The sequence below is a fragment of the Bacillus sp. ISL-46 genome, from assembly GCF_018613205.1.
This window is the reverse complement of record NZ_JAGGQR010000047.1, coordinates 1-56,563: the sequence shown is the minus strand read 5'-3', so window position 1 is coordinate 56,563 and position 56,563 is coordinate 1. Positions and strand designations below refer to the sequence as shown.

63 protein-coding genes and 1 pseudogene are annotated in these 56,563 nt (G+C 42.3%); 54 read left to right on the top strand and 10 right to left on the bottom strand.

The features are described 5' to 3' along the window. Nucleotides 1-308: 308 nt before the first annotated feature. The 23 genes from J7E67_RS22175 to nuoN all read left to right on the top strand — a co-directional run bounded on the left by J7E67_RS22175 (nt 309) and on the right by nuoN (nt 23,304). A complete protein-coding gene (locus tag J7E67_RS22175) occupies nt 309-1,328 on the top strand; it encodes an NERD domain-containing protein (RefSeq protein WP_214712010.1) in 1,020 nt (339 codons plus the stop codon). Between the two features lie 90 nt (nt 1,329-1,418). After that, the gene (locus J7E67_RS22170; RefSeq protein ID WP_214732858.1) at nt 1,419-3,698 is read left to right on the top strand and encodes a S8 family serine peptidase; all 2,280 of its coding nucleotides are present in this window, start codon (nt 1,419-1,421) and stop codon (nt 3,696-3,698) included. Nucleotides 3,699-4,072: 374 nt separating this feature from the next. Beyond that, nucleotides 4,073-4,297 carry an AtpZ/AtpI family protein gene (locus J7E67_RS22165; protein ID WP_088090206.1) on the top strand — a complete coding sequence of 75 codons (225 nt, stop codon included), beginning with the start codon at nt 4,073-4,075 and terminating at the stop codon, nt 4,295-4,297. A 2-nt stretch (nt 4,298-4,299) separates the two neighbouring features. Beyond that, nucleotides 4,300-4,674: an ATP synthase subunit I gene (locus J7E67_RS22160; protein WP_088090205.1), complete on the top strand. Its 375-nt coding sequence runs from the start codon at nt 4,300-4,302 to the stop codon at nt 4,672-4,674. 22 nt (nt 4,675-4,696) lie between these two features. Next, a complete protein-coding gene (gene atpB / locus J7E67_RS22155; RefSeq protein WP_214712012.1) occupies nt 4,697-5,410 on the top strand; it encodes a F0F1 ATP synthase subunit A in 714 nt (237 codons plus the stop codon). Between the two features lie 86 nt (nt 5,411-5,496). Then, nucleotides 5,497-5,709 (top strand): F0F1 ATP synthase subunit C, encoded by a 213-nt coding sequence (atpE, locus tag J7E67_RS22150; protein WP_348982654.1) that lies wholly within the window; start codon nt 5,497-5,499, stop codon nt 5,707-5,709. A 99-nt stretch (nt 5,710-5,808) separates the two neighbouring features. Then, nucleotides 5,809-6,339 (top strand): F0F1 ATP synthase subunit B, encoded by a 531-nt coding sequence (atpF, locus tag J7E67_RS22145; protein WP_098932386.1) that lies wholly within the window; start codon nt 5,809-5,811, stop codon nt 6,337-6,339. After that, nucleotides 6,336-6,872, top strand: a complete 537-nt coding sequence (locus J7E67_RS22140; protein ID WP_214712013.1) for a F0F1 ATP synthase subunit delta — start codon at nt 6,336-6,338, stop codon at nt 6,870-6,872. The genes atpF and J7E67_RS22140 overlap by 4 nt, the downstream gene beginning before the upstream one ends. A 25-nt stretch (nt 6,873-6,897) precedes the next feature. Further along, the gene (atpA, locus tag J7E67_RS22135; RefSeq protein WP_214712015.1) at nt 6,898-8,406 is read left to right on the top strand and encodes a F0F1 ATP synthase subunit alpha; all 1,509 of its coding nucleotides are present in this window, start codon (nt 6,898-6,900) and stop codon (nt 8,404-8,406) included. A gap of 94 nt (nt 8,407-8,500) precedes the next feature. Continuing rightward, nucleotides 8,501-9,358, top strand: coding sequence for an ATP synthase F1 subunit gamma (atpG, locus tag J7E67_RS22130; RefSeq protein WP_214712017.1), 858 nt, complete (start codon nt 8,501-8,503; stop codon nt 9,356-9,358). A gap of 180 nt (nt 9,359-9,538) precedes the next feature. Then, complete coding sequence (gene atpD / locus J7E67_RS22125; protein WP_214732857.1) at nt 9,539-10,960, top strand: F0F1 ATP synthase subunit beta; 1,422 nt, start codon at nt 9,539-9,541, stop codon at nt 10,958-10,960. 21 nt (nt 10,961-10,981) lie between these two features. Continuing rightward, entirely contained in the window at nt 10,982-11,389 is a 408-nt protein-coding gene (locus tag J7E67_RS22120; RefSeq protein WP_214732856.1) for a F0F1 ATP synthase subunit epsilon, read from the top strand. Nucleotides 11,390-12,611: 1,222 nt separating this feature from the next. Next, nucleotides 12,612-12,986 (top strand): NADH-quinone oxidoreductase subunit A, encoded by a 375-nt coding sequence (locus tag J7E67_RS22115; RefSeq protein WP_168241277.1) that lies wholly within the window; start codon nt 12,612-12,614, stop codon nt 12,984-12,986. Continuing rightward, complete coding sequence (locus J7E67_RS22110) at nt 12,977-13,489, top strand: NuoB/complex I 20 kDa subunit family protein (protein ID WP_088090195.1); 513 nt, start codon at nt 12,977-12,979, stop codon at nt 13,487-13,489. The genes J7E67_RS22115 and J7E67_RS22110 overlap by 10 nt, the downstream gene beginning before the upstream one ends. A gap of 3 nt (nt 13,490-13,492) precedes the next feature. Further along, nucleotides 13,493-14,689 carry an NADH-quinone oxidoreductase subunit C gene (locus J7E67_RS22105; RefSeq protein ID WP_214732855.1) on the top strand — a complete coding sequence of 399 codons (1,197 nt, stop codon included), beginning with the start codon at nt 13,493-13,495 and terminating at the stop codon, nt 14,687-14,689. A 3-nt stretch (nt 14,690-14,692) separates the two neighbouring features. Continuing rightward, entirely contained in the window at nt 14,693-15,793 is a 1,101-nt protein-coding gene (locus J7E67_RS22100; protein ID WP_088090193.1) for an NADH-quinone oxidoreductase subunit D, read from the top strand. Then, on the top strand, nt 15,793-16,797 hold the full coding sequence (nuoH, locus tag J7E67_RS22095; protein WP_088090192.1) for an NADH-quinone oxidoreductase subunit NuoH: 1,005 nt from the start codon (nt 15,793-15,795) through the stop codon (nt 16,795-16,797). The genes J7E67_RS22100 and nuoH overlap by 1 nt, the downstream gene beginning before the upstream one ends. Nucleotides 16,798-16,954: 157 nt before the next feature. Beyond that, a complete protein-coding gene (gene nuoI, locus J7E67_RS22090; RefSeq protein WP_098932391.1) occupies nt 16,955-17,374 on the top strand; it encodes an NADH-quinone oxidoreductase subunit NuoI in 420 nt (139 codons plus the stop codon). Beyond that, on the top strand, nt 17,371-17,889 hold the full coding sequence (locus J7E67_RS22085; protein ID WP_214732854.1) for an NADH-quinone oxidoreductase subunit J: 519 nt from the start codon (nt 17,371-17,373) through the stop codon (nt 17,887-17,889). Before nuoI ends, J7E67_RS22085 begins: the two co-directional genes overlap by 4 nt. After that, nucleotides 17,886-18,200, top strand: a complete 315-nt coding sequence (nuoK, locus tag J7E67_RS22080) for an NADH-quinone oxidoreductase subunit NuoK (protein ID WP_098932392.1) — start codon at nt 17,886-17,888, stop codon at nt 18,198-18,200. Before J7E67_RS22085 ends, nuoK begins: the two co-directional genes overlap by 4 nt. A 206-nt stretch (nt 18,201-18,406) precedes the next feature. Continuing rightward, the gene (gene nuoL, locus J7E67_RS22075; RefSeq protein ID WP_214732853.1) at nt 18,407-20,278 is read left to right on the top strand and encodes an NADH-quinone oxidoreductase subunit L; all 1,872 of its coding nucleotides are present in this window, start codon (nt 18,407-18,409) and stop codon (nt 20,276-20,278) included. Beyond that, nucleotides 20,275-21,786 (top strand): NADH-quinone oxidoreductase subunit M, encoded by a 1,512-nt coding sequence (locus J7E67_RS22070; RefSeq protein WP_214712025.1) that lies wholly within the window; start codon nt 20,275-20,277, stop codon nt 21,784-21,786. Before nuoL ends, J7E67_RS22070 begins: the two co-directional genes overlap by 4 nt. Nucleotides 21,787-21,792: 6 nt before the next feature. Beyond that, nucleotides 21,793-23,304 carry an NADH-quinone oxidoreductase subunit NuoN gene (gene nuoN / locus J7E67_RS22065; RefSeq protein ID WP_214712026.1) on the top strand — a complete coding sequence of 504 codons (1,512 nt, stop codon included), beginning with the start codon at nt 21,793-21,795 and terminating at the stop codon, nt 23,302-23,304. A gap of 113 nt (nt 23,305-23,417) precedes the next feature. Here nuoN and J7E67_RS22060 read toward each other — a convergent pair whose 3' ends face one another. Beyond that, a complete protein-coding gene (locus J7E67_RS22060; protein ID WP_214732852.1) occupies nt 23,418-23,987 on the bottom strand; it encodes a general stress protein in 570 nt (189 codons plus the stop codon). Between the two features lie 88 nt (nt 23,988-24,075). Beyond that, the gene (locus tag J7E67_RS22055; protein WP_214712028.1) at nt 24,076-24,246 is read right to left on the bottom strand and encodes a CsbD family protein; all 171 of its coding nucleotides are present in this window, start codon (nt 24,244-24,246) and stop codon (nt 24,076-24,078) included. 458 nt (nt 24,247-24,704) lie between these two features. On the opposite strand from J7E67_RS22055, the gene J7E67_RS22050 reads away from it, so the two are divergent. Continuing rightward, nucleotides 24,705-26,210, top strand: a complete 1,506-nt coding sequence (locus tag J7E67_RS22050) for a mechanosensitive ion channel (RefSeq protein WP_214732851.1) — start codon at nt 24,705-24,707, stop codon at nt 26,208-26,210. A 110-nt stretch (nt 26,211-26,320) separates the two neighbouring features. Further along, nucleotides 26,321-27,616: a hemolysin family protein gene (locus J7E67_RS22045; RefSeq protein ID WP_214712030.1), complete on the top strand. Its 1,296-nt coding sequence runs from the start codon at nt 26,321-26,323 to the stop codon at nt 27,614-27,616. Nucleotides 27,617-27,678: 62 nt separating this feature from the next. Here J7E67_RS22045 and J7E67_RS22040 read toward each other — a convergent pair whose 3' ends face one another. The 3 genes from J7E67_RS22040 to J7E67_RS22030 all read right to left on the bottom strand — a co-directional run bounded on the left by J7E67_RS22040 (nt 27,679) and on the right by J7E67_RS22030 (nt 29,624). After that, complete coding sequence (locus J7E67_RS22040) at nt 27,679-28,503, bottom strand: STAS domain-containing protein (RefSeq protein ID WP_214732850.1); 825 nt, start codon at nt 28,501-28,503, stop codon at nt 27,679-27,681. Nucleotides 28,504-28,567: 64 nt separating this feature from the next. Next, the gene (locus tag J7E67_RS22035) at nt 28,568-29,302 is read right to left on the bottom strand and encodes a hypothetical protein (RefSeq protein WP_214732849.1); all 735 of its coding nucleotides are present in this window, start codon (nt 29,300-29,302) and stop codon (nt 28,568-28,570) included. Nucleotides 29,303-29,360: 58 nt separating this feature from the next. Beyond that, nucleotides 29,361-29,624, bottom strand: coding sequence for a hypothetical protein (locus J7E67_RS22030; RefSeq protein WP_214732848.1), 264 nt, complete (start codon nt 29,622-29,624; stop codon nt 29,361-29,363). A 170-nt stretch (nt 29,625-29,794) separates the two neighbouring features. On the opposite strand from J7E67_RS22030, the gene J7E67_RS22025 reads away from it, so the two are divergent. Together J7E67_RS22025 and J7E67_RS22020 are read left to right on the top strand one after the other, a co-directional pair. After that, nucleotides 29,795-30,739: a magnesium transporter CorA family protein gene (locus J7E67_RS22025; RefSeq protein WP_214732847.1), complete on the top strand. Its 945-nt coding sequence runs from the start codon at nt 29,795-29,797 to the stop codon at nt 30,737-30,739. A 357-nt stretch (nt 30,740-31,096) separates the two neighbouring features. After that, entirely contained in the window at nt 31,097-31,396 is a 300-nt protein-coding gene (locus tag J7E67_RS22020; protein ID WP_214732846.1) for a hypothetical protein, read from the top strand. A 195-nt stretch (nt 31,397-31,591) separates the two neighbouring features. Here J7E67_RS22020 and J7E67_RS22015 read toward each other — a convergent pair whose 3' ends face one another. Next, nucleotides 31,592-31,816, bottom strand: a complete 225-nt coding sequence (locus J7E67_RS22015) for a hypothetical protein (protein ID WP_214732864.1) — start codon at nt 31,814-31,816, stop codon at nt 31,592-31,594. A gap of 222 nt (nt 31,817-32,038) precedes the next feature. Between J7E67_RS22015 and J7E67_RS22010 the strand changes: the two genes are divergently transcribed. The 8 genes from J7E67_RS22010 to J7E67_RS21975 are packed head-to-tail and all read left to right on the top strand — an operon-like array spanning nt 32,039 to nt 36,872. Then, a complete protein-coding gene (locus J7E67_RS22010; protein WP_214732845.1) occupies nt 32,039-32,866 on the top strand; it encodes an STAS domain-containing protein in 828 nt (275 codons plus the stop codon). Between the two features lie 2 nt (nt 32,867-32,868). Further along, nucleotides 32,869-33,255, top strand: coding sequence for an STAS domain-containing protein (locus tag J7E67_RS22005; protein ID WP_251026923.1), 387 nt, complete (start codon nt 32,869-32,871; stop codon nt 33,253-33,255). Next, nucleotides 33,234-33,635: an anti-sigma regulatory factor gene (locus J7E67_RS22000; RefSeq protein WP_214732844.1), complete on the top strand. Its 402-nt coding sequence runs from the start codon at nt 33,234-33,236 to the stop codon at nt 33,633-33,635. The genes J7E67_RS22005 and J7E67_RS22000 overlap by 22 nt, the downstream gene beginning before the upstream one ends. A 13-nt stretch (nt 33,636-33,648) precedes the next feature. Continuing rightward, nucleotides 33,649-34,647 carry a PP2C family protein-serine/threonine phosphatase gene (locus J7E67_RS21995; protein WP_374223936.1) on the top strand — a complete coding sequence of 333 codons (999 nt, stop codon included), beginning with the start codon at nt 33,649-33,651 and terminating at the stop codon, nt 34,645-34,647. A gap of 58 nt (nt 34,648-34,705) precedes the next feature. Then, a complete protein-coding gene (locus J7E67_RS21990; protein WP_214732842.1) occupies nt 34,706-35,020 on the top strand; it encodes an anti-sigma factor antagonist in 315 nt (104 codons plus the stop codon). 14 nt (nt 35,021-35,034) lie between these two features. Beyond that, nucleotides 35,035-35,517 carry an anti-sigma B factor RsbW gene (rsbW, locus tag J7E67_RS21985; protein WP_214732841.1) on the top strand — a complete coding sequence of 161 codons (483 nt, stop codon included), beginning with the start codon at nt 35,035-35,037 and terminating at the stop codon, nt 35,515-35,517. Further along, the gene (sigB, locus tag J7E67_RS21980; RefSeq protein ID WP_214732840.1) at nt 35,483-36,280 is read left to right on the top strand and encodes an RNA polymerase sigma factor SigB; all 798 of its coding nucleotides are present in this window, start codon (nt 35,483-35,485) and stop codon (nt 36,278-36,280) included. Before rsbW ends, sigB begins: the two co-directional genes overlap by 35 nt. After that, the gene (locus tag J7E67_RS21975; RefSeq protein WP_214712046.1) at nt 36,273-36,872 is read left to right on the top strand and encodes a PP2C family serine/threonine-protein phosphatase; all 600 of its coding nucleotides are present in this window, start codon (nt 36,273-36,275) and stop codon (nt 36,870-36,872) included. Before sigB ends, J7E67_RS21975 begins: the two co-directional genes overlap by 8 nt. Nucleotides 36,873-37,055: 183 nt before the next feature. Here the strand turns inward: J7E67_RS21975 and J7E67_RS21970 are convergent, their stop codons facing one another. Next, complete coding sequence (locus J7E67_RS21970) at nt 37,056-37,514, bottom strand: Dps family protein (RefSeq protein WP_214712047.1); 459 nt, start codon at nt 37,512-37,514, stop codon at nt 37,056-37,058. Between the two features lie 230 nt (nt 37,515-37,744). Between J7E67_RS21970 and cls the strand changes: the two genes are divergently transcribed. Both cls and J7E67_RS32355 read left to right on the top strand, forming a co-directional pair. Next, nucleotides 37,745-39,244, top strand: coding sequence for a cardiolipin synthase (cls, locus tag J7E67_RS21965; protein WP_214732839.1), 1,500 nt, complete (start codon nt 37,745-37,747; stop codon nt 39,242-39,244). Nucleotides 39,245-39,281: 37 nt separating this feature from the next. Continuing rightward, nucleotides 39,282-39,461: pseudogene (locus J7E67_RS32355) on the top strand (alpha-amylase); the annotation flags it as partial. 244 nt (nt 39,462-39,705) lie between these two features. On the opposite strand, the gene J7E67_RS21955 reads toward J7E67_RS32355, so the two are convergent. Continuing rightward, nucleotides 39,706-39,960 carry a GlsB/YeaQ/YmgE family stress response membrane protein gene (locus tag J7E67_RS21955; protein ID WP_214712049.1) on the bottom strand — a complete coding sequence of 85 codons (255 nt, stop codon included), beginning with the start codon at nt 39,958-39,960 and terminating at the stop codon, nt 39,706-39,708. Nucleotides 39,961-40,120: 160 nt separating this feature from the next. Here J7E67_RS21955 and J7E67_RS21950 point away from each other — a divergent pair, with 160 nt between their 5' ends. The 9 genes from J7E67_RS21950 to J7E67_RS21910 all read left to right on the top strand — a co-directional run bounded on the left by J7E67_RS21950 (nt 40,121) and on the right by J7E67_RS21910 (nt 47,033). Further along, nucleotides 40,121-40,597: a TraR/DksA C4-type zinc finger protein gene (locus tag J7E67_RS21950; protein ID WP_214732838.1), complete on the top strand. Its 477-nt coding sequence runs from the start codon at nt 40,121-40,123 to the stop codon at nt 40,595-40,597. Between the two features lie 155 nt (nt 40,598-40,752). Further along, on the top strand, nt 40,753-41,073 hold the full coding sequence (locus J7E67_RS21945) for a YflT domain-containing protein (protein WP_214732837.1): 321 nt from the start codon (nt 40,753-40,755) through the stop codon (nt 41,071-41,073). Between the two features lie 100 nt (nt 41,074-41,173). After that, entirely contained in the window at nt 41,174-41,356 is a 183-nt protein-coding gene (locus J7E67_RS21940; protein WP_088090159.1) for a hypothetical protein, read from the top strand. Nucleotides 41,357-41,581: 225 nt separating this feature from the next. Continuing rightward, nucleotides 41,582-41,839 carry a DUF1146 family protein gene (locus J7E67_RS21935; protein ID WP_088090158.1) on the top strand — a complete coding sequence of 86 codons (258 nt, stop codon included), beginning with the start codon at nt 41,582-41,584 and terminating at the stop codon, nt 41,837-41,839. Between the two features lie 168 nt (nt 41,840-42,007). Beyond that, on the top strand, nt 42,008-42,784 hold the full coding sequence (locus J7E67_RS21930; RefSeq protein ID WP_214712055.1) for a YwmB family TATA-box binding protein: 777 nt from the start codon (nt 42,008-42,010) through the stop codon (nt 42,782-42,784). Nucleotides 42,785-42,816: 32 nt separating this feature from the next. Further along, entirely contained in the window at nt 42,817-44,127 is a 1,311-nt protein-coding gene (murA, locus tag J7E67_RS21925) for a UDP-N-acetylglucosamine 1-carboxyvinyltransferase (RefSeq protein ID WP_214732836.1), read from the top strand. A gap of 387 nt (nt 44,128-44,514) precedes the next feature. Further along, nucleotides 44,515-45,552: a stage II sporulation protein D gene (gene spoIID, locus J7E67_RS21920; protein WP_214732862.1), complete on the top strand. Its 1,038-nt coding sequence runs from the start codon at nt 44,515-44,517 to the stop codon at nt 45,550-45,552. 479 nt (nt 45,553-46,031) lie between these two features. Next, the gene (locus J7E67_RS21915) at nt 46,032-46,352 is read left to right on the top strand and encodes a nuclease-related domain-containing protein (protein WP_214732835.1); all 321 of its coding nucleotides are present in this window, start codon (nt 46,032-46,034) and stop codon (nt 46,350-46,352) included. Between the two features lie 78 nt (nt 46,353-46,430). Next, nucleotides 46,431-47,033, top strand: a complete 603-nt coding sequence (locus J7E67_RS21910; protein ID WP_214732834.1) for a hypothetical protein — start codon at nt 46,431-46,433, stop codon at nt 47,031-47,033. On the opposite strand, the gene J7E67_RS21905 is transcribed toward J7E67_RS21910, so the two are convergent. Beyond that, nucleotides 47,008-47,424 carry a VanZ family protein gene (locus tag J7E67_RS21905; protein WP_214732833.1) on the bottom strand — a complete coding sequence of 139 codons (417 nt, stop codon included), beginning with the start codon at nt 47,422-47,424 and terminating at the stop codon, nt 47,008-47,010. The genes J7E67_RS21910 and J7E67_RS21905 overlap by 26 nt on opposite strands. A gap of 159 nt (nt 47,425-47,583) precedes the next feature. On the opposite strand from J7E67_RS21905, the gene spoIIQ reads away from it, so the two are divergent. From spoIIQ to J7E67_RS21890, 3 genes are all read left to right on the top strand, one after another. After that, nucleotides 47,584-48,423 carry a stage II sporulation protein SpoIIQ gene (spoIIQ, locus tag J7E67_RS21900; RefSeq protein ID WP_214712061.1) on the top strand — a complete coding sequence of 280 codons (840 nt, stop codon included), beginning with the start codon at nt 47,584-47,586 and terminating at the stop codon, nt 48,421-48,423. Nucleotides 48,424-48,718: 295 nt separating this feature from the next. Beyond that, nucleotides 48,719-50,701 carry a penicillin-binding transpeptidase domain-containing protein gene (locus tag J7E67_RS21895; RefSeq protein ID WP_214732832.1) on the top strand — a complete coding sequence of 661 codons (1,983 nt, stop codon included), beginning with the start codon at nt 48,719-48,721 and terminating at the stop codon, nt 50,699-50,701. Between the two features lie 258 nt (nt 50,702-50,959). Continuing rightward, a complete protein-coding gene (locus J7E67_RS21890; protein ID WP_214732831.1) occupies nt 50,960-51,454 on the top strand; it encodes an Ig-like domain-containing protein in 495 nt (164 codons plus the stop codon). 60 nt (nt 51,455-51,514) lie between these two features. Here J7E67_RS21890 and J7E67_RS21885 read toward each other — a convergent pair whose 3' ends face one another. Then, nucleotides 51,515-51,835, bottom strand: coding sequence for an MGMT family protein (locus tag J7E67_RS21885; RefSeq protein ID WP_214732830.1), 321 nt, complete (start codon nt 51,833-51,835; stop codon nt 51,515-51,517). 731 nt (nt 51,836-52,566) lie between these two features. Between J7E67_RS21885 and spoIIID the strand changes: the two genes are divergently transcribed. From spoIIID to J7E67_RS21860, 5 genes are all read left to right on the top strand, one after another. Beyond that, nucleotides 52,567-52,839 (top strand): sporulation transcriptional regulator SpoIIID, encoded by a 273-nt coding sequence (spoIIID, locus tag J7E67_RS21880; protein ID WP_088090148.1) that lies wholly within the window; start codon nt 52,567-52,569, stop codon nt 52,837-52,839. Between the two features lie 195 nt (nt 52,840-53,034). Further along, a complete protein-coding gene (gene mreB, locus J7E67_RS21875; RefSeq protein WP_088090147.1) occupies nt 53,035-54,036 on the top strand; it encodes a rod shape-determining protein in 1,002 nt (333 codons plus the stop codon). Between the two features lie 460 nt (nt 54,037-54,496). Then, the gene (locus tag J7E67_RS21870) at nt 54,497-55,294 is read left to right on the top strand and encodes a DNA-directed RNA polymerase subunit beta (protein WP_214732829.1); all 798 of its coding nucleotides are present in this window, start codon (nt 54,497-54,499) and stop codon (nt 55,292-55,294) included. A 92-nt stretch (nt 55,295-55,386) separates the two neighbouring features. Then, complete coding sequence (gene fabZ, locus J7E67_RS21865) at nt 55,387-55,821, top strand: 3-hydroxyacyl-ACP dehydratase FabZ (RefSeq protein WP_168241240.1); 435 nt, start codon at nt 55,387-55,389, stop codon at nt 55,819-55,821. Nucleotides 55,822-55,932: 111 nt separating this feature from the next. Further along, nucleotides 55,933-56,370 (top strand): hypothetical protein, encoded by a 438-nt coding sequence (locus J7E67_RS21860; protein ID WP_214732828.1) that lies wholly within the window; start codon nt 55,933-55,935, stop codon nt 56,368-56,370. Nucleotides 56,371-56,563 lie beyond the last annotated feature (193 nt).

The window sequence follows — 56,563 nt, the reverse complement described above, 5'->3', positions numbered from 1 at the left end:
GTCTAATAGCACAAAACACCTTGAAAATGGCACAAAACCTCTTAGAAATGGAACAAAACTCTAGAAATCGGAACAAAACCTGCCCAAAATGGCACAAAACCACCGGGAAATGGCACAAAATTCCAACGAGAACAATTTTGAACTTGAATAAAGAACATAAAACGATAACAAGAACCGAAATAGACCTAAAAAATGAACGGCAAAAAGACTAAATTTCACTAAAATGATATAATTTGCTTAATTTTTAAGGAGGATATCTAATCTTTTAATAGAAATTACCACTGAATATATAAAAAGAGGTGATGTATATGGTCGTTTTAGAACTGAAGTTACCAATTCAAGCTTACCAATGTATGGCGGTACTCCGCAGGGTATCGAAAAATCATCCAATCAGACCGACAGTCGAACGAGATTTAAGATCGTGGCTGAAGGGATACTACGGCGAGAAGGAATGCAGCTACTATCTTTCGCTTTTGCAAGAAGATCAATATTACATTTTTCATGGCCTGCGGCTAACTGACAAGAAGGCATTCCAAATTGATTTAGTGATACTTTCACAGAGGTTTATCTTCATGGCAGAAGTCAAAAATCTATCGAAGAAATTGATTTTTAACAAGGAAACCAATCATGTAACCAAGGAATTTAATAATGAAGAAGAGGGCATTTCGAATCCAATTCTTCAGGTGAAAAGGCAAAAACTGCAATTCGTAAATTGGCTCAGAAAGATGCAAATGCAGGGTTTGCCAATTGAAAAAGTGGTAATCATCAGTAAACCGACGACTAAAGTGGAAACAACTCCTGACAATCAGCAAATTTTCAATGAGTTGATTTATGCCGAGTCACTTCTGGACAAACTGGAAGAGCTTGAAATGAAGTATCAAAAACCCGTGTTTAGCAAAAGAAAAACCAGCCAATTAGTCGACCTCCTTTTAGTCCACCATCAAATTCCTATTCCTGATATTCTCCAAACGTACAAATTATCCAAGGATGACATTATTACGGGTGTGATATGCCCTAAGTGCCAAACCGGTACGATGGCGTTTTACTCTGCTAAGTGGCACTGCCCCATATGCGGGCATTCCTCCAAAACAGCCTTTTTTCAGTCGGTCGATGATTATTTCCTCCTGCTCGGACCGACAATAACTAGAAGGCAGTTCGCTGAATTTTTGCATATTGACTCCACCTTCATTGCGGGGCATCAACTACGATCGCTCAACCTCCCGTCGTCCGGATCCAAACGAGGGACCATTTACACCCTTCCGAAAAATCAGCTCCTGTGCCCGCTTGGTGAAAAGGAAATCAACGCATACACAATTCCCACCAGGTAAATAGGAAATACCCGATGCCCGTTTCCCAAAATAGATGTGCATACTTTCCCCCCTCTAAGAAAACGATATGGAAAAAGGGGAAATCCATCGATGAAACTTCTACTCGCGTTACTGCTAGCTTTTCAACCTCCGAAAATACTCATCCATCCTTCGATCACCAAAAGCACGCAGGAGACAACTGCCATAATAATCCTGGACAAACCACACACCGACCAGGAAATCCTGCAGCTCATGAAACCCTACAAAGACGTTAAGCTTCGCCGTGTTTTCCACCATGCGCTTGATGGATTCTCGGTCGAAGGCAGCGCAGAAACACTTGCCGAAATCGGCCGCAGCCATAAACAAATCAAAAACGTCTCGCCGGTTATTACCTACCAAGCCGAAACCGAGGAAAGCGTCAAAATTATTGGTGGGGAGGAAGTCCGCAGTTTTTTTGATAAAAAAAATGAACGGCTGACGGGAAAAGGGGTAACGGTCGGGGTTATTGATACGGGCGTCGATTACACCCATCCCGACCTTAAGCGCAACTATGCCGGCGGCCGGGACCTGGTTGACAACGACCGCGATCCGATGGAAACGCTCGCCCTCGGGAAGGCGACGATCCATGGAACCCATGTGGCCGGTATTATTGCAGCCAATGGAAAAATAAAAGGCGTTGCCCCGGAGGCAAAAATTGTTGCGTACCGCGCGCTTGGGCCGGGCGGGGGCGGGACCACCGAGCAGGTGCTCGCGGCGATTGACCAGGCGATTAAGGATAAAGTGGATGTCGTCAATCTCTCGCTCGGAAATGATATAAACGGGCCCGACCTGCCAATCAGCCTCGCCCTCAACCGCGCCGTCGATCGCGGAATCGTCGCCGTGGCGGCTTCTGGTAATTCCGGGCCAAATGTTTGGAGTGTTGGCTCACCTGGAACCGCCTCCAAAGCGATATCGGTTGGTGCATCGACCCCAACTTTGGAGACACCCTATCTATTAATAGAAGGAAGTCGGGATAAATTCCAGATTGAACCGCTCGAAGGCTCAGCCAAGTGGGCGCTCGACCGCTCCGCTGACATTGTCGATGGCGGCATCGGCAGACCTGATGAATTGAAAAATATTGAAGGGAAAATTGCCCTCATCAAAAGAGGGGTCTTAACTTTTTCCAAAAAAGCGGAAAATGCGAAGCGGGCAGGGGCAAAAGCGGTGCTCATCTACAACAATATGAGCGGCGGCCGTTTCATGGGAAACCTCGATACGCAAATGTCGATCCCAGTCGGCGCCATCTCGAAGGAAGACGGGGTTATTTTACAAAAAGCCTTAAAAAGACAAACCACCTCGGCGCGGGTCACGGTCAGCGAGGATTCGGACCGGCTCGCTGACTTTAGCTCGCGGGGACCGGTGACGGGAACGTGGGAAATCAAACCAGATATTGTTGCCCCCGGAGTAGCGATTAATTCGACGATTCCGGGCGGCTATTTGTCGCTTCAAGGGACGAGTATGGCGGCGCCGCACGTCGCTGGGGCATGTGCATTAATTAAGCAGGCCCATCCGGACTGGACACCCGAACAAATCAAAGCGTCCCTGATGAACACGGCAAAACCGCTCGCAAAGTCTAATAGCGTTGACCGTACGGCGGCCATCCCGAACGCAGCCGGACGTAAGACCACTACCATCAACGGGCGAACCCTTGGTACACAGGGAGAACCCGCCTACTACCGCACCTTTGAACAGGGGGCAGGCAGAATCCAGGTTGACGAAGCGATCCAAGCCACCACACTCGTCACACCGAGCAGTATCCGGTTTGGGAAATTTACGGAACAGAGTGATGTCCATAAAGCCTATCTTCATGTCGAAAATACAAGCCAGCAAGACCAGCGTTATTCGTTTGATATCCCGCCATATATCGATGGACTGGAATGGCGGCTGCCGCTTTCATTTACGCTCGAGCCTCAGCAGACAAAGGACATAACGGTCGAGTTGACGGTCGACCCGCAGGTGTTTAAAGGGAAAATTCACGACGGATATCTCCGCTTGCAGGCGGGCGGGGCATCAGTTCGCATTCCCTATCTCTATGTTTTAGAGGAGCCGGACTATCCACGGGTCATGGGATTTGATTTTGCCGAAGGAGACAAACCAGGACAGTACCGCTATGAGGTGTATTTGCCGGGCGGGGCGGAGGAATTTGGGATTGCCCTGTTTAACCCGGAGGATTATCGTTTTGTCGGCTATTTAGATACGATTACCAATGTGAAAAAGGGACTTGTTCGCAAGGACATCCCAGACGACCAGCTTCCAGCAAACGGGACCTATTTAGTAAAGGTTTTTGCCAAAAAGGCCAGCAAAGAGGACCATATCCAACGGATGATCACGATTGAGAGGATAGAAGACTAAAAAGCAATTTTAAGAAAAGACCTTGTCCACACCAAGACATGGTCTTTTTAACAAAATCATAATAAAAGTTCATAATATTGTACCATTAGTATAATTATAATTGTTCACAAAATAGACACAAAATGAACAAAATTCCTTCACAATTTACTCTACAATAAGATTGTTGAGTAAATTCCAAATTGGAAAATACTTCAGGAAATACTTTGTGGCATAATTCACGTAATTTAATTGACATTGACAGGGTGCTATTGTATGCTAACTAAGGGTGTAAATGATAGGGTTTTCATGTAAATAAATCTATCTAAAGATAGTATTTAGGTTATGGATATTACTTTTTGCCCGATTGACATTCTCTCAGAGTGAGGATGTGTTATATGCGTAAAAACAACCGCAACCCATTACAAGCTATGGCTTTAATGTCCGCAATTGTCTCCCAATTAGTAGGTTCCATTCTAATAGGTATTTTCTCAGGCAGATGGCTGGATCAGCATTGGGGTACCGAACCAATTTTCTTAATAATCGGACTGCTTATAGGTCTTGGAGCGGGTACCTATTCCATGCTCCTTTCAATCCGCCATTTCTATTCAGGAGATAAATAACTATGCCAGATTTCAGAGTAATGTTCAACAGGCAGCGCAAATGGATTTTTTACTTGTTGTCCATTTATGTTCTAGGCTGGGGCTTCACCTCGTACCAAACCATATTTCTAGGGCTGATTCTTGGGACATGCTTTAGTTATTTGAATCTTTGGATACTAGTTAGAAAGACGGAGAGCTTTGATAAAAAGGTAACAGAGGGCAAAAAACCCAAGTCCTTAGGGTCGCTCTCGAGGATGGCTGTGGCGGGAATTGCTGCGTTAATCGCATTAAGATACCCAGAGCAATTCGATATGATTAGTTTAGTGATAGGATTAATGACATCCTATATTGTCATTATGATAGATTATTTTTACCATGCATTGCATGTACATAAATGAAGCGGAAGCGAGGTGAGTTTACATGCATCATGAGGTTCCAGAGTTTAAATTTATGGGCCTTTGGTTTAACGGCGCAAATATGCTGATGATCACAGTAGCAAGTCTAATTGTTTTCCTAATAGCCATTCTTTCTACACGAAAGCTGGCAATGAAACCTACAGGGATGCAAAACTTTTTTGAATGGGTGATGGACTTTGTTAAAGGGGTCATCAACAGCACGATGGATTGGAAAGAAGGCGGAAGGTTCCACATCCTTGGAATTACATTAATTATGTATATTTTTGTATCCAATATGTTAGGTCTTCCATTTGCGATTGTGGTTGATGAAAAGCTTTGGTGGAAATCACCAACGGCCGATCCAATCATCACTTTAACACTAGCAGTTATGGTTTTGGCACTATCCCATTATTATGGTGTCAAGCTAAAAGGTGTAAAAGGCTATGCAGAAGGTTTCTTCAGCCCAATGAAATTCTTATTCCCATTGAAGATCATTGAGGAATTTGCCAATACGCTGACTCTTGGTCTGCGTCTATATGGTAACATTTACGCTGGTGAGTTGCTTCTATCACTATTAGCAACAGGCCTGGCACATCAAGGAATTGCTGGTACGATTGCGGCTATCCCGCTAACATTGGTATGGCAAGGGTTCTCTGTATTCGTTGGTACGATTCAAGCTTATATTTTCACAATGTTAACAATGGTTTACTTGGCTCATAAAGTGAGTCACGACCATTAATAATACACCGTTCATTTTCATGAACAAAATAAAAAATTAATTGATGTTTTATACATTTAAGGAGGAAAAAAGTAATGACAGGATCAATTGGTGTTTTAGCAGCAGCAATCGCAATCGGTTTAGCAGCAGTAGGTGCAGGTATTGGTAACGGTCTTATCGTAGGTCGTACAGTAGAAGGTATCGCTCGTCAACCTGAACATCGTGGTTTGCTTCAAACAACTATGTTTATCGGGGTTGCGTTAGTAGAAGCATTACCGATTATCGGTGTAGTTATCGCGTTCATGGTATTAAACCGATAATAGTAGGAAAATTCAAGATGGCGATGATCAACAAATCCTCGCCATTCATTTATGTGTTTTTGCTATCGTTAAGCAACTCTTGAAAGGAGTGAACCGAGGGTGTTAACAAACAGTTTAGTATTAGCCACTGCTGCTGAAGGCGGCGGCCACATTAATACTGGGGATATTTTCTTCCAGCTTATCGTTTTTCTTGTATTGTTAGCCTTGCTCAAAAAGTTTGCATGGGGTCCATTAATGGGCATTATGAAGACGCGTGAAGAGCATATTGGTAGTGAAATTAGTGCGGCAGAAAACAGCCGTTTAGAAGCAGAAAAGATTTTACAAGAACAAAGAAATCTTTTAAAAGAAGCACGTAATGATGCGCAAAACTTAATCGAAAATGCCAAAAAGCAAGGTGAACTTCAACGTGAAGAAATCGTTGCGGCATCTCGTACAGAAGCTGAACGCGTCAAAGAAGCAGCAAAGCTTGAAATTGAGCAGCAAAAAGAAAAAGCTGTTGCCGCTATTCGCGAACAGGTTGCCTCACTATCTGTATTAATTGCTTCTAAAGTAATTGAAAAAGAATTAACTGCAGCAGATCAGGAGCAGCTCATTAACGAATATATTAAAGAGGCAGGAGAAGAGCGATGAGTAACTCAATGGTAGCAAAACGCTACGCGTTGGCTCTTTTCCAAATTGCGAAAGAAACTCAAGCGCTCGGAGTTATTGAAGAAGAACTTCGTGTAGTGAAGGAAGTTGTACAATACAATCCTGAATTAAAAAATATCTTAAATTCTTCTAAGCTTTCAATTGAAGAGAAAAAAGAAATCATTAAGTCATCTTTCGCAACAGTAAATGTAAATGTATTAAATACAATGTTGATCTTAATCGACCGCCACCGTGAAGACCAAATCGTTGACGTGGCAAATGAATTTTTAGAGCTGGCAAATGATGAGATGGGCATTGCCGAGGCGCAAGTTTACAGCACCCGTGAATTAACGGATGCGGAACGCGAAGCAATCTCATCTGTATTTGCAGCAAAAGTGGGCAAAAAGTCCCTAAAAATTGAAAATATCGTAGATTCCAACCTGCTTGGCGGTATCCGCCTTCGCATTGGAAATCGTATATATGACGGGTCATTAAGAGGAAAACTCGATCGTTTAGAACGTAAATTGTTAAGCTAGATTCGAAAGATTAGGGGTGAAACTCATGAGCATCAAAGCTGAAGAAATTAGTGCCCTGATAAAAAAGCAAATTGAAAACTATCAGGCGGAAATTCAAGTAACTGATGTTGGTACAGTTATCTCAATCGGTGACGGTATCGCACGTGTTCATGGCCTCGACAATGTCATGGCTGGAGAACTTGTTGAATTTTCAAACGGCGTTATGGGTATGGCACAAAACCTTGAAGCAAATAACGTTGGTATTATCATTCTCGGACCTTACACTGAAATCAAGGAAGGTGACGAGGTTCGCCGTACAGGACGCATCATGGAGGTTCCAGTTGGTGAGGAATTGATCGGACGCGTGGTAAACTCGCTTGGACAACCAGTTGATGGTATGGGGCCAATCAATACAACAAAAACACGCCCAGTTGAGGCAGTTGCTCCAGGCGTTATGGCTCGTAAATCCGTTCATGAGCCATTACAAACAGGTATTAAAGCGATTGACGCCCTTGTGCCAATCGGACGTGGTCAACGTGAGTTAGTCATCGGTGACCGTCAAACAGGTAAAACATCTGTTGCGATCGATACGATTATCAATCAAAAAGGTCAAAACATGGTTTGTATCTATGTTGCGATCGGTCAAAAGGAATCAACCGTTCGTAACGCAGTTGAAACACTACGTAAATACGGCGCGTTAGAATACTCAATCGTTGTTACTGCTTCTGCATCACAACCTGCTCCGTTGCTATATTTAGCTCCATATACTGGTGTTTCAATGGCTGAAGAGTTTATGTATGCTGGCAAACACGTATTGATCGTATATGATGATCTTTCTAAACAAGCAGCTGCCTACCGTGAGCTTTCCTTGCTGCTTCGTCGTCCTCCAGGTCGGGAAGCCTATCCAGGGGATGTTTTCTACTTGCACAGCCGCTTACTAGAGCGTGCCGCAAAAATTAACGATACACTTGGTGCTGGTTCGATCACTGCGCTTCCGTTCATTGAAACGCAAGCAGGGGACGTTTCAGCGTATATCCCAACAAACGTTATTTCAATTACTGATGGACAAATTTTCTTACAATCTGACTTATTCTTCTCCGGTGTTCGTCCGGCGATCAACGCGGGTCTTTCCGTATCACGTGTAGGTGGATCTGCACAAATCAAGGCGATGAAAAAGGTATCTGGTACCTTACGTCTTGACCTTGCATCTTACCGTGAATTAGAAGCATTTGCTCAGTTTGGATCTGACTTAGATAAAGCGACTCAAGCAAAACTTAATCGTGGTGCACGTACGGTTGAAGTTCTGAAACAAGATCTTCACAAGCCACTATCAGTTGAGAAGCAAGTTGCAATCCTTTACGCATTAACACGCGGTTTCCTTGATGATATTCCATTAGAGGATGTCCGTCGTTTTGAATCAGAATACCTTAATTGGTTAGACCACAACCGCAAAGAGTTGTTAGACCATATTACAAAAACGAAGGACCTTCCTTCTGATGACGATATGGCTTCTGCAATCAACGCCTTCAAAAAGACGTTTGCAGTTTCCGAATAATAGGGTCTGACATTTAGAACGGTGAGCGCGCGGCACCCGTAAGGCGGGCCGCACGCCCAACCAGACATTCTTTGAAAAAGGGTGGTGAGAACCTATGGCTTCATTACGTGAGATAAAAACTCGTATCAATTCAACTAAAAAGACGAGTCAAATAACAAAAGCAATGGAAATGACCTCTGCTGCAAAGTGGAATCGTGCCGTCGTCAATGCGAAAGCATTTGTACCTTATATGGAAAAAATCCAAGAAGTAACGGCATCGATTGCAATTGGCTCAGGCGGAGTAAATCATCCCATGCTGACCAGTCGACCTGTTAAGAAAACCGGTTATATTGTTATGACTTCTGACAGCGGACTTGCTGGCGGTTTTAACAGCAACGTTCTCCGTCATGTTTTTCAAACAATCCAAAGCCGTCATAAATCGAATGATGAATTCGCGATCATTGCAATCGGAAGAATGGCACGTGACTTTTTTGTCAAACGCGGCATGAATGTGGTCCTTGAATCGATTGGGATCCCAGCTCAGCCTAACTTTGCTGACATTCAAGACACTACCCGAGCAACGGTTGGAATGTTTACCGATGGAACTTTCGATGAATTATATGTCTATTACAGTCATTATGTAAGTGCCATTTCACAGGAAGTACAGGAGAAGAAGCTCCTTCCGTTATCGGACTTAGCCACTTCAAACAAACTCATTTCCTATGAATTTGAGCCGTCTGCTGAAGAAATATTAGAAGTTCTCCTGCCTCAATATGCTGAAAGTTTGATCTACGGAGCACTCTTAGACAGCAAAGCGAGTGAGCATGCTGCTCGGATGACGGCAATGAGAAATGCAACTGATAATGCTAAAGAACTAATTAATCACTATACACTAGTTTTCAACCGTGCCCGTCAAGCAGCGATCACCCAAGAAATCACGGAAATCGTTGGCGGTGCGGCAGCGCTAGAATAAAACCTTTATTTTAAAAATGAACCCGATGTAGCGGGTTTGACTAGATTTTGAGCAGGGAACGCTATGTCCGTTCCCACTCATTTTGTTCATTATAGAACAAGACGCGTGACCACAATGAGTTCATTTTCATAAAAATGCTTGTGGTGGTTTCTGCGAGAGAGTAAGTAAGGAGGGAAAACGATGAGCAAAGGACGCGTTCTTCAGATTATGGGTCCGGTAGTTGACGTTAAGTTCGAAAGCGGTCATCTGCCTGCGATTTATAATGCGTTGAAAATTTCAAGTAAAGCGAGTAATGCATCCGAAGTTGATATCAACATTACCCTTGAAGTAGCTCTTCATTTAGGTGATGATACAGTTCGTACGATCGCGATGTCTACCACAGATGGTTTAACTCGTGGAATAGAAGTTGAAGATACTGGTAAACCGATTTCTGTACCAGTTGGTGATGTAACACTTGGTCGTGTATTTAACGTATTGGGTGAAACGATTGACCTTGCGGCTGAGATTCCAGCAAGTGAGCGCCGTGATTCGATTCACCGCGAAGCACCAACATTTGAAAACCTTTCTACTGAAGTTGAAATTCTTGAAACTGGTATTAAGGTAGTAGACCTTCTTGCACCATATATTAAGGGTGGAAAAATCGGTCTTTTCGGTGGTGCGGGTGTAGGTAAAACCGTATTAATCCAGGAATTGATCAATAACATCGCTCAAGAGCACGGTGGTATTTCGGTATTCGCCGGTGTTGGTGAGCGTACTCGTGAAGGTAATGACCTTTACCACGAGATGACTGATTCAGGCGTTATCAAGAAAACTGCGATGGTATTTGGACAAATGAACGAGCCGCCTGGCGCACGTATGCGTGTTGCTTTAACAGGTTTGACAATGTCTGAGTATTTCCGTGATGAGCAAGGACAAGACGTTCTTTTCTTCATGGATAACATTTTCCGTTTCACGCAAGCAGGTTCTGAGGTTTCCGCGCTACTTGGCCGTATGCCATCAGCGGTAGGTTACCAGCCAACTCTTGCAACTGAGATGGGTAAATTACAAGAGCGTATTACGTCTACAAACCTAGGATCTGTAACATCGATCCAAGCGATTTATGTACCAGCCGATGACTATACGGATCCGGCTCCGGCTACTACTTTCGCTCACTTAGATGCAACAACAAACCTTGAGCGTAAGCTTTCTGAGATGGGTATTTACCCAGCGGTGGATCCTTTGGCTTCAACATCACGTGCATTGTCACCTGATATTGTTGGTGAGGAGCACTATAATGTAGCCCGCCAAGTACAATCAACATTACAACGTTATAAAGAGTTACAAGATATTATCGCGATCCTTGGTATGGATGAACTAAGTGATGATGATAAGTTAACGGTACAACGTGCGCGTCGTATCCAAGTGTTCTTATCTCAAAACTTCCATGTTGCTGAACAGTTTACTGGCCAGCCAGGTTCTTATGTACCTGTTAAGGAAACGGTTCGTGGTTTCAAAGAGATTCTTGAAGGTAAGTATGACCACCTTCCAGAAGATGCTTTCCGTCTCGTTGGCCGTATTGAGGATGTTATTGAGAGCGCGAAACGCATGGGTGTAGAGGTCTAAACAGAGCCTGGAGGGTAAAAAATGAAGACGATTCGAGTCAGTATTGTTACTCCCGATGGCCCGGTGTTTGATTCAGATGTGGAAATGGTAAGTACCAAGGCAACAAGTGGTGATTTGGGGATTTCCCCAGGCCACATGCCGTTGGTGGCTCCGCTCGAAATTACTTCCGTACGGCTTAAAAAAGACGGAAAAACGGAATTTATCGCGGTCAGCGGTGGAATTTTAGAGGTCCGTCCTGATCAGGTGACGATCTTAGCCCAATCAGCGGAAGTTGCGTCTGAAATTGATGTTGAACGTGCCATAAGAGCGAAGGAACGCGCGGAACAGCGTCTGAGAGACCATCAAGTCGAGCATACCGATTTCAGACGTGCTGAGCTTGCCTTGCAGCGTGCCATCAATCGCCTCGGCGTATCGGAACGAAGAATGTAGTTTTTTTGGAAAAAGTAAAACCCCTCTGGCGGCTAAATGCTGCTGGAGGGGTTTTTTGTGGTTTTTGGGTGTTTGTATTTATGGTTGTGGTGTGGAGGGAGGGGGATATTAGCATATTCATGATGGGAAGAAAGTTACCTAGCCAGTCTTGCGACTGGCTTTTTGGGTTGGTTGAGGGTGTATTGGGGGAGTGGACAGTATATGTAGGAAGGTGGACAGTAAATTAATAAAAGTCGACAGTAAATATGAGGATTTATTGAAAGTGGTATTTGGAAAGGGTTATGAGGGAGAGTTATTTCTATAATTTGAGTAAATTAGAATACCTAGCCAGTCTTGCGACTGGCTTTTTGGGTTGGTTTGAGGGCTTATTGGGGGAGTGGACAGTAAATGGTTTGAAGTGGACAGTATTTTAATAAAAGTCGACAGTAAATATGAGTATTTATTAAAAGAGGTATTTGGAAAGGCTTATGAGGGAGAGTTATTTCTAAAATTGTGGGAAATTAGTTAGGTGAGCCAGTCTTGCGACTGATTTTTAGCGGGAGTTAAGACTTGATTCGGAAAATAGCATGAAAAGTTGAAGTATGAATATGATTGTATAGGGACATGTTTAAATAATGTGAGATTGAGCTTTGTTTGGTTAGATTATTACTTTTTTAGAAAAATATAAGTTTGTTTAAAAAAAGAGATGTTCGGTGAATTTTTAATGACAAAACTCACTGACATTGTACACATTTTGTTGTTAAATAGGGGTTGTTGTCGAATTATTAGGTAGGTTATTGGGTTCTTGCGAACCCTTTATGCACGTCATCTTCCGCTAACGCTCCAGATAACGTGCACTAAAACATGTCCGTCTATATCTGGTGTGGCGGGTTCGCTCTTGCGTCATCTCTGAGGTAATTCAGGATGTGTTTCTGCGAGATCACGCAAACGCTCAGGGGAGGGGACTTCATGTCGACGACTTAGTTCAGGTGTAAATTGTAATTCTACCCGCCGGATGCTAGCGCATCCTGCGCTTCAGCTATCGCTGAAGCTTGCAAAATTCCTGATTGAAAGTCTCTTTTGAGAGCGAGCTCTCAAGAGCCTTTTAATCAGGAATTTCGCGGCGGATAGAATTCCAATTTTTATGAATTTGGTTTGTCGACATGGGTTTGTAACAGTGCTATAATGAATTCGGTTACAATATTCATTAGTATGAAAATTTACAACATTGGAGGGGATAGATATGGAACTTCTAAATGTATATCAGAATAATTATCTGATCGTCTTTGCGTTTCTATGTCTTGGGGTGCTGCTGCCTGTGGTGGCTTTATATTTAGGTAAGCTTCTGCGTCCGCATAAACCGAGCGAAGCGAAGTATACCACATATGAGAGCGGTATTGAGCCTTTTCACGATTCCCGTGTACAGTTCAATGTCCGCTATTATATTTTTGCCCTGATGTTTGTTATTTTTGATGTAGAAACCGTGTTTTTATATCCATGGGCGGTGGCCTATGATAAACTGGGGATTTTTGCACTAATCGAGATGTTGATTTTCGTTATTATGTTATTAATTGGCCTTGTGTATGCCTGGAAAAAGAAGGTGCTACGATGGAATTAAAACTAGATGGCATTTCACAACAAGAAATGGCCGAGTTACAGCGAAATGTATTTATGACTACGCTAGAGCAAATTAAAGCTTGGGCTCGAAGCAGTTCGATCTACCCGGTGACATTTGGTCTGGCTTGTTGTGCGATTGAGATGATGGGTGTAGGCGGAGCGAATTATGATTTGGATCGTTCGGGTTCCTTTTTCCGTACGTCACCACGCCAGTCGGATTGTATGATTGTGTCTGGAACGGTGACGAAGAAGATGGCACCAATTTTACGAAGATTATATGACCAAATGCCTGAACCAAAATGGGTCATTGCGATGGGTTCTTGTGCGACAGCAGGTGGGCCGTATGTAAAGTCTTATTCCGTCGTTAAGGGAGTCGATCAAATCGTTCCTGTCGATGTGTACATACCTGGATGCCCTCCAAACCCAGCCGCTTTAATTTATGGAATCAATAAATTAAAGGAAAAGATTCGCTATGAAGCGAAGACTGGGAAGAAGGTGATCTAACCGATGAGTGGGGATAAAGATCTTGATCAGTTAAAAAAGGAAGCCGTTGAAAAGGCGAAAGCGGCAGCGGCGGCGAAACGGGCGGCGAAGGCCGCAGGGGAAGCCTCACCAACTCCGAAGCAGGAGGAAAAACCGTCGGAACCAGTTAAGGCCGAAGCACCAGAGCCAGAACCAGCACCGGCAAATGACGGCGATGATCTAGCGAAGAAGAAGGCGGCGGCGGTAGCGAAAGCGAAGGCGGCAGCAGCGGCAAAGCGAAAAGCGATGGAGCTTGCTGGCACTCCAGCCCCAGCCGAGGAATCTGCGCCAGTTGAAACACCAGCACCAGTGACTGAAACTTCTGCTTCAGACGACAGTGACGATTTAGCAAAGAAAAAGGCAGCAGCGGTAGCGAAAGCGAAAGCGGCGGCCGCAGCGAAGAAAATAGCGATGGAACTAGCTGGCGGAGCAGCCCCAGCAGCTGAATCCGAGGCAGGCGATAACGCCCCAGCCGGAGACGATGCTAAGGCAAAAGCGGCAGCAGCGGCCAAGGCGAAAGCAGTGGCGGCAGGAGCAGAAGCAGGAACCGACTCAGTCGCACCAGCAGGCGGCGATGACGAAAAAGCTAAAGCGATTGCAGCAGCGAAAGCAAAGGCCAAAGCAGCGGCAGCAGCCAAGGCGAAAGCGGCAGCGGGCGGAAAAGCGGATGCTACAGCGGCTCCAGCAGCCGAAACGAAGCCATCACCAAACCAGCCATACCTCGATAAGTATGTGAAGGTGATTACCGAACATCTGGGTTCAGATGTTTTAGAAGATTCTTATATTAATAAACTATCTAAGGACGTTCCAACCCTTGTGGCGAAGCGTGATACATATTACAAAGTAGCTCAATTTTTAAAATACAACGAGCTCTTAGGGTTCGATTATTTATCAGAGCTTCATGGGACAGACTTTGAAACACATATGGAAGTTTATGTTCACTTGTACTCATACAAAAACCGTCAGTCCGTCGCCCTAAAAGTGAAGATTGACCGCAGCGAACCAACAATCGAGTCCTTGCAGCCACTTTGGGCAGGCGCAGAATGGCCTGAATGTGAAGCCTATGATTTACTAGGAATCAAGTTTCCAGGACATCCAGACTTACGGCGCATCTTGCTAGGCGAAGAATGGGTTGGCCATCCACTGCGAAAAGATTACGAGCCGTACGACGTGGAGGTGTAACCAATGATCAGAACAGAAGAAATGATATTAAACGTCGGTCCTCAGCATCCAAGTACGCACGGAGTTTTCCGGCTGGTTGTTAAAATTGATGGGGAAATCATTACCGAAGCGAAACCTGTCATCGGGTACTTACACCGCGGGACAGAAAAATTAGCAGAAGACCTGCAATATACGCAGATTATTCCTTACACCGACCGAATGGACTATTTGTCCTCGATGACCAATAACTATATCCTCTGTCATGCCGTCGAGACAATGATGGGGATTGAAATTCCTGAACGAGCTGATTTCTTACGCGTGATTGCGATGGAATTGAACCGGATTGCCAGCCACCTTGTCGCCTGGGGTACGTATATCCTTGACTTAGGTGCAACAAGTCCGTTTATCTACGCCTTCCGTGACCGCGAAATGATTATCAATATGCTCAACGAATTATCGGGGGCACGCTTGACCTTCAACTATATGCGCGTTGGCGGTGTGAAGTGGGATGCACCTGAAGGCTGGATTGAAAAAGTAGGCAGCTTTGTACCATACTTGCGCGGCCAGCTGAAAGGCTATCACGATCTTGTGTCCGGAAATGAAATCTTCCTCGACCGGGTCAAAGGCGTCGGCAAATATACAAAAGAAGAGGCACTCCAATATTCACTGAGCGGACCAAACCTGCGCAGTACAGGCGTGAAATGGGATCTTCGTAAAGATGAGCCTTACTCCGTTTACAACCGTTTTACCTTTGATGTACCAACCTCAGAGGACGGCGATTGCTTAGCTCGCTACCATTTGCGTCTTGCGGAGATTGAAGAATCCTTGAAAATCCTGGAACAAGCCGTGGAACAATTCCCTGGTGAAGGTCCCATTATGGCGAAAGTGCCGAAAATCATTAAGGCACCTAAAGGCGAAGCCTTCGTCCGCATTGAATCACCGCGCGGAGAGATTGGCTGCTATATTTACAGCGACGGCAAAAAAGAACCGTACCGCTTAAAGTTTAGAAGACCATCCTTCTATAACCTGCAAATTCTCCCGAAACTATTAAAGGGTGAAAATATTGCAAACATGATTGCTATTTTAGGGGCAGTTGATATTGTCCTTGGGGAGGTTGACGGCTAATGATAGAAGAATTGCTCCAGTCAAGTCCGGGTTGGGCTAACTTTGGAATTTTCTTTTTACTCGGCGCTGTCTTGCTTTTAATTGTATTAGGATTTGTTACCTACGGAATTTTAGCAGAGCGGAAAGTCTTAGGCTACATGCAGCTGCGCCATGGTCCAAACCAGGTCGGCGGTAAATGGGGACTATTACAAACCGTCGCAGACGTCCTCAAGCTGTTACTAAAAGAGGACATCATTCCAAAAGCAGCCGACAAGCCATTATTTATCATTGCACCAGTCATCGCCTTCGCGCCATCCTTTATGGTCCTGGCGACAATGCCGTTCACAGACGCCTTTCAATTTGCTGACATCGGTGTCGGATTACTCTATTATATTGCCGTTAGCGGATTGACCACCTTTGGTATGCTCCTTGGCGGCTGGGCATCAAATAACAAGTACGCCCTCTTAGGAGGAATGCGTGCATCAGCCCAAATGATTTCCTACGAAATCCCGTTAGTCATGTCCGTCCTAGGAGTCATCCTTTTATCAGGAAGTTTAAACCTAAATGATATCGTCGAAGCACAAAAACATGGCTGGTTTGTACTCTTACAGCCAATCGGCTTCATCGTCTTTTTCATTGCATCAATCGCCGAATTAAACCGGACACCATTCGACCTGCCGGAATCGGAAAACGAACTAGTCGCTGGATACCATGTAGAATATTCCGGATTCCGCTGGGCCTTCTTTATGCTCGCTGAATATGTGTACTTATTCGCAATGTCCGCACTCATTACCGTCGTCTTCCTTGGAGGATGGCTGGCACCAATCAGCTTCCTGGACTTCATCCCAGGCGCCGTCTGGTTCGCACTTAAATTCAGCGTCGTCGTCTTTGTCTACATCTGGCTGCGGGCAACACTACCACGTTTCCGCGCCGACAAACTCATGGAATTTGGCTGGAAAGTACTATTGCCAATCGCACTAGCAAACATATTCTTAACCGCGCTAGTTAAATCGTTATTTTTCTAAGAAAAGCGGAATCGCCCGTTTAGCATCGTAGGGAGAAGAGCGAAGTACACTAGATGCTGGGCGATGGAGCTAGACAGTTATCGAAGTTCAAAGTTACAGCCTTCACATGGTGCCTGACACCAAAAACCATCTTTAAAATGTAAAAGGGGTGAAAAACGTGCTTGGATTAGTAAAAGGCTTGAAATATACCCTAAAAAACTTGACCAAAGAAAAGGTTACGTATGATTATCCAAACAAGCCGCTTCCACTGCCAGACCGGTTCCGCGGTATTCAAAAGTTTTATCCGGAAAAGTGTATTGTTTGTAATCAGTGTATGAACATCTGTCCGACGGATTGTATTAATTTAACGGGTAAAAAGCATCCGGACCCAACGAAAAAAGGGAAAATCATTGATACCTATGATATTAACTTTGAAATTTGCATCCTTTGTGACTTATGTACGGAGGTATGCCCGACCGAAGCGATTATCATGACCAATAACTTCGAGCTCGCTGAATACAGCCGTGACATGTTATTTAAAAACCTAGAATGGTTAGATGAAAACGATGAAAACATACGGCAGGTGAATAAACCATGACCTTTTCAGGCGATTTCCTCGCTTTTATGGGGCTCGCACTTGTCGCCATTATCGGCGGTGTGCTTCTTTTAAACCTTACCAAGGTGGTTCATATGGTCGTTTCACTGATCTTCACCTTTGTCGCAATTGCTGGAATTTACGTGCTGCTGTCAGCCGAATTTGTGGCAGCTGTGCAAATCTTAATCTATTCAGGTGCGATTACCATCATCATGCTGTTTGGAATCATGTTAACAAAGCATAATGATGAACATGAACCACAAACAGGCAAATGGAGAAAAATCCTCGTCTTCTTAGGGATTCTCGGCTTTGCATTTGCTGTTTACCTTGGCATTTACAATTTCAATATCGAACAGGTTCCGACCACCTTGCATGAAAACAACACGATGCAAATCGGTAAAGCACTTTACTCAAAATACATCATTCCGTTTGAGTTAACGTCTGTATTACTACTCGTCGCCCTTGTCGGTTCGATTATCTTAGCTAAAAATGAGAAGAAGGAGGCGGACGACCAATGAGTTCTGTTCCCGCTTCAGCCTTCCTGGCACTTGCACTGATCTTGTTTTGCATCGGTTTATACGGTGCGCTTACCAAAAGGAACACCGTTATTGTCCTGATTTCGATTGAATTAATGCTGAATGCGGTCAATATTAATCTTGTAACCTTCAGCAAATATGGAATGGCGCCGTCCATTACCGGCCAAATCTTCGCCCTGTTCGCGATCAGCGTTGCAGCAGCCGAAGCGGCTGTCGGTCTAGCCATCTTAATCTCACTTTACCGCGCCAAAAAGACCGTCAACATCGACGAAATGGACACAATGAAAAACTAAAAAAAATTGGGTGTCAGGCACCACGAAAAGACACTTCGCCATTTTGTCCACCGTGGACGGACACTGCAACTTTGTGTTGAGTTGTCCACTGTACGCGGACATTTATGCGGATTTGTCCACGAAGGGTGTCAGGCACCAGATAAAAATAACTTTCGACAAAACTCGGGTGGTGACAGTCACCGCCCGTGTCTAAGGGGATAGTGATAATGATGGAGAATGCATGGCTCATACCGCTTTTCCCGCTATTATCGTTTTTGATCCTTCTTCTTTTCGGGAAGCGACTGAAAGAGGCGAGTGCGTATGTGGGGATTCTGTTCACATTGGCATCGCTTGTCTACTCGATTTTGGTATTATTCGAGCGCTTTTCTGAGCCAACCTATGTTACGAAATTTGACTGGCTCACGATAGGAGATATGCATCTAACAGCGGGCTTTGAAGTGAATCAATTAAATGCATTAATGCTGTTTATCGTATCGCTCGTAAGTTTCTTAGTACATACCTACTCCAAAGGTTATATGCAAGGGGACGAGCGGTTTCCAGTATTCTATGCCTATTTAGGACTCTTTACGTTTGCAATGCTTGGTCTGGTGATTTCACCAAACTTACTGCAAACCTATATTTTCTGGGAGCTTGTCGGTGTCGGTTCCTTCCTATTAATCGGTTTTTATTTTTACAAGGACGAAGCGAAGGCGGCCGCGAAAAAAGCGTTCATTATGACCCGGATCGGGGACGTAGGCTTATTTATCGGCATGATTCTGCTATTCTGGGAAACCAAAAGTTTTGAATATAGTGAAATTTTCGCTGCTGTTGATGCCGGTGCGGTGTCAGGCACCATGATTACCTTAACTGCCATTCTTATTTTCATCGGGGCGGTTGGTAAGTCGGGTCAGTTCCCGCTTCACACCTGGCTTCCGGATGCGATGGAAGGTCCGACGCCTGTTTCGGCCTTAATCCACGCGGCGACCATGGTTGCTGCCGGTGTTTATTTGGTAGCGGCACTATTTCCACTGTTCGCAGCGAGCAAAACAGCGCTCCTTACGATCGCCGTGATTGGCGCGTTTACCGCGATTTTTGCGGCAAGCATTGGTCTTGTGCAAACCGATATCAAACGTGTACTCGCGTATTCAACGGTCTCACAGCTTGGCTACATGATGCTTGCCTTAGGGTCTGCCGGTTATGTTGCTGGGGTATTCCACCTGATGACACACGCATTCTTCAAGGCGCTGTTATTCTTAGCAGCCGGCTCCGTCATTCATGCGGTACATACACAGAACATCGAGGAAATGGGCGGACTTTGGAAAAAGCTCAAACTAACCGGACCGCTATTCTTAATCGGAACACTCGCAATCAGCGGTGTCCCAGGGCTTTCCGGATTCTTCTCCAAAGATGAAATTTTAGTTGCGGCCTGGGAAGGCGGACATCCAATCCTCTTCTTACTCGCTCTTGCGGCCGCATTTATGACAGCTTTCTATATGTTCCGCTTGTTCTTCATGGTATTTACCGGTGAAGCACGCGGAGAACAAAAGCATGTGCACGAATCACCAGTGAACATGACTTACCCGATGATTCTCCTCGGTGTGATGGCGATTGTTGCTGGTTATGTCAATACACCTTGGTTTGGAACGTTCCTTGGCGACTGGCTTGTTGATGGCAACGAAGCGCTCGCGCACCATGGGCACGTCGAAGGTCCAAGCTGGATCATGATTGCTGCAACGGTTGTTTCCTTAGCGGGAATTTACCTTGCATACTTGATGTACAGCAAGCGGTCTGTGGCCCGCAACTGGTTAAGCGGCACAGGGGATACATTACACACGATTTTAACGAACAAATATTACGTCGACGAGTTCTATCAACTGACTGTCGTCGCGTTTACTAAAGGACTCAGCTACTTCTTACGTTTCATTGATGTCTTCCTTGTTGGCGGACTCGTCAAGGGTGTAGTTGGGATTGTCCAAGGTCTTGGGGCAGCAGGTTCGAAGCTGCAAACCGGACAGGTTCAAACTTACGGCGCGGTCGCCTTTATTGGGCTAGCGGTCCTCGTTGTCATCTTTGCATTAACTGGGGGGTACCTACGATGAATTTAACATCTGTTCTTTCAATCCTAGTATTCTCCCCTTTACTAGGTATCGTCGTTTTGGCTTTTATGCCTAAAACGGAAGAAAAAGCGATTAAAGCGGTTGGCTTTCTAGCCACACTGCCGGCCTTACTGTTGGCACTGGCTGCCTATCTTCATTATCAATTTGGCAAGGATTTGGCGGATTTTACCGTATCTGTCCCGTGGATTCAATTCCGCGGCATAGCCGGCGTCGAAGAGCCAGTTTTCTCGGTGTACTATGAACTTGCCTTGAGCGGTTTTCAACTCTTGCTGGTCGTCCTCACAGCGGTCGTAGCGACGCTGTCAGCGATTGCGGCGGCAAAGTTTGTGAAAAAGGAATGGAAAGGCTATTTCATGCTCTTCCTTCTGTTAGAAATCGGAATGCTCGGCGTGTTTACCGCTGAAAACTTAATTCTGTTCTTCATCTTCTTTGAAGTCACCTTAATCCCGACCTTCTTCTTAATCGGAAAATGGGGTTATTTTGAAAAAGAAAAGGCAGCTTACAGCTTCTTAATTTATAACGGCTTAGGGTCAGCTGTACTGCTTATCGTCATCATGATTCTGTTTGCAAAAACAGGCACGACGAATATTGATACCCTGGTCCAAATGGTGGCCGATCCAAACGCGCCGCTGTCTGGCGACTTAAAGCTTGGCTTGTTCATTGCTTTATTGATTGCGTTTGGTGTAAAATTACCGATTTTCCCATTACACAGCTGGATGCTGAAGGTACACGTTCAAGCGCCGCCATCTGTTGTTATGATCCACTCAGGGATTCTCCTGAAGATCGGTGCGTACGGATTAATTCGTTTTGGGATGGGGATTTTTCCCGAGCAGTTTCAAACACTTGCGACGCTGATTGCTGTCCTTGGAGTGATTAATCTCCTTTACGGGGCGTTTCTAGCGTTCATTCAAACAGATTTTAAAATGGTTTTGGCTTATTCATCCATTTCTCATATGGGTATTGTGTTAATCGGACTTGCGGCGATGAATGAGGCTGGGGTTCAGGGGGCGATTTTCCAAGTGATTTCGCACGGATTGATTTCCGCGCTGTTGTTCTTCTTGGTGGGCATCCTTTATGAACGCACCGATACATCGCTGATTGAGAATCTTGGCGGAATGGCGAAGGGCATGCCGATTGCTGCGGGCTTTTTGTTGGCCGCAGGGATGGCGTCGCTTGGATTGCCAGGGATGTCTGGATTTGTGAGTGAGTTTATGGCTTTCCTCGGTCTTTTCAAAGAAATGCCGTGGATTGCCGCAGTTGGTACGATCGGGATTATCATGACGGCGGCTTACTTGCTTCGCGCTGTGTTAGGAATCACGTACGGCCAGTCGCATCGTGAATTTACTGGCGTCCTTGATCTTAAAGGTGTGGAATTTGTGCCAGTGGTTATTTTGATGTTGTTAATCGTTGTAATTGGTGTTTTCCCAAGTGTCCTCAGCGCGCCATTAAAAACTACACTTGAAACAATCATGCTAGGGATAGGAGGGTGATGAAGGATGAGTCTTGAGACCTTGCAGCAATTTAATTGGAGTGCCATGACGCCAGAGTTCATCATCCTTGGTGTATCAGCACTTCTTACACTTTTAGATTTATTTATGCCGAAAAATATGGATCGAAAAATTCTCGGCTGGATCGGGATTGCGGCCATTTTTGCTGCGATCGTTTCTGTGCTTGGCATGGTCGGCGGACCAGTGACGTCCATTTTGGAGAATTCGTTCCGCTTAGATAGTTTCGCGATGGCCTTTAAATTATTGCTGCTTGCAGGTGCAGGTCTGGTCATGTTCTTGGCCGTCAGCTATGAGCCGAAAGACGGCTTGGAAGAATATCGCGGCGAGTTTTATTATTTGTTCTTATCGGCCTTGCTCGGTGCGATGATTATGACATCCAGCGGCGATCTAATTACGCTGTTTATCGGCTTGGAATTGTTAACTGTTTCTTCTTATATTTTAGCGGGGATCCGCAAGTATCATTTAGAGTCTAACGAATCAGCGATGAAGTACGTCATCAATGGCGGAATTTCGACTGCGATTACGTTGTTTGGGATGAGCTATATCTATGGCTTAACAGGCTCAACCAACTTGCTCGACATTGCCGGCCGGTTGTCCACGGTTACGGGTGGCCAGCAAGCTTACTTGTTAACCTTGGCATTTTTGATGGTTTTTGTTGGATTAGCCTTTAAACTGGGTGCGGCTCCGTTCCATATGTGGGCACCTGACGTTTACCAAGGGGCGCCAACGCCGGTTACTGCTTTTCTAAGTGTGGTTTCGAAGACAGCGGGCTTTGTGATTGTACTCCGCATTTTGTTAACGGTATTTGGTTCGGCTGCATCGGTTGGAAATCCACAAATGCCGATTTTGTTAGAGATGCAGGACTACATCGCCTTTATCGCTGGGGCGACCATGATTATTGGTAACTTTATTGCTTTGAAGCAGTCGAACATAAAACGAATGTTTGCTTACTCAAGTATCGCTCATGCCGGTTATATTTTAGTGGCGTTAACGTCGCTCAGCTCGAATATGTTTTATTCGATCTGGTTCTACTTACTCGCTTACTTGTTCATGAACCTTGGCGCGTTTGCGGTCATCCAGGTGGTTAGCGAAAAAACAGGCTCAACGGAGATTGCTGATTTTGCTGGATTGTATCGCCGCTCGCCGGTGCTTGCAGTCGTGATGGGCTTACTGCTTGTTTCGTTGGCCGGTTTCCCGGGGACAGCTGGTTTCATTGGAAAATTAAACATCTTTATCGGGGCATTTTATGGTACGCCGCATTATGTGCTTGCGTCGATTATGATTGCGACGACGGTCGTTTCGTATTTCTACTATTTCGGCGTGATGACGCAAATGTTCTTCCGTCCGGCAAGCGATGACAGCAAGTTCAATCTTCCATTCGGAATTATTGTGGTCTTGATTGTTGCTGTGGTTGGTTCAGTACTGTTTGGTGTGATGCCGAATATCGCTTTAGATTTTATGCAAAATAATCTTGATATCTTAGCAGACTTTTTCAGCTAGTTGTTAAGGGAGGGTTAGGCTGCTTGGGGGAAGGCGGCCGGTTAATTTAAAGGGGTTTTATATGAAGAAGAAGAGGTTGGGGAACCTCTTCTTTTTTTGTATCTATTATTTATTTAATATTTGTTACTCAAGGCAGGGTTTCGATTTCTAATCGATTTGAATCGGTCTTCCTCATGATCAGGTGTTGGTTCCACGTCTAAAGGAATCTCTTCTTCACTGTCGATCATATTATGGGCAGAGTCTTCTCTTTTCTTGACCAGGACTAAGATCTTACCTTCTTCAACGGACTCCCCATAATACTTGGCGTCATCGTCTGGAATACCAAGTCCGATCAGTGCTCCAGTTAAACCTCCTACACCTGCACCGGTTAAAGCACCCATTATGCTTGCAGCGATTGGACCTGCGGCGACAATCGGGCCAATACCCGGTATGGCAAGAGCGCCAAGTCCAGCTAATAATCCTGTTGCGCCACCAAGTGCTCCACCTGTAATCGCACCTGTGGCGGCGGTTTCTTCGACTGCAGTACCTGTTTCTTCGGTAACGTAATCAACGTGATTGTGATCTTTACCGATTACACTGATTTCTGACTTATCGTATCCCCATTTTACAAGATCCTCAATTGCGGCAATGGCCTCTTGTTCGGATTGATAAACACCTACAATGTTTTTTTCATGTTTGTTCATTTTTACTCCTCCTCTTATTTAAAATTTGGATGTTTTATAAAAAATGAATATAGTAATATCATTAATAGGTTGCCACTGTGAATGTTTACTATCTTGATAGTTTATCCTTCACTTCTCCAACGCCTTCTTTTACTTTGCCTTTTGCTTTATCCATTTTTCCTTCTACTACCTTTGAATCATCATCTGTTAAATGACCCCATTGTTCTTTAGCTTCTCCTTTTACTTGATCTACATTACCTGACAATTTATCCTTATTCATATTGTTTAGCCTCCTTCTAATGGAACGGTAAGTATCTTTTAGAAGTGCCAAGAGCTGCGCTATCTGCTGTTAAGCAATGAAATCTCATCCAATAAGTAAACGTGGGAGGTTAATGGTGCCAATATGGTTATTGGATTTGCTATTAAACTCATACCTTTCAGCCCCTTTCGTTTGCATATTGGTTATATTCCCACTGGATAAAATACGAAACCTCATTTTTTTTCAAAAATAAGGGGTGAATGATCCATCCAGAGTAAAAAATCGTTTTCTTTCTATTAAAGCCATTTTTTAAAAAGCCTTTGATTACCATTTAAAAAAATTTTATTTGCTGGGGATTGAACCAACTAGTAAAAAAAATAAGGTTTCATTTCTTTTATTAGGGTTATATATCCAATAGAAAACTTACTTACGTAAATAAGTTGGAAACTGAAAAAAATGGGGAAAAGGAGATCGATACTATGGATATGAATCAAATGATGACGGGTTGGTACTCTTATTTTAATCAGCTTCCGAACTTGCTGTTTGCCCTTCTTGTATTATTAGTTGGCTGGCTGATTGCTAAGAGTATCGGAAAAGGTGTGGAGGCAATTTTAAGGAAAACACGCTTTGATGATAAGCTTTTTTCAAACTTTGAAAAGAGAAAATATTCTTCTGAAGTGATTATTGGAAAAATTGTTTATTATATTTTACTAGTGTTTGTGTGGACTATCTTTTTTAATATGCTGAACTTAAGCTTGATTGCCACACCACTGGTTCAAATGTTATCAATCATTACAGCAGCGATTCCGAACGTTTTAAAAGCTGCTCTAATATTACTACTAGCTTGGGCAGTTGCCTCACTCGTTCGTATGCTCTTTAAAAAGGCCTCTGCAATGTTTCATTTTGAACGTCTTTTAGTAAAGTGGAAGATTACAAATAATCCAGCGGATGCTGTAAGTAAGGTAAACAGTATCGCTAAAGCTCTTTTCTACTTTGTTTTCTTACTATTTTTACCAGGGGTCTTGGATGCATTGCAAATGGAAGGTGTTTCTGAACCTTTCGCAAACACCCTCTCAACTTTGCTTGCCTTTATACCTAAGTTATTTGCTGCCGCACTGATTGTCTTGGTCGGCTGGCTAATTGCAAAAATTGTCCGTGATATTCTAACAAACTTTTTAAGAAGTATTGGTACGGAGAGAATGGGTCAACGGTTTGGGTTAAGCCCAACAGGAGAGGGAACCACTCTTTCAAGTATGATCGGCAATATTGCGTTTATCTTAATCTTAATTCCGACGATTATTACAGCCTTAGAAAAACTCGATCTAAAAGGAATTTCTGATCCGGCCATAACTATGCTTCATCATGTGCTCTCCCTCATTCCAAACATCGCTGTGGCGGTAATCTTAATCTTAGTGGGCTTATGGCTTGGAAAATGGGTCGAAAATATGGTTACTCAAATGCTTTGGCGCTTAAAATTTAATAATTTATTTCACCATATGGGCATTGGCTCATTAAATCCAGAGCAATCCAAGTACAATCTTTCACAAATCGTTGGTATGCTCGCAAAAATAGTGATTGTTTTATTATTTACAGTGGAAGCATTACAAATTGTCCACTTAGAGTTCTTAGTGACTCTTGCCACAGGCGTGATTGCTTATTTACCGATGTTATTCGCTGCACTAGTTATTTTAGGAGTTGGATTATATTTAGGTCATTTAGTAGAACGTATTTTACAAAACATTTTAAGGAACAGCTACTCGCGGACACTTGCAGCTGTTGGGAAATATGCAATCTTTGCAGTTACTGTCTTTATGGCATTAGACCAGCTTGGTGTTGCTCATTCCATCGTAAATGCGGCCTTTATTCTCGTATTAGGTGGAGTAGCATTAGCATTCGGCCTCGCCTTCGGTCTAGGGGGAAAGGAATTTGCCACGAAATATTTAGGCAAGCTAGATAATAAAATAGACAAGAAAATAATAGAATAAAAGATTTAAGCAAAAGGGACAGGTTGTTACCTGATCGCACAAATAACAATCCGAAACTCAGATGATTTCGGATTGTTATTTTTAATAAAAGAGAGGGAGTGAAGCTTCTCTTGATGATAATAAATTTACTTTTAATCACACTATTAATCGCACTTACTGGATTTTTTGTCGCAATCGAATTTGCCATTGTAAAAGTACGACCATCCAGGATTGATCAATTGATTGCGGAAGGAAAGAAGGGTGCTGTTGCAGCTAAAAAGGTAGTATCCCATCTCGATGAATATCTTTCAACCTGCCAACTGGGAATCACAGTAACGGCACTCGGGTTGGGGTGGTTAGGAGAACCAACGGTAGAAAAGCTGCTGCACCCATTGTTAACGGTACTCAACCTAAATGAATCTGTTACACATATTTTATCCTTTGGGCTTGCCTTTGCCTCAGTTACCTTTTTACATGTAGTAATTGGTGAATTGGCGCCTAAAACAGTAGCAATCCAAAAAGCGGAGATTGTAACGCTTTACTTCTCTCGGCCAATCATATGGTTTAACAAAATCATGTTTCCGTTTATCTGGCTATTAAATGGTTCTGCTCGTCTGTTGGCTGGTCTATTTGGCTTAAATCCAGCATCCGAACAAGAATCAGCTCACTCCGAAGAAGAGCTGCGGATCCTCTTGTTAGAAAGCTATAAGAGTGGGGAGATTAATCAGAATGAATTACGATATGTAAACAATATTTTTGAATTTGATGAGAGATTGGCAAAAGAAATCATGGTCCCTCGCACGGAAATTAGCAGCCTTACGTTGGACGACACGATTAATGAAGTTATTAAGAGGGTGAAAAGCGAAAATTATACTCGATATCCAGTAATGGACGGTGATATAGATAATATCATCGGTATCATAAACGTTAAAGCACTCTTAACAGCTAAAATAATGAATAAAGGAAATAAGGAAGAGTTGAAGGTAAAATCCTATATCAATCCTGTTATTTACGTGATCGAAACCATTCCCATTCATGACCTATTGGTGAAAATGCAAAAAGAACGTACACATATGGCCATTCTAATGGATGAATACGGTGGGACTTCTGGTTTGGTTACGGTTGAAGATATTATTGAGGAAATCGTCGGAGAAGTTAGAGATGAATTTGATGCGGATGAAGTTGCAGAGATTCAAAAGATCAAGGAAAACCATTATTTAGTAGATGCAAAACTATTAATAGAGGACGTAAATGATTTACTCGGGACAAGCTTAGCGACTGCAGGAATAATTACAATTGGCGGCTGGTTTCTATCACAAAACCTTGACTCCCAAAAAGGAAGTGAAGTTGTAACAGAAGGATATCTATTCAAAGTCCACACGATCAGTGGTTATCACATTTCGAATTTAGAAGTAAAAAAGATTTAAAACAAAAGAAGGCTTGGAATATCCAAGCTCTTCTAAATATTTCTTTCTAAATACTGTGAGTGCTAAACAACAAGATGTTCATTTAATGTTTGCTGTAACGTTGCTTTTGTCTCTGTATAACTGTGAAGATCAATTCCTAAATTAACCATTCTTCTTACAAGATCAGGGCGTAATCCAGTAATGATTGATTTAGCGCCCATTAACGTTACGCCAATCAATACTTTTTGAAAATTAGAAATCGTACCTTCGTCCATGTCCGATATTCCCGAAAGGTCAATAATCAATGTCAGTATCCTTAACCTTGATATATCCGTTAATACTTTTTCTTCAATAATATCCATTCGATAAGAATCAAGCGTACCAATCAACGGCAGTACAGCTACAGTTGTGCTAACTGGTATGATTGGAACCGAGAGATGTTCAACTAATTTCCTTTGAGAAAGAATTAATTCATCTTTATACTGTGAATAACTAATGAAAAAGGTGTTTAGAAATTCATCAATCCCATCATTAACCTTATGTTCCAATTCGAAAAAATCTTCAACATAATTACCATTCTCATTTAATCGATCATAAAGTTTTATGAAATGCCATAAGGCACGTCTTATGGCGTGTACCCATTCTAGTTTGAACGCCAGAGTTAAAGAATGTTTCGCCCAAGCTACTCCTTCTTCTTTAGCAAAAGTAATGAGTTCATCTGTTCTATTTTCTACAACGTAAAGAACTAGCTTTTGAGCATTTTTCAAAAGATCAATATTTCCAGCGGTTAAAATTTTCTCAATATTAGAGGCAACATTGACAGCCTCGGATAAAAGTTTTTTCTGAAAATCTTCATTGTTGTTGATAAGATATTCCGAAATATTTCTTGTGTCATAAAAGGTATTCAAAGTTAGTTCCTCCTTTATATAAATAAATTATATGGCAAAGCTTCATAGTTTAACTGATGAGGTGTTATCCACTGTTAAACTGCCTCGTTAACGGTGTATGATGCTGATTCTTTAAATTTTCCTCCATGATGTTAATATCATTTTTAAAATACTCGGTGATGACCTCTTTTTCTCCAAATAAAAATAGCTGATCTCCTTCATGGATTTTTTCGTTGTAGATGTTTCTTCTAATCTTCAATTCACCTCTTTTGATGAATAGGGCAACAAACTCTAACTGATCATGCTCGTTTATTATTTGATTTATCGTTTTGAAAGCGAGAGAAGAGTCTTTATAGACATGCAGATTTAGTAGATAATCTTCTTTGTCTGTTAAAAATACGTCCCGGATGGGCAAATCACCAAGCTCAATATTCTGTTTCATTTTTTTATGAAATAATTTCGATAATAATTTCTGGATGCATGCCAGCTTTAATACCCCAAAGACTAGCAGGACACCACCTGCTACAAATAAAATGTCATTCATTCTAAGATCGTCCGAAAGGAAATTGCTTATCGATGAAATAATCACTGCAAGGGAGAAGGCCCCAAACAGAATCAGGAAAGTGGCAAGTTTTCTTCGAATGGGGTGACCTAAAATAAGCTCGGATTCTCCTGTAGTAAAGCCAGTGCCTGTCATCAAAGATATGACCTGAAATCTTGAAATCTCCAATTTGAGCCCTGTTAACCGAAATAAAACCACGTAAATTTCGATAACGGCTGTAATGATGATGAAGTAGATGAGTAAAAAAAATAAATTCATTTTACCACCTCAAATGGTCAAAAAATTAGCTGGGGCAGTAACGTGCCCCAACCGCTTATCACTGCATTTTCTCATTAAAAAATTGAACCGAATACATAGCCCCTTCGCTGACCATATTATTATCTTCTAGATCATGTGGATGCGGGTGTCCTCCTTTTTCAATCGGGAGTGTTTCACTTTTATCAAAAGGAGAAGGTTTAATTTTACGTTTCCAGTCTCTAAGGACACTCTCTGCTTTTACTCTGTTCGGTTTAGAAGATAACCACATCGCTGCAGATGCCCCCATTCCAACCACAACCATTGTAGGCAAAACTCGTTTCATATCAAGACCTCCTTTAGATTTTAACAATCTCTTAAAATAGGACTTCATTTCAACTAAGTTCTATTAATCCTTTCATACCCTTTTCCCTACATTTAAAACCTATTTTTTATGTTTCATTTTTTTAAAATTAGGGGATTTAATTAGGAAAACTTTAACCAAAAGGAGATCCTATGGAGAAAATTATCGGACCGAACAAATGGAAGTGGTATCAATTTGACAAAAATGACAGTGAACGAATAGAACCTATTATTGAAAATGTTAACTGCGGGAGCACCGGATGGCTGGAACAGCTTCAGGAACATAAAACAAACTTCTTACGGATAAAAACACTAGATAATGGAAATAAGGTTGTGACTGGCTCACTTATTTATCAGCAAAATTTTGAAGAGGAACTAGATTATAAAATCTTTCATTTTTATGTAAGTACGGATCAGTTGATTACAGTTGATCTTATGCTGTCTTCCTTTAAACATATCCATACGGAGGACCTCCTCAGGCTAATTGATCGAACAGAAAACCCAGTTGATGGCTTTTTAATTTTTTTGGGAGAACTTATGAATGAAATGTTATATGAGATAGATCAATTTGAAGATGCGTTAAAAACACTAATCTGGAGTGTCCGGAAACGAAATGAAACGAGTATTCTTGAAAAAATCTATACGCAAAGGCATGAATTATTAGTCTGGAAGAATCTATTAATCCCGATAAAAGAGTTAAAAATGGGGATAGAGGAGATCAATCTAAATGAGGTAAGCACGGGGGATATTTTTAACACTACGTGTAAACGGATTGAACGGGCGGTTGAATTGCTCAATGAATATGAACATGAACTTGATTCAATCATTAATTTGGAGGAAGTCATCTCATCCCATCGTGGAAATGAAATTATGAAAACCTTAACGGTCATCACAACGATCTTTACCCCGGTCATGGCGTTTGGGTCATTATGGGGGATGAATTTCAAGCATATGCCGGAACTAGAATGGAAGTTCGGCTATATGATGTCCGTCATTCTAATTGGAGTCTCAACCATCCTACTTTATGGATTTTTGAAATATAATGGCTGGACAGGTGACCTATTAAGAGGGAAAAAGAAAGGCTCGTTTTTTAAATAATAGGCTATGTTAAAGCATATTGTTGATTTTGACACCCTGTTGATTGGAGTGGAAGGCGCGAAGACTCCTGCGGGAGGACGGGGCAGGGGAGACCCCACAGGCGCTTAGCGCCGAGGAGGCTCCCCGGACCGCCCGCGGAAAGCGAAGCGCCTGGAGCGGAAATCAACAGCCCAGTTTAACAAATTCAAATAATAGAATGAATGCCTTGATAAAAAAGGATTTCGATAGATGATAGATAGTTCAGAAGTAACAAATCTATCAAAAAAAGTTTAGATTCCAACAAAGGGTGGTACAACATAATTAAGGTTACAAGTTAACCTGAAGTAAAATTTAAAAAATTAAAAGGAGGAAAATCAAATGGCAAAGAATACTAGTGAGACAATCAGTAGGGAAGAAGCAGGCCGTAAAGATGATACTACTTTTAAGAAACCCGAACAAGATGCATATCAGGAATTTGAAAATCCGCAAAGTGACGAATCCAATTCTAGGCAGTTTAATGAAGAGATGAGGCATCCAGATAGAGAGGGCGATTCTAGGAATTTAAATCAAGAGATAAGACAGCCAGGTGACGATCTAAATTCCAAGAATTACAGGCAAGAACCTTATCAAGAGACTGAGAAAAAGGGTAAGAACGCCAATTCTAACAATCAGGAATAGAAATCAAATCTATAAGTCGGCTTAACTTGAAAGGAACTATAAAAATATAATTGAATGATACTGGATATGACGAGTGAATGATCACTCGTCATATTCACGTTTTATCTTCGACTTGTGCAGGCCTTGTTTCTTTCATGTGATTGTCCAAACAAAAGTAACGGCCTCCTGTAGAGGACCGTTACTAGGATGTTGCTGCTATTGGAGCGGATCAGGAATCAGATTTTCTTCTTCCAGCTGCTGAGTACCGGTTTTCATATTACTCATTTCCTTGCCGAGCTTTTTTACTTCGTCTAAATCCTGTGCCATAGTGCCATTATTGTTTTTTTCGACTGATTTGGTTGAGGCACCATATTTTTTTTCAACTGGCTGGGATGCGGACCCATGTTCCTTAAACTGTTGTTGCATTGTCTCTTTATCCATTGTGTTTCCTCCCTTTTGAAAAAATTAGTTTACAACGATTCCATTTCCCTGAAGATATAGTTCTACCCTGTATGTACCCCTTTTTTTTCGTTTAAAACATGGAAGATATTAGGGCAAAAAGTCTATGCCATTTTCTTCATTTTTTAGCCTGCATAAATTGGTATAATTCTAGATAACAAATAATTTCTTCGAACTTCGAAGATATATTTAGGTGGTAAATGAATGGAAAAAGCAAATCAAATAGTAGAATATGTTCAAATGAACCGGGAGCAAATTTTAAAAGAGTGGTCGGAAAAACTAATTCTTATGGATGAACAAAGAGCAGCTAATGTGATATCAGAGAAAGTTTATATCAATATTTGTAATGATTATATAAATTTACTAATTAATAGTTCTACCAATCATCAGAAAAATAGTGAAAGCAAGATCAGTGAATTTACTCAAAAAATAGTTCAACTCGGCTGGGCATTAGGTTTTATTATGGACTGTTTAAGTGAATTTGGAAAAATTGTTTTCTTTCCGATGGCAGATAAGACTTCAGAAAAGGAACAAGTTGAATTTATTTTGGATTATGACAAATGGATTAGTCCGATCAACGTTGCAGTGTTTAATCAGTATGCTGAAACTTGGCAGCGAACGGTCTCCTTACAAAAAATTGCGCTTCAAGAGCTATCTGCACCGCTTATCCCGATTTTTGATAATATTACGATCATGCCGTTAGTTGGAACCATTGACACAGAAAGAGCAAAGTCGATTATGGAAAATTTATTACAAGGGGTTGTTAAGCATCACGCACAAGTTGTCTTAATTGATATCACAGGAGTTCCTGTCGTAGACACGATGGTGGCCCACCATATTATTCAGGCATCCGAAGCCGTAAGATTAGTAGGAGCAAAATGTTTAATCGTTGGGATTCGTCCAGAGATTGCACAAACAATCGTTAATTTAGGAATTAATTTAACTCAAGTCATGACAAAAAATAGCTTACAAAAAGGAATTGAGGCTGCCTTGGAAATGACGAATCGAAAGGTCATATCAACGGAGGAATAATAATGGTCGCTAGAATACCTATACTAAAGTTATATAACTGCCTGCTTATTTCTATTCAGTGGGAACTTGATGATCAAACGGCAATACAATTTCAAGAAGATTTGCTTCATAAAATCCATGAAACAGGATCGGATGGTGTAGTCATCGATTTAACGTCTATCGATGTGATTGATTCATTTATTGCAAAAGTATTAGGCGATGTTATTAGTATGTCCAAATTGATGGGGGCAAAAGTAGTTTTAACGGGCATCCAACCAGCTGTAGCCATTACATTAGTTGAACTAGGAATCCATCTTCAAGAGGTGCTTACAGCACTAGATTTAGAAAAGGGGTTAGAAACACTACAACGGGAGTTGGGGGAGAAAGCATGGAGAACGAATCCTATGTGAAAATTTTTACCGAATGGGATATCGTTGCAGCTAGGCAACTAGGAAGAAATATTGCCAAGGAGCTTGAATTTGGTACAGTTGACCAAGCAAGAATCACGACAGCGATTTCTGAGCTTGCACGTAATATTTATTTATATGCAGGGCAAGGTGAAATACGGATTGAACGCATAAATGGACGTGATAAACGTGGTATAAAGGTGATCGCTGCTGATAATGGACCAGGAATTCAGGATATTAGAAAAGTGATGGAAGATGGATATTCTACATCAGGTGGGTTAGGAGCGGGATTACCGGGGGTTAAGCGCTTAATGGATGAATTTGATATTACCTCTTCACTAGAGGAAGGTACGATTATTAAGACGGTAAAATGGACTCGTTAGGAGGATGCTTGCTATGGAAATTTTCAAATCAAGGTATCGGCATTTGCTTCGCAGTTATCTGAAAGAATCATCCGAAAAAGCTTTGTACCAAGCACAACTATTTAGTAGAAAATCGATTTTACAGCAAATTTCTCCTGAGGAAATTGTCAGTTTACATAGTGAAGCGTTGAAAGAAATTTTTCCGGATATTCAAAAAGAGGTCTTATTGTCCTTTGATTTTCTTTTAGAGGTGATGATGGACTATGGCTTAGCCTACCAGGAACATCAAAGCATGCGGGATCAACAGCTTGAAATTAAATCCGAAATTGAAATTGCGGCAAGCATTCAAGAAAATTTACTAGAAACATCCATTCCGCAAATGGACGATTTAGATATTGGCGCGACAAGTGTTCCTGCCAAACAAATGAATGGGGATTTTTATCACTTTATTCAGGAGGGGCAGAGTATTCATATAGCCGTTGCAGATGTAATTGGTAAAGGAATACCTGCAGCCATTTGTATGTCGATGATCAAGTATGCAATCGATAGTTTACCAGAGTCTAGGAAAAGTCCTCACTTTGTTTTAGAAAGTATAAATAGAGTCGTAGAAGATAATCTGGATGAAGGTATGTTTATTACCATGTTCTATGGGATGTACGATACAGTTAATCATTCCTTTACCTATGGAGCAGCAGGGCATGAACAAGGATTCTATTATCATTCCGTTACGAATTCATTTGAGGATCTCGTGACAAAAGGTCTAGTATTAGGCGTGGACCAGAACTTTACATATGAGCAGTATCAAAAACAAGTGGAACCCGGGGATATGATTGTCTTATTATCGGATGGAGTGACGGAAGCAAGAACAGAAGATGGTTTTATCGAACGTTCGGTGATAACTGACTTAATTCAAAAATATAAGCAATTAACCGCCCAAGAAATGGTGGAACAAATTTATCGTGAGTTGGAAAAGATGCAGAACTTTGAAATGAATGATGATTTTACGCTAATTATTTTTCGAAGAAATGTTTAATCTTCCATTGGTGCGGGTAAGTACATAAAAATAGATTAAATTCCTGAGGTGATAATGAATGGATTTAAAAGTTGATAAACGCCAAAATAATAGAAAGACATTCGTTTTTGTTGCAGGAGAAATAGATGCATACACTGCACCAAAGCTACGAGAGGAATTATTACCACTCGCTGAAGAGCAAAACCAATCACTGATCGTCAGTTTAAAAGATGTGTCATATATTGATAGTACTGGGCTAGGTGTATTTATTGGTTTATTCAAACTAATAATGAAAAATGATGGTGAATTAAAGCTCGTGGACTTGTCAGATCGCTTGGAACGACTCTTTCAAATTACAGGTTTAAGCAACATCATTGATATTTCTACGAACTAGAGAGGTGGGGTACGATGAAACAATTAGTTGACTACATTGAAGTGAAAATGCCTGCTAAGCCTGAATATGTAGGGGTAATCAGATTAACGTTATCAGGAATTGCCAGCAGAATGGGATACGCATACGAGGAGATTGAAGATTTAAAGATTGCCGTCAGTGAAGCATGTACGAATGCCGTTCAACATGCTTACAAAGATAACGCCGGCGGAGAAACAATTGTTGGATTTGGAATTTATGAAAATAAACTAGAAATTATGATCGCTGATAACGGAGAGAGTTTTAATTTTGAACAGACAAGGGACAAACTAGGCCCATATTCCGCCTCAAGTGCAACCGACCAACTGGTGGAGGGAGGGTTGGGTCTATATTTGATGGAAACGCTCATGGATGAAGTCCATGTATTTGATCATTCCGGAGTCACGGTCTTCATGGTTAAGTATTTAGGTGGGGAGCGTGTAAATCATGACACAACCATTTCAAACTATGAAGAGAACTAAGGAAGAAATCAACGCCCTAATCAAGGACTTTCAGCTAAATGAGAGTAAGTCCGCTCAAGAAATATTAGTAGACCACTATACTCCGCTAGTCGGAAGCCTTGTGATGAAATATTCAAAAGGCGGCACTTTTCATGAGGATCTCATGCAAATAGGAATAGTCGGGCTATTAGGTGCGATACGAAGATATGATCCGGAACTTGGATCATCCTTTGAAACATTTTTAATACCGACCGTTATTGGAGAAATCAAACGATACTTAAGGGATAAAACATGGGGAGTCCATGTCCCGAGACGGGTAAAGGAATTATGGACGAAAATAAAGACAGTTGTCGATGAACTGACCAATCAACATCAAAGGTCACCAAAGATCCATGAAATTGCCGAGCATTTGGACGTTTCGGAAGAAGAAGTATTAGAAGCGATGGAAATGGGTAAAAGTTATCAAGCTGTATCTGTAGATCGTTCGATTGAAACGGGCTCAGATGGCAGCACGGTCACAATTCTCGACACCATCGGATCTCATGATGATGGTTTCAAAAAAGTCGACCAAAGGCTCTTGCTTGAGAGTGTTTTGCATGTTCTATCAGAACGAGAAATAGAGATTCTCCGTTATACATTTATCGCTAATAAGAGTCAGAAAGAAACAGGAGAGTCTTTGGGGATTTCTCAGATGCATGTATCTCGTCTTCAAAAAAAGGCGATTCAAAAATTACGACAGGCGCTAAACAAAGAGGATGCCAATACAGGAGTAACAAATGCTTGAACTTGAATCAAATCAATATATTCAAACCTTAGTGTATCAGATTCAAAAGGAAGGTAATGTATGTAACGGTGATAGTTTTTTTATTAAGACAACGGATGATTACTTCATTTGTGCCGTTGCGGACGGTTTGGGAAGCGGGATATACGCACATGCCTCGTCTAACGCGATTCGGGAAGTGGTAGAACAATACCATTATGAAAAGGTCGATGTATTAATCGATTATTGTAATAAAGTCCTTAAGGATAAAAGAGGTGCAACCGTATCTCTTTTTAAGGTAGACTTTTTACGTAAAAAAATTACTTATAGCTCCGTAGGAAACATTCGCTTTGTTCTTTATTCGCCCTCAGGTCAATTTTTCAACCCAGTCCCTGTCTATGGATATTTATCTGGAAAGCCGCAAAAATATGGAATTGAAACGTTTACGTATGAAAAAGATGCAAAGTTTATTATTCATACGGACGGGATTTATATTCCCGCCATTAAACATTTATTATCAAGTATTCGATCCATTGAAGAGATGTCGAATCATTTAAAAATGTATACGAAGACACGGAATGATGACTTAACCTATATTATCGGTCAACTCTTGTAACCTACTATTATAAGCGTAACAAAACACGTATCCAACCGTTTTTGGATACGTGTTTTGTTTTGTCCGTTCAACAGTGCCAATGAGAGGGAAAAAAGGCAGGGACGGTCACTGTAGGAGTTCACAGTGCCCGTGAGAGAGAAAAAAGGGTGTCAGCTGTAAAGCTGACACCCTTTCACAATACATTTATTCTGCCAGATAGGCTTCGAGCATCCATCTGTGCTTTTCTAAGGAAGTGCGAATCGCAATGAACAGATCAGCCGTAGGTTGATCATCGTTGTCCTCGGCCAAGGTGATTCCCTCTGTAAGCTCGGTGCAGATGGTGTTAAAATCATCAGCCAGTGTCTGAATCATTCCCTCGGCATTTTCGTCGCCCGCGGCTTCCTTGATGGAAGAGATCTGTAATTGCTCCTTTAGTGTCGCCGTTGGTAATTTTCCTAGTGAAAGCATTCTTTCAGCGATGGTATCAAGATGGAGCGCCGACTCCTTATACAATTCTTCAAATTTAGGATGCAGGGTGAAGAAATTTTCACCTTTTACATACCAGTGGTAGTGGTGCAGCTTCATATAAAGAACTGAGAAATTAGCTACCTGTGTGTTGAGAGTCTCTGTTACTAAACTATTTTTTTCTTTTACTTTTGCCATTTTCATTACCTCCGTTTAGTGGAATAGTGTTGATATCTATTCCATACCCCGGACTACATCATTTGAAACCATATAAAAAATTTTTCCAAGAAAGTTTATCGAAAGGCGTGTGCCTGTTCCCTCGTTTGGGGGGGCGGGCATCTTTTTTTTAGGAGCAGGATTAATCTCCGTATAAATCGGGTATTACCCCATAAGGGTATCTAGATAAAATTATGGGGGAGAACAACGTTATGAAAAAACGGAGAATGGAATTTGTTTTTGTCATTATGATGATTGCTCTAGCATATTTGGTGTTTTTTACAGACGTTCCTTTCCTGCCGAAAATGATATCAATGGCATTCTACAGCGTAATTATCTTGATTACAGTGTTTTCCTTGATGCTGGAAAATCGGACGGCGCAAAACACGCTTTTGTGGATACATATATTGGTGTTTTTACCAGTTTTGGGATATATCATCTATGTCTATTCGGGTCAATTATTTTTAAAAGGCTACCTTTTTAAAAGTAAGCGCATCAAGGATCGTGAAGTGTTTGAAACAATTAGTAGGAAAAAGCAGAAAGTCGAGTTTTCGCAGCTTAATCATCACCAGCATCATTTCGCTCACTATCTGGATCGGGCGACCTTCACACCAACGAATACCAACACGAAGACAAACATATTAAAAAATGGCGAGGAAACTTTCCGAGAAATGAAAAGTGCGCTTAAGAAAGCAAACGACTTTATCCATATGGAATATTATATCTTCCGAGATGACCAATTAGGCAGTGAGATCATCGATATCTTAATCGAGAAAGTGCAGGAAGGAGTAGAAGTCCGTCTTATGTACGACGCGATGGGAAGTATCACACTATCAGGTGCCGCTATTAAAAAAATGAAGGAGGCCGGAATCATGGTACATCCTTTTTTGCCCATAAAAAGCGGCCTTTATAATCAAAAGTTTAACTTCCGGAATCATCGAAAAATCGTTGTCATTGACGGGAAGGTAGGATTTGTCGGCGGACTGAACATTGGGGTTGAATATCTTGGTGAAGACGAGGAAATTGGATTTTGGTGTGATACACATGTCGTCCTGGAAGGGGAAGCAGTCCAAACATTGCATGCCGTTTTTTTATTAGATTGGAGGTATGTTAGTGGGGAAATGCTGGTAATGGACGACCGCTATATGAAACCCATACCTGCCGCTGGGGATGGAATGGTTCATGTCGTCGCAACCGGTCCCGAAACCGAACGGATGAGTGATCATTATTATGCGTTGATCTCATGTGCAACAAAATCGATTTGGATTGCGTCACCGTACTTTGTACCCAATCAAGCAATTCGAACAGCACTAAGGATTGCTGCCAAAAAAGGGATTCAAATACGAATCATGGTGCCTGACACCAATGACGGTTTTCTCACCCAATATGCTTCACGGTCGTATTTACCTGAACTTCTGCGTTCTGGAATTGAAATTTATGCGTACCAAAAAGGGTTCCTCCATAAAAAAATAATGATTGTTGATGGGGACCTTGCCACAATTGGAACAGCCAATATGGATATGCGCAGTTTTCGTCTCAACTTTGAAGTGAATTTATTTTTAATAGGCACAGATTCCATCCAAGACCTAGTGGCCCATTATGAGGAAGACCTAGAGGATTGCCTGAGAATTCGCCCAGTGGAATTTTACAAAAGAGGATTTACTGAAAAGGCAAAAGAGTCATTTGCTCGTCTATTTTCGGGAATTTTATAAAATTTCTAATATAGAAGGAAAAAAGGGGGATACAAACATGAAACGAAATCATACGATGATGCAATTTTTTGAATGGAATGTAGATCCAGATGGTACGCATTGGAACCGCCTGAAGGAGTTGGCTCCCAAACTGAAAAGGAAAGGAATCGATTCGGTTTGGATTCCACCGGTAACAAAGGGTCACTGCGCCGTCCTCATTTCTAATCAGGACGAGGGCGAAAAGAGAATGTTCGTCGGTGAAGCGCGGGCTGGAGAAGTATGGGTCGACCTAACAGGAACAAGAGACGAGCATATTTTAATTGAAGAAGATGGCTTTGCAACATTCCTGGTTAACGGTGGCAGTGTCTCGGTGTGGGCTCAACCTGAACAAGACGAGGAATAGTTGCTATTTTAAAATAAGAATCAAAAAGGAAAGCACCTTGGATTTCAAGGTGCTTTCCTCTTTTGCTATACATTTTATCTTAAGCAGTATGTCTCATGCTTTTTAAAATAAAGCCTACGATTAATGTTAGAATTATCGCTCCTATGATGGCTGGAATAAGATAAAAACCGCCCACTTCAGGTCCCCAATCCCCTAATAGGAACGATCCAAGAAAAGCACCAATAAATCCGGCGATGATATTTCCAATCACACCTCCAGGTAAATCACGTCCAATGACAAGACCCCCTAACCACCCGATGATTCCTCCGATAATTAAAGACCAAATAAATCCCATGAAAATTCATCCCTTTCAAATTTTAATGTGTATCTACTAAGGTAAGTACCCGTTATTTTAATGGACAAACCTTTTTTGATAAAAAAGTCTATCCGCTATAGTTTTAGAATTTCGCGTTAATGGGTATGTACCCATTAAGAAAAGAAAGGGAGGGAAAAACATGTTATCAGAGAAAGATTTGCTTTTTTTAAAAGATAAATTAATCAAAATCAAAAATGAAACAATCGAAATGTTAGAGTCCAACCCGCCATTAACGTTTGAAGATTTTGGGGAGTTAACCAGCTATGACAACCACTTTGCTGATACCGCCACTGAATTAGAGGAAAGAGAAAAACAAACGCTGTTAATTGAAAATGCAAAAAGCCGCCTCGAAGAAGTGAATGAGGCGTTAGAACGGATCACTAATGGAACCTATGGAGTTTGTGTCGAAACAGGTGAGGATATCCCTTATGACAGACTTGAAGCCCTTCCTTATGCGAAACGAACTGTGGAAGCGCAAGAAAAACTGGAGTACGAGACAATCCCAATTCGTCAGGGAGATCAGTCATTTTCCACTCCGAAGGAAGATGAAAGAGGAGATAAACGCATTCAAACAGTGGATGAGCTCCAGTACCTGCACGGCAATTCATCGTCTTAACTGACGGGAAAGTAGTTAGGGAGAACAGTTAATCTTCACAAAAAAGGTTTCAACTTTTTAAAAAGGGTTATATATCAAATAGAACAACAAGATGCATTTCAACTTACTTACAAAATCAAGATGGTCACACATTAAAAATTGAGGAGGAAGTTAAAATGACACAGGTAAAAATAGTAGAAAATGGGCTTCAAGCAAAAAAGGAAATTGAACAATTTTTAAATCAAGGGTTCGAAAAAGATGAGGTCTACTTATTGGCCCACGGCAAAGATCGTTCAGAAGATTTGTCAGATGCACTGGATACCAATGAGATAGGGGTAAACGAACAAGGCGTCTTTGATTCAATTGCAAATGTTTTTCGCTCACGCGGGGACGAACTACGCTCTAAAATGGAATCCTTAGGATTAACCAACACAGAAGCACAACAATTTGAAAAAGAATTGGACAGGGGACGCGTATTGGTGGTCGCTGCAAAATAAAAGGAACACAGTTTTACTAGGTTAGTATAATGATAGGAAACAAAAAGGAACTTTCCTTTTGTTTCCTATCCCTCATCATAGGAAGAAAGGGGTAAGGTGGATGAAATTTTCAAGAGTGAACTTAGGTGATTTTTTTGGAGGAAACATCAGAGCCCGGCGCAAAATTAGAGTAGATCATAGCTGGGATTCGAATTTTGAAAATCCGATCATACACAAGGAAATACAGGGCGAGAAAGTATATGTCCCATTAAATCTAGGCAGGGTTTGGAATCAGGTAAATTAATGGTAAGTGCGTGGGTTATGTATTTTTGTACGGTATTAGAAACCAAGGTCGTGTTAACCGACCAGATAAAACAATAAAAATTCGCCTTCGATTCGAGTCATTGGAAGGTGAATTTTTTTTAAAAGATAGAAAATGTGTTTATTTTTTAAAAATGGATACAAAAGGAAACTTTTCTGACCTTCTTTGTGATAGAATAATCTTTGTGTGAAAAAAGGAGGTTACCGAGTGATAAATGATTTTGGGCAAATTGCCGTGTTAAGTATCCTGTCTCATTTAATTTTTATAACGATTTCCTGGTGGGCCCTACAAGCAATCCGTTTAGAAAAATTGCTGAAACCCAACCATGTATTTCAGGCGCGCTTACTTTACATATTATTAGCAATTTTCGTCGGATCCTCTGTTAGTAACTTTTTCCTTGATTATCTCCAATGGTCTAGACAACTACCTTTGATTATGCAAAATATACAATTGGTAAAAATTTAGGTCTTCGTACATGTTCCAATTTGTTAATAAATTGAGTACAATCGTCTTTATGTGGAAAAATAACTTCAAATGAACTGTCATAAAGTTTGGAACTTGTCTAAAAGTGACGACATTTCCCAAGTATGCTACTCCTGTACCTGGTAACAATGGTAATGAGGGGGAGTAGAGATGAAGAGAAATCGTAAGATCCTTTTGAGCGTGATAACAATCATCAGTTTAATCCTGGTTGTTATTGGGAACCAAACTGAAGCAAACGGTGGCGGAATCGGCTCCATTTTTCAAAAAGAAATGGACTTAACGAAAATCGGCTCTATTTTACAAGCCGAAGATATTTTGCTCGATGATTGGACTTTTTATGCAAGAGAGCATTTGGATGGCCTAAAAAGTGAGCAGGAAGTTAAGGAATATGCTAAAGAGCTTCAAACGAAGTTTCCTGATTGGGAATGGTCTGTAAAAAGTACCAGCGAAAAATGGGAAGTTACGGCAGTATCTCCAACGACTAAACACCACATAGAAAAGCTTCAAATGATGGCAACCCACACAAAACAACCGGTTAATGCGTATATAGTATATAGTATCAGTGGTAAAGAGTGGAACAAGTCTACTGAGGCCTATTTCACGACCCGTCAATTTAAATCTAGGCTGTCGAACATATTTCGAGGGAAACCAACAATTTTCTCTTGTATGAAAGGTACGGTCGGTGATAAGATGAATACGGCTTTACCGAAGACAGCGAATCATTTGCTGTCCGTATTTAAAGCAAAAGAAATCGAAGCGTTAAAAGAGGAGACATTCATGTCTGTTTCGGCGAACTCGCCGATGTTTAAAGGCTCCATAGATAATCAAAGAGATAACATGAATTTACAAATTGGTATACGCTCCGAAGGATTGGGCGGTAAGACTACCATAGTAGTTGGCACACCAATCATTACGATTGAATATTAATATAGAGAAAATGGACGCGGAGGGGAATACTCTTGGAAAAGATTATCGTCCGCGGCGGAAAAAGGCTTGATGGAACTGTTAAAGTAGAAGGCGCAAAAAATGCTGTCTTGCCTGTACTCGCTGCAACATTATTAGCAAGTGACGGAAAAAGTGTAATTCGTGATGTACCTACACTCTCCGATGTATACACAATTAATGAAGTTTTACGCAACTTAAACGCTGAAGTGTCGTTTGAAAACAATACAGTCGTAGTAGATGCATCCAGAGTGTTAAAGGATGAGGCGCCGTTCGAATATGTTCGAAAGATGCGCGCGTCTGTGCTTGTCATGGGGTCATTACTCGCTCGAAATGGCCGTGCACGTGTGGCCCTGCCGGGTGGCTGTGCTATTGGATCCCGTCCTATCGATCAGCATCTCAAAGGCTTTGAAGCCATGGGAGCGTCAGTTAAGGTAGGAAACGGTTTTATTGAAGCGGAGGTTAATGGCCGCTTACAAGGTGCAAAGATTTATTTGGATTTCCCAAGTGTTGGGGCTACCGAAAACATTATGATGGCTGCAACTCTTGCGGTTGGTACGACCATTATTGAGAACGTGGCAAAAGAACCAGAAATCGTTGACCTTGCAAACTTCCTGAATAAGATGGGCGCTAAGGTTCGCGGCGCTGGCACTGGGACCCTTCGTATTGAAGGTGTGGACGTGTTATTTGGCGCAGACCACCATATTATTCCTGACCGAATCGAAGCGGGAACCTTTATGGTGGCTGCTGCGATTACAGGCGGAGATGTATTGGTAAAGGGCGCAGTTCCTGAACATTTATCATCTTTGATTGCAAAAATGGTGGAAATGGGTATCACGATTCGTGAGGAAGAAGATGGCGTTCGTGTCATCGGAACCGATCGTATGAAGGCTGTCGACATCAAAACGATGCCGCATCCAGGTTTCCCAACCGATATGCAATCACAAATGATGGCGTTGTTGCTTCGCGCAAACGGCACCTCGATGATTACAGAAACTGTGTTCGAAAACCGTTTTATGCATGTTGAGGAATTCCGCCGCATGAATGCCGACATCAAAATTGAAGGCCGTTCTGTTATTTTAAATGGTTCTTCCAATTTACAAGGTGCGGAAGTATCTGCAACAGATCTACGTGCCGCTGCCGCATTAATTTTGACTGGTTTAGTTTCTGAAGGCATGACACGCGTGACCGAGTTGAAACACTTAGACCGCGGCTACGTGGACTTCCACGGCAAGCTAGCAAGCCTAGGCGCCGACATCGAACGTGTTACTGAAGCAGACGAAATATTCACAGAAGTCCAAGACTTCGTATCGGATATGAACGCTTAGTTTGGATCTTAGATCGTGTAACTTGTATCGGATTTGTTAGGCGACGCTTAACCAAATTCCTACAGCCAATAAAAGCAAACGCAAAACAACGGGCCCTGATGTAGAATCAGGGCCTTTTTGAATTTTCCGGGAATCGCGGCGCGGGTGTGTCCGTGTGGCGTGGACATTTATGTTTATTTGGTGCCTGACACCATAGAAGGACATTTGTGTTTGAGTGGTGCCTGACACCAATAAAAGACATTTGTCCACGAGCGGTGCCTAACACCCGTTTTTTATTTATATAAAAAATCCGTAATAAATGCTTGTCCGCCTCCATATGTATTAATTGAGACGCAACCCGCCTGTGCTGTAGGCGGGGTTGTGAATTTGCAAACTGGAGGCACTATCATGAAAAAAATCAAACCTTTCGTCGTACTAGCAGCAGTCCTCATTGCCTTGACATTAATAATTCCCGCAGTTCTCGTGTTACCGTTTTCGGATGAGCATCGGGCGAGTGGAAAGTTAGGGGAGGATTTAACCAAGACCCCGGCCAAAGAAACCAAAGCGGTGTCCACTTCTTCCGATCCGGCCGTCGAAGTTGCGGTGTTCCGTACCTCAAAATCCCAAATTGAGAATGTACCATTAGAAGATTACCTCGTTGGTGTGGTAGCAGCTGAGATGCCGGCAGAGTTTAAGGAAGAAGCCCTGAAGGCCCAGGCACTAACAGCGAGAACATATATCGTGAAAAGGTTACTAAGTAAGGATACGCTCGGCGTCCCTAAAGGTGCGCAGGTAACGGACACCCAAATCCATCAGGTTTACATGAATGATGATGAACTAAGAAGGGAATGGGGAATGGAGTACGACGCGAAAAGGAAGAAGGTTTTAAACGCTGTTCGGGCAACGGCTGGGCAAATTTTGGCCTATGATGGCGAGCCGATAGATGCATTGTTCTTCTCCACGAGTAATGGATATACGGAAAACTCGGAAGATTATTGGGCAGGCAACATCCCATACTTAAGAAGTGTATCCAGTCCATGGGATAAAAATTCCCCGAAATTTAACAGTCAAAAGGTCATGACGGTTCATCAGTTTGAAGCGCGGCTTGGAGTGAAGCTCGGTTCGGGGTCAACGATTGGAAAAATTGTCGACCGGACAGAGGGGAAACGTGTCGGCAAGGTTGATTTTAATGGAAAGGTTTTGAGCGGGCGCGATATCCGCGATAAACTGAATCTGCGGTCATCTGACTTTGCCTGGAAGCGTAAGGGCGATAATATTGTGATTACCACCAAGGGATTCGGTCATGGCGTCGGAATGAGCCAATACGGGGCTAACGGAATGGCTGCGGAAGGAAAGAGTTATAAGGAGATTGTGATGCATTATTATCAGGGAGTCGAGATTACGTCGGCGGATCATATGCTAGATACGGTTACTGCGAAGAAATGAATATGTGGGGAGCCAGGCTGGAGGGATGCCTGGCTTTTCTGTTTTAGAGGGTGAAAAGAGGAAGTGGCAGATAAAATGACCAAAGCGGTAGATAAATATCAAAACGTTCTAAAAAGGTAACTTAAAAGGTGGAAAATTGGTAGAGAATCCAGTTCAATAGGCTTGATTCTAATAAAAGGAAAAGAAAGTGACCTAAGCCAGGAAAAACACCTGGCTTTTTAGCTATAAATGTGATGGTTGAAGGTGGTTTGAGGGTGAAAAAAGGGAAGTGGCAGATAAGTTGTAGAAAGTGGCCGATAAAATAATCAAAGTGGCAGATAAATCCGAAAAGTGGCAGATAAAAAGATCAAAGCGGCAGATAAATATAAAACGTTTTAAAAAAGGTAACTTAAGTTCATAAAATGGACAAAAAAAAATTGTCGATTATTGCAGGATTTTCCATGTGAAAGGAGAAATTTTAAAAAAAAGAGAAAGGACTGATGCGATTGTTTGCAAAAGAATGTTTACTTCCGTTGAGAATCCAAAAATATGAGGCACTTATCCGAAGAATTAATGAAAATCACCCAATTCAACCAGCTTTATTAACCGAATATAAGAACTGGATGGCCGGTTACCACGGAGAAAAATCTCTAGACTTCCACTTAAGTATGCTCCCCGACACAAACTATCTTATTTTCCATAACATTCGCCTTCAATTAGGGAAGTATTTTTTCCAGATTGATATTCTACTCCTTAGTGCCGCATTTGCCTTAGCTCTTGAAGTGAAGAACCGAACGGGGGAGTACCACTTCCAAAAATAATTAAATCAAACAATCCTAAAAAATAATGGTAAGGATGAGCGAATTAAGAATCCCGTATTACAAGCCAAGCTGCAGGCGTTGAAACTAAAAAATTGGCTGAAGAAGCATAATTGCCGTGAGATTCCAATTCACTATCTTTTTGTCAATAGTAACCAAAGGGCTATGATTCGTGTTGAATCGGGTCATGAACAAATCCTGCGAAATATCTGCAATAGTGAAGGCTTACTAGAAAAAATTACGCAGATTGCTAGCCAAAATAAAGATGAGAAACTTAATAAGAAAGAGTTGGGTAAGGTTAAAAGATTGATATTAACCAATGATACTCCGGAAGATCCCGATTTACTCGAACATTTTCATCTTTCTAAAAATGATCTCCCCACAGGTGTTCAATGCCCTATATGTAACTGTTTACCCATGAAATATATTTACGGAACATGGGTCTGTCCGAATTGTAAGTGTAAATCAAAAACAGTCCATATCCAAGCGCTCAACGATTACTTTCTTTTAATAAAGCCCTCGATTACGAACTCTGAGTTGAGACGTTTTCTTCATATTGACTCCCCTAAAAGTGCAAATAACATTGTAAAATCGATGAATCTAGCCTATAAAGGGGTATTTAAAGGTAGAATTTATTTTCCCAAAAGGTCAAAAGTGGCTACACACGCCCCAGCACCTTCCTAAGCCGCGTAAACTTCCCTTTAAACAATGCCCCTCTGATAAAATAAAAACTAACCAAGATCCCTGTGAAGTCTTTTACAAGGTCAAAGAGCGAGGAAGAGCGATAGGAATAGAATGATTGGTGGATTTCGTCACTGATGCCGTAGAGAGCAGCTAAGACTGCACAAGCTATATTCAACGCTGGTGTGAAAGCAGCGCGGCGAGTTAACATCGCTAGCACGAGCAAAACATACAAAATCGCGAACTCTATTAAATGTAACGATTCCTTTATAAAGTGGTCGATTTGGGAATCGGGCAGCTTTACAAAATGATCCGCTGGCAGACTCGACATAATCCAAATGGCCGCCATATAGGCAAACGGGAGCACCCGCCACACCCATTTTATGATTTTCATGAAAATTTCCTCCTATATCGTAAAAACACTTTTAAAATAATTTTTCACCCTTCATGCATAAAAACATAAACACTGTTAAAAAATAAGTTCAAAAAAATTTTTTTCGCTCGTGTATATAATTCTACTTATCTGTTCAGAATGATTGCTGAGGTGATGAAAATGAGAGAGGAAGAAAACAAACGATCTTCTCAAAGTTCCAGCGTAAAACGCTTTTTCAAAAAGCGTTGGGTATTTCCAGCCATCTATATTGCAAGTGCAGCACTCATTCTGACCGCAGTACTATGGTATCAATCGAGCAACAGTGCGACAGACAAATACGATTACAAATCCACTGATATTGCCGGTAAAAAGAACCAAGAACCAGCGATTGAAGTTAGCAAAACACTTGAAGACTTCAAAATGCCAGTGGAAAATGCAGATGCAGCAGTCGTTAAAACGAAATTCTATGATTTCAATGGAAAAACAGAAGACCAGGAAGCGGCATTGGTATTTTATAACAATACCTACCAACCAAACACTGGAATCGACGTTACCATGAAAGATGATGAGTCCTTTAATGTCGTTGCAGCATTAAGCGGTACGGTCACACGAGTTGATGAAGATGCAGTCCTTGGGAATGTCATTGAAGTGGAACACGACAAAGGTATTGTAACACAATATCAATCCGTAAAAGACATAAAGATCAAGGTTGGCGAAGAAGTAAAACAGGGACAAGTTCTTGCCACGGCTGGACAAAGCTTGTTCAATGAAAAAGCTGGAACACATGTACATTTTGAAATTCGTAAAGATGGAATTGCTGTAAATCCCACTAACTATTTTAACAAATCGTTAAGCACGTTACAGGAAGCCGAACTTTCGAATGACAAGGCAAGCGAATCAGTAGAAACTCCACAAATGAAGGAAGAACAACAAAAGATTGAAGACCCAGCAAACTCTTCCGACCAAGAAACAAATGTGGACGAAGAATCATCTACTTCTACAAAAAATGCAAATTCATAATATCGTTACAAAGGGGAAGGGGAATTCTTTCCTCTTTTTTTCGTTTAGATGGCTTTTGAGGAATTAAATGGCATAAAGGCAGAGATACTAACTCTGGTAAAGAATTCCTCACTGGAGGTCTAATTTTATGAAAAAGAAAGATCAATTACCTTTTGCTCTAGCTCTATACGGATACCAATTATATATAACGAGACCGAAATCCAGTGTGTAAGACAAGACTGGATTTTTTGTTGAGGAAAATTTAAAAGGTGTTTCTAGCATCTGTGTTAAAATGGTAATAAAAGGGGGGATTTCATTGAGAAAAATAGTAGCAGCCATGTTTCTGATTCTACTAGTCGCTGGCTGCAGTAAGGAACCGACGCCACAGGATCGATTTTCTAAGTACATAGCTTTGTGGAATGAGCAGAAGTTTGATCAGATGTATGATTATCTTTCAACGGATGCCCAGAAAAAAATCACCAAAGAAGAATTTACGAACCGCTATCATAAAATCTACAAAGACCTTCAGATTACTGACCTCAAGATTGACTTCAAAAAACCGAAAGAGGATAAGCAGGCAGACAAAGAACAAGCCCAATATTCTTTTAACGCGAAAATGAATAGCATCGCTGGAGCTATTCAATTCACCCAGAAAGCTCAGTTGCAAAAAGAAGAAAGAGACGACAAGAAGAATTGGTATGTAGACTGGAATACTGAGTTCATTTTTCCAAAATTGCAGGAAGGTGATAAGATCGGGATTAGTACGGATGCGCCGCAAAGAGGGGAGATTCTTGATCGCAATGACATCGGGCTGGCGGTGAATGGTCAGGTGTACGAGGTTGGCGTGGTTGCTGGGAAGGTGACGGACCAAGTGTTGGAACCGTTAGCCTCGCTGTTAAAAATGAGCCCGGATCAAATCAAGAAGGCGATTACGGCGAGTTGGGTAAAGCCGGAGCTGTTTGTGCCGTTGAAGCGGGTGTCGATGCAGGATGAGGAGCGGATTGCCCAGTTGATTGCGCTCGAGCCAGTGCAGACGAGGAAGGTGGAGGCACGGATTTATCCGTATGATCAGGCTTCGGCGCATCTGATTGGTTATGTTGGGGCGATTACGGCAGATGAGTTGGAAAAATTGAAGGATAAAGGGTACACGAGCAGTGATATGATTGGAAAAAGAGGGCTCGAGCAAGTGTATGACGAGCAGTTAAAAGGGAAGCCCGGTGTGAAGATTACGATTAAAAAGAAGAATGGTGATGCCGAGGTGCTTGCAGAAAAACCGGTCGAAGATGGAAAGAATGTGAAGTTGACGATCGATGCGGATGTTCAGGCGGCTATTTTTGATGAACTTGGCAAGGAAGCCGGCACGGGTGCGGCCATAAACCCTGTGACGGGTGAAACGCTGGCGCTTGTCAGCACGCCTTCGTTTGATCCGAATCAAGCGATGCTTGGCTTCTCGGCGGATGAGTGGAAGGCGCTGCAGGATAATAAGCAACAGCCGCTCTCAACGCGGTTTAAACAGGCCTATGCGCCGGGTTCGGTCATGAAGCCGATTACGGCAGCGGTGGCTTTGTCGAGCGGGGCGATCACGCCGGAGCTGGCGGTGCCGATTCTAGGGTTGAAATGGCAAAAGGATAAATCGTGGGGCGGCTATTTTGTGACGCGGGTCCATGGCGGCAGCCCGATTAATCTTGAAAAAGCATTGGTGTTCTCCGATAATATTTATTTTGCTCAGGCAGCATTGAAAACGGGGAAAGATGCGTTTGCGGATGGGCTGAAGAAATTTGGGTTTGGGGAAGATTTGGCGTTCCCGTTCCCACTCGAAAAATCTACGATTGGCGCGCTCGATCGGGATATCTCGCTGGCCGATTCTGGTTATGGCCAGGGGCAAATTCAGATGAGTATTGTCCATCTGCTGTCTAGTTATACGCCGTATGTGAATAATGGCAATATGGTGAAGCCGATTCTTTTGGCGGATGAGCAGAAGGGTCAGGTGCTGAAAGAGGCGGTGGTTTCGCCTGAACACGCCGGCGTCATTGCGTCAGATTTACGGAAGGTCGTTGGTGACACTGGCGGAACGGCCCATGCTGCCGATATATTGGGGTATCCGTTGGCTGGTAAAACGGGGACGGCGGAAATAAAACAGAAACAGGGCGAAACGGGCACGGAAAATGGATGGTTTATTGGTTACAACACTGAGTCGCCAAGTTTGATGGTGGCGATGATGGTCGAGAACGTCCAGGGCCGGGGCGGTTCGCTGGTGCCCGTGAAGAAAGTGAAGAAGGTATTTGAGTTGGTGCGGTAAATGGAGGATGGATGGGTTGGTGACAGGCACCACCATGTGGACTTTTAAATAGATTTGGGATAACACCTAGGCGGCTAGGTGTTTTTCTTTGTTTTGTGGTCATTTTTAGTTGGGGGTGTTGCGGGAATACCTATTTACAGTCCACTTGGGCCTATACTGTCGGGGTTTAGGTTTTACTGTCCAACTCCCCGACCATGCTCCGATTTTCAGAGATTCCCACCTGGACAATTCAGCGAACCACATAAGTAAACCAGGAACGTGGTCGTAGAAGTGCCGCCAAATAGCCCGACGGTGAATCCTGTTACCAACAAAGCGACCACAGTGACGGGTGTAACGGTAAAATCCGCTGTGGTTACGGTGAAAGCAGGAGCATCCTCCTATAAAGGCAATGCTGATGCCAATGGAAAGTTTACGGTGTCTATTCCTGCCCAAAACAGCGGCACGGTCTTAAGCGTGACTGTGACGGATGCAGGGGGAACGAGCTTACCAAAGACAATACAAGTGACGAGAATTGCCCCTAACATCCCAGTGGTCAATGCCGTTAACAACAAATCAGCATGGGTTACTGGAAAAACAGAAAAGCTTGCCGTCGTGAAAGTGTGGATTGGTATGAGAATGTATTGGGCAAGGGCAAATAGTTATGGGAGCTTTAAAGTAAGTATCCCGAGGCAAAAACGAGGAACTTCTTTTTCTGTAACGGCAACGGATCCAAAAGGATTAACCAGTGCCGCCCGGACGGTAAAAGTATATTAAACTTTAGGATAGTAAAGTGGGAAAGGGGCTGATGGAGCCCCTTTTTTTCGTTAGATTACTTCAGTGGGAGGGAAGGGAAGGCTTCCACTGATACCGCGCCAGATCAATGACCCCGTTTAGACCGATTTCCACGCCTTCTGCCTCTAACGACAGCCTTTGCTCATTGTAGGACGCGTCATCTAGGAGGGCGATTTGCCCCTTAGCGTTGATGACGCGGTGCCAGGGGAGGCGGTGCTTCTTGCTCATGGAATGGAGGGCGCGGACAACTTGGCGGGCAGCACGGGGGCTTCCAGCGAGCCCAGCGATCTGACCATAAGTCGCAACCTTGCCTTCAGGGATACTGCGAATAATTTCCACTACATTTTCCGTAAAAGGTGTCATCGTGATCGTCCTTTCGAAAAGTACATATCAAAAAGGTATCAAAAATATAATAAATTGAACAATCCTTTTTGTAAAAAATTGCCTCAAATCATATCAAGTACGGGCTTTCGAAACCTAAATTCTCTCCTCATTCCAATAATTATCGCCATATTTGAATAATTTTCTCTCGACAAATTTCTCGGGAAATAAATGCTGAGAGAGTGATATTTCCAGTCCAAAACCCTTATATCATGCGATTCTGGAAGATTCTCCACGATTGTCGAAAATAAGTAAGAAGTCCAATTTTCAAAAAACTTTGGAATAACATCTTGTCCAGATTGAGTATTTATAGCATAATCCCGTATCCAAGCTAATAAAATGATTACAAACCTTTACAAAGAGAGTGTTTGAGGTGAAGAGTCGTTTGAAATTAGCGGATATTCAGTCGGGGACATGATTATTCATCGTATAGTCAGAAGGTAAATTACTTTCTGCCGTCTGGTGCCTGACACTCATCAATGGAAGTGTCCTCCACTGGTAGACAAATGTCTTTTAATGGTGCCTGACACCAAAATGGTAACACCAAATAGTAACACCAAAATGGTGACACCAAAATGGTACCAAAAATGACACTACCATGACACCAAAATTGATGACACCAAAACAGACACCAAAACGGAAGCAGAATTCGTCGAAGTGATAAGCGGGTCTCATTTCACACTACTCACATCCAATTTAGGGAGGGCGAGAGTGTGCACGATTACATCAAAGAGAGAACTATCAAGATTGGAAAGTATATCGTGGAGACGAGGAAAACGGTTCGCGTGATTGCGAAGGAGTTTGGCGTATCCAAAAGTACAGTCCATAAGGATCTAACTGAGAGACTTCCTGAGATTAATCCAGAGTTGGCAAATGAGGTTAAAGGTATTCTAGATTATCATAAATCGATCCGTCATCTCCGGGGGGGAGAGGCAACGAAAATGAAATATCAAAAAGAAGAAAAGGAAGGCGAAACTGTAAAATAGACCTCAATTTCCGAATCATTCAAGCTGAGAAAACAAAATATTTCAAGGGCATTCTCTAGAATTCCTTAACTCGACATCCTTCTGCAAAATATACCATCTTTTCTTTTCTAAAAGTATGGAAATTTTAATGAGTATGGTACAATATACAATTAGGAAAAGTATGTGGATACCGTTTTAAGGAGGAAAGAAAAGAGAATGTTTGCAAGAGATATTGGGATTGATCTAGGAACGGCTAACGTGTTAATTCACGTCAAGGGCCGTGGAATCGTATTAAATGAGCCGTCCGTAGTGGCAATTGACAAAAATACAAATCGCGTACTTGCTGTTGGTGAAGAAGCCCGCCGCATGGTTGGTCGGACACCTGGGAACATTGTAGCGATCCGCCCATTAAAAGATGGCGTGATCGCTGACTTTGATGTGACAGAAGCAATGTTAAAGCATTTTATTAATAAGTTGAACGTAAAAGGCTTTCTATCGAAGCCGCGCATTCTGATTTGCTGCCCAACGAATATTACAAGCGTTGAGCAAAAGGCGATCAAAGAAGCTGCAGAAAAGAGCGGCGGGAAAAAGATTTACTTAGAAGAAGAACCAAAGGTAGCTGCAATTGGTGCGGGAATGGACATTTTCCAACCGAGCGGAAACATGGTAGTGGACATCGGTGGAGGAACGACGGATGTGGCTGTTCTTTCAATGGGCGATATCGTGACTTCCTCCTCCATCAAAATGGCCGGCGACAAGTTCGACATGGAAATCCTCAACTACATCAAGCGCGAGTACAAACTGTTAATCGGTGAGCGCACAGCTGAAAATATTAAAATCAACATCGGGACAGTTTTCCCAGGATCACGCTCGGAAGAAATGGAAATCCGCGGCCGTGACATGGTTAGCGGTCTGCCGCGTACCATCTCTGTTCGTTCGGAAGAAATCGAAGGCTCCTTGCGTGAATCAGTGGCCGTGATCGTACAGGCTGCAAAAAGCGTTCTTGAGCGCACACCGCCAGAACTATCGGCTGACATCATTGACCGCGGTGTGATTTTAACGGGTGGCGGAGCATTGCTGCACGGTATCGACATGCTACTAGCGGACGAATTAAAGGTTCCAGTACTTGTCGCAGAAAATCCAATGGATTGTGTAGCAATTGGAACAGGAATTATGCTAGATAACATCGACAAGATTCCAAATCGGAAGTTTGGATGATTTTTTCGAAAAATTGTCCTTTGCCTGCGAGTAGAAATTGGATAAACAATTAATCACTTTGGCCCTTTCTAGGTTTGCTGTTGTATGACATCATACTTTGGATACAAAAAGTCTAATGAAGCAGGCAGGACAAGCCTCGATCATTGGGCTTTTTTATTTGGGTTCGGAGGAATAATTTTGCAATAATACACCTTAAAAACCAAAGAAAGCGACAAAAATTGAGCTATTTCAACGTTTATTGACTATTTCCTGTAAAAAGTTGATGAGTATTTTCAATTTATTTTTTATAATAGAGGTAATGAATTGGAAAAATTATTTTTTTAAAATTATAAATTGAATGACTTAGCAACATGAGTTGAATACAATTAATGGTTATAATATGTACTAACTCACTGAATCCGGGGTCAACCATTCTAGATAAAAACAAATGGACGGACTTCAGTTAAAGGGGAATTAAGAAATGTCAGTAAATAATTCAAACCATGAACAATATAGCACGAGAGAAGATTACAAGCGCGCTAAAGCCGAAGAGCTGCAACGGAAAAAGGACGCAGAGAAACAGGCCAAGGATGAGGCGCGCCAGGTAAAGGACGCAGAGAACCGGGCCAAGGACGAGGCGCGGCAAATAAAGGACGCGGAGAAACGGGCCAAGGACGAGGCGCGGAAAATAAAGGACGCAGAGAACCGGGCCAAGGACGAGGCACAACAAACGAAGGTCGTAGAGAACCGGGCCAAGGACGAAGCACGACAAATAAAGGACGTAGAGAAACAGGCCAAGGACGAAGCGCAACAAACGAAGGTCGTAGAGAAACAAGCGCCAACAAAGATTGTAGAGATACTAGCCAAGAACGTAGCAGGTAGACTAAAGGGTTTAAAAAAACCAGCCCTGAATGTGGCAAGAAAAACTCAGGATCCGGGCCTACAGGCAAAAACCAAACAGCAGCGTCAGAAAAGCGAGAAGCCAGGGGGCAAAGAAACGAAAACAAGCCCAACTCGTGAGGCCCAAAGGTCCAAAGAGTCAAACACCACGAACAGCGCGGGTAAGAATGCGGAGACAGCACCTGTTTCGTACCAACGGATCAGAATACGGCTCATTCCGATTTGGCTGCGGCTCGTTCTATTAGTAGTAATGGCCATCTTCTGTGTGACGGCAGGCGCTGTTGTCGGTTACGGGCTGCTTGGCGGCGGAAAAGTAGCAGAAGTTTTCCAGGAATCCACTTGGACACATATTATTGATTTAGTTCAAAAAGGAAAATAAATGAAGGAGGGGACGTAAATCCCTTCCTTTTTGTATACCTTAAGTAGTAGAATAGGAAATAAACACTTGTTACTAGTAGGAGGTACTAAATAATGCTCGATATCGAACAAATCAAAGAAATCATCCCACATCGCTACCCATTTTTGCTGGTCGATCGAATTTTAGAAGTGGAAGAAGGAAAAAGCGCCGTCGGGATTAAAAATGTCAGCGCCAATGAAGAATTTTTCAACGGCCATTTCCCAGATTATCCAGTGATGCCTGGTGTGTTAATCGTGGAAGCACTGGCACAGGTTGGCGCTGTCGCTATGTTGAAAAAAGAAGAAAACCGCGGCCGCTTAGCCTTTTTTGCAGGAATTGATGGTTGTCGTTTTAAAAAGCAAGTCAAGCCAGGCGACCAGCTTCGTCTTGAAGTGGAAATTGTACGCTTGCGCGGACCAATCGGCAAAGGGAAAGCTGTTGCGACTGTTGACGGTGAAATTGCCTGCGAAGCGGAAATCACATTTGCATTAGGCGAGAAAAAAGAATAACAAGAGAAGGCGGCCGGAAGATTCTGGTCGCCTTTTAATTCATGTTGGAACGCAAAACATGGTTGCAACAATAAACTTTGAACATTTTTGTAAAAAAATGCATGCTATCAATTGAAAGATGTCGGGAACCCTAAAAACAGACCAATAAAAGATAGGTCAAACTATGTTTGGAAGGGGTACATGAATTTGAAGAAAAAGTTATTTCTTTTGCTCGCAGGTTCGATTTTATCTGCTGTTGTGTTAACAGGCTGTAATAATGACAATGATGATCAAAATCCACCGCCACCAGCTGTGAATAATCCAGCAGATAACAACCTAAATAACAATGACAATCTTAACAACAATCAATTAAACGACAACAATCGATTAAACGACAACAATAACTTAAATGACAACCTGGACTTAAACGACAACAACAACAACTATCCACCGTCAGAGGACAAAAATACCGATACCGACAAAGATCCAACTAAGGATAGCAACACTAAAAAGGAAGAAATAATCGAAGATGATATTGACGTGAATGATAGAGACAATAAAGACGAGTAAATAAGAAAAGCGGAAGCGCCCGTTTAAGGGCGTATGGACTGGAGCCCTTTGACTTATCGTAGGGAAAAGGGCGAAGTACACTAGCCGCTGGGCGCTGGAGCTAGACAGTTATCTAAGTTCAATACTTAAACTTGCTTATCTGAAACAAAAAGGGACTGGCATCTGCCTGTCCCTTCAGATTGTAGACAAAAGG

What these genes read in the sequence shown, in the direction of transcription:
- J7E67_RS22060 (WP_214732852.1), bottom strand. Translation starts at nt 23,987, where the DNA reads ATGAACAAACATGAAAAAAACATTGTAGGTGTTTATCAATCCGAACAA.
- J7E67_RS21970 (WP_214712047.1), bottom strand. Translation starts at nt 37,514, where the DNA reads ATGGCAAAAGTAAAAGAAAAAAATAGTTTAGTAACAGAGACTCTCAAC.
- J7E67_RS21940 (WP_088090159.1), top strand. Translation starts at nt 41,174, where the DNA reads ATGAAATTTTCAAGAGTGAACTTAGGTGATTTTTTTGGAGGAAACATC.
- J7E67_RS22025 (WP_214732847.1), top strand. Translation starts at nt 29,795, where the DNA reads ATGGAGAAAATTATCGGACCGAACAAATGGAAGTGGTATCAATTTGAC.
- J7E67_RS22160 (WP_088090205.1), top strand. Translation starts at nt 4,300, where the DNA reads ATGCCAGATTTCAGAGTAATGTTCAACAGGCAGCGCAAATGGATTTTT.
- atpG (WP_214712017.1), top strand. Translation starts at nt 8,501, where the DNA reads ATGGCTTCATTACGTGAGATAAAAACTCGTATCAATTCAACTAAAAAG.
- J7E67_RS22050 (WP_214732851.1), top strand. Translation starts at nt 24,705, where the DNA reads ATGGATATGAATCAAATGATGACGGGTTGGTACTCTTATTTTAATCAG.
- J7E67_RS21870 (WP_214732829.1), top strand. Translation starts at nt 54,497, where the DNA reads ATGTCAGTAAATAATTCAAACCATGAACAATATAGCACGAGAGAAGAT.
- J7E67_RS22140 (WP_214712013.1), top strand. Translation starts at nt 6,336, where the DNA reads ATGAGTAACTCAATGGTAGCAAAACGCTACGCGTTGGCTCTTTTCCAA.
- J7E67_RS22170 (WP_214732858.1), top strand. Translation starts at nt 1,419, where the DNA reads ATGAAACTTCTACTCGCGTTACTGCTAGCTTTTCAACCTCCGAAAATA.
- J7E67_RS21905 (WP_214732833.1), bottom strand. Translation starts at nt 47,424, where the DNA reads ATGAAAATCATAAAATGGGTGTGGCGGGTGCTCCCGTTTGCCTATATG.
- nuoN (WP_214712026.1), top strand. Translation starts at nt 21,793, where the DNA reads ATGAGTCTTGAGACCTTGCAGCAATTTAATTGGAGTGCCATGACGCCA.
- J7E67_RS21945 (WP_214732837.1), top strand. Translation starts at nt 40,753, where the DNA reads ATGACACAGGTAAAAATAGTAGAAAATGGGCTTCAAGCAAAAAAGGAA.
- J7E67_RS22110 (WP_088090195.1), top strand. Translation starts at nt 12,977, where the DNA reads ATGGAATTAAAACTAGATGGCATTTCACAACAAGAAATGGCCGAGTTA.
- J7E67_RS22105 (WP_214732855.1), top strand. Translation starts at nt 13,493, where the DNA reads ATGAGTGGGGATAAAGATCTTGATCAGTTAAAAAAGGAAGCCGTTGAA.
- atpD (WP_214732857.1), top strand. Translation starts at nt 9,539, where the DNA reads ATGAGCAAAGGACGCGTTCTTCAGATTATGGGTCCGGTAGTTGACGTT.
- spoIIQ (WP_214712061.1), top strand. Translation starts at nt 47,584, where the DNA reads ATGAGAGAGGAAGAAAACAAACGATCTTCTCAAAGTTCCAGCGTAAAA.
- J7E67_RS22020 (WP_214732846.1), top strand. Translation starts at nt 31,097, where the DNA reads ATGGCAAAGAATACTAGTGAGACAATCAGTAGGGAAGAAGCAGGCCGT.
- sigB (WP_214732840.1), top strand. Translation starts at nt 35,483, where the DNA reads ATGACACAACCATTTCAAACTATGAAGAGAACTAAGGAAGAAATCAAC.
- J7E67_RS22030 (WP_214732848.1), bottom strand. Translation starts at nt 29,624, where the DNA reads ATGAAACGAGTTTTGCCTACAATGGTTGTGGTTGGAATGGGGGCATCT.
- atpA (WP_214712015.1), top strand. Translation starts at nt 6,898, where the DNA reads ATGAGCATCAAAGCTGAAGAAATTAGTGCCCTGATAAAAAAGCAAATT.
- J7E67_RS21950 (WP_214732838.1), top strand. Translation starts at nt 40,121, where the DNA reads ATGTTATCAGAGAAAGATTTGCTTTTTTTAAAAGATAAATTAATCAAA.
- J7E67_RS22010 (WP_214732845.1), top strand. Translation starts at nt 32,039, where the DNA reads ATGGAAAAAGCAAATCAAATAGTAGAATATGTTCAAATGAACCGGGAG.
- J7E67_RS22015 (WP_214732864.1), bottom strand. Translation starts at nt 31,816, where the DNA reads ATGGATAAAGAGACAATGCAACAACAGTTTAAGGAACATGGGTCCGCA.
- J7E67_RS22165 (WP_088090206.1), top strand. Translation starts at nt 4,073, where the DNA reads ATGCGTAAAAACAACCGCAACCCATTACAAGCTATGGCTTTAATGTCC.
- nuoH (WP_088090192.1), top strand. Translation starts at nt 15,793, where the DNA reads ATGATAGAAGAATTGCTCCAGTCAAGTCCGGGTTGGGCTAACTTTGGA.
- mreB (WP_088090147.1), top strand. Translation starts at nt 53,035, where the DNA reads ATGTTTGCAAGAGATATTGGGATTGATCTAGGAACGGCTAACGTGTTA.
- J7E67_RS21885 (WP_214732830.1), bottom strand. Translation starts at nt 51,835, where the DNA reads ATGACACCTTTTACGGAAAATGTAGTGGAAATTATTCGCAGTATCCCT.
- J7E67_RS21930 (WP_214712055.1), top strand. Translation starts at nt 42,008, where the DNA reads ATGAAGAGAAATCGTAAGATCCTTTTGAGCGTGATAACAATCATCAGT.
- J7E67_RS22000 (WP_214732844.1), top strand. Translation starts at nt 33,234, where the DNA reads ATGGAGAACGAATCCTATGTGAAAATTTTTACCGAATGGGATATCGTT.
- J7E67_RS22175 (WP_214712010.1), top strand. Translation starts at nt 309, where the DNA reads ATGGTCGTTTTAGAACTGAAGTTACCAATTCAAGCTTACCAATGTATG.
- rsbW (WP_214732841.1), top strand. Translation starts at nt 35,035, where the DNA reads ATGAAACAATTAGTTGACTACATTGAAGTGAAAATGCCTGCTAAGCCT.
- nuoK (WP_098932392.1), top strand. Translation starts at nt 17,886, where the DNA reads ATGAGTTCTGTTCCCGCTTCAGCCTTCCTGGCACTTGCACTGATCTTG.
- J7E67_RS21955 (WP_214712049.1), bottom strand. Translation starts at nt 39,960, where the DNA reads ATGGGATTTATTTGGTCTTTAATTATCGGAGGAATCATCGGGTGGTTA.
- J7E67_RS22005 (WP_251026923.1), top strand. Translation starts at nt 32,869, where the DNA reads ATGGTCGCTAGAATACCTATACTAAAGTTATATAACTGCCTGCTTATT.
- J7E67_RS22115 (WP_168241277.1), top strand. Translation starts at nt 12,612, where the DNA reads ATGGAACTTCTAAATGTATATCAGAATAATTATCTGATCGTCTTTGCG.
- J7E67_RS22035 (WP_214732849.1), bottom strand. Translation starts at nt 29,302, where the DNA reads ATGAATTTATTTTTTTTACTCATCTACTTCATCATCATTACAGCCGTT.
- atpB (WP_214712012.1), top strand. Translation starts at nt 4,697, where the DNA reads ATGCATCATGAGGTTCCAGAGTTTAAATTTATGGGCCTTTGGTTTAAC.
- J7E67_RS22055 (WP_214712028.1), bottom strand. Translation starts at nt 24,246, where the DNA reads ATGAATAAGGATAAATTGTCAGGTAATGTAGATCAAGTAAAAGGAGAA.
- J7E67_RS22070 (WP_214712025.1), top strand. Translation starts at nt 20,275, where the DNA reads ATGAATTTAACATCTGTTCTTTCAATCCTAGTATTCTCCCCTTTACTA.
- J7E67_RS22085 (WP_214732854.1), top strand. Translation starts at nt 17,371, where the DNA reads ATGACCTTTTCAGGCGATTTCCTCGCTTTTATGGGGCTCGCACTTGTC.
- J7E67_RS22120 (WP_214732856.1), top strand. Translation starts at nt 10,982, where the DNA reads ATGAAGACGATTCGAGTCAGTATTGTTACTCCCGATGGCCCGGTGTTT.
- J7E67_RS21975 (WP_214712046.1), top strand. Translation starts at nt 36,273, where the DNA reads ATGCTTGAACTTGAATCAAATCAATATATTCAAACCTTAGTGTATCAG.
- J7E67_RS22100 (WP_088090193.1), top strand. Translation starts at nt 14,693, where the DNA reads ATGATCAGAACAGAAGAAATGATATTAAACGTCGGTCCTCAGCATCCA.
- cls (WP_214732839.1), top strand. Translation starts at nt 37,745, where the DNA reads ATGAAAAAACGGAGAATGGAATTTGTTTTTGTCATTATGATGATTGCT.
- J7E67_RS21990 (WP_214732842.1), top strand. Translation starts at nt 34,706, where the DNA reads ATGGATTTAAAAGTTGATAAACGCCAAAATAATAGAAAGACATTCGTT.
- J7E67_RS21915 (WP_214732835.1), top strand. Translation starts at nt 46,032, where the DNA reads ATGCGATTGTTTGCAAAAGAATGTTTACTTCCGTTGAGAATCCAAAAA.
- spoIID (WP_214732862.1), top strand. Translation starts at nt 44,515, where the DNA reads ATGAAAAAAATCAAACCTTTCGTCGTACTAGCAGCAGTCCTCATTGCC.
- J7E67_RS21995 (WP_374223936.1), top strand. Translation starts at nt 33,649, where the DNA reads ATGGAAATTTTCAAATCAAGGTATCGGCATTTGCTTCGCAGTTATCTG.
- nuoL (WP_214732853.1), top strand. Translation starts at nt 18,407, where the DNA reads ATGATGGAGAATGCATGGCTCATACCGCTTTTCCCGCTATTATCGTTT.
- fabZ (WP_168241240.1), top strand. Translation starts at nt 55,387, where the DNA reads ATGCTCGATATCGAACAAATCAAAGAAATCATCCCACATCGCTACCCA.